The following is a 57,671-nucleotide window of genomic DNA, read 5'->3' on the forward strand; positions in this document are numbered from 1 at the left end:
CTGCACCCGCGAGGGTGTGGGAGAGTAGGACACCGCCGGACAACACCACCAGGTCGAGCCCCCCAGCCCCCGCCGGGGGGCTCCCTGCATTTAACGACGGCTCGGCAGAAGACCCGACGTGCAGGGTAGCTGCACGGCCCTAGGATCGTTGCATGGAACCCCTCTTCTCACACTCTCCGCGCTCGGAGCCCGACCGGGCAGCGCGCGGCGAGGCACCGCCGGCGCGCGTGTACCGCCTCGAGCTGCCCGTGCCCCGAGACGTTGTCTACCGGGCGTTCGTGGGGGACGTCCACCTGTGGTGGCCAGCGGACTTGACCCGCTTCGGCGAGGGGACGCATGTCTTCATCGAAGACGGCGTAGTGGGCGAGGAGGGGGTGAACGGCGAGACAGTGGTGTGGGCCGAGGTGCGGCACGAGGAGGCCGGAGCGGACATCGTGTTCTCCTGGTCCGAAGGGGCACCAGCTGGCAGCCCGACCACGGTGACGGTGGCGCTGGAGGACGCGTCGGGTCATGCCGCCGGCGGAACCGTTGTCACCGTGACGCAGGCTGGGTCGGCGTCGGGACCGGGCAGTGATGCCCAGCTCGACCGGTCCGGTGACTGGCGTGCAATCCTGGGGCGGTTCGCCGCGTTCTTCGGCCAGCTCCCGGCGGCTGTCGAAGAGCTCGCAGGCGGCGGAGCCTGAGACTGGACGGACGGTTCGGACCGGGCGGAAGATGCCTTCCATGGGCGAATTCACGGGATTCCCTCCGGAGGGACCTGCCTTCTATGCAGACCTTGAGCTGAACAACTCCAAGGAGTGGTGGACGGGGCACAAGGAGGTCTACGAGAGGGCGGTCAGGGTCCCGATGACGGCGCTTCTGGACGAGCTCTCAGGGGAGTTCGGCGAGGCCAAGGCCTTCCGCCCGTACCGGGACGTGAGGTTCAGCAAGGACAAGTCGCCCTACAAGACCCATCAGGGCGGCTTCGCGCAGACTGCTCAGGGCATCGGGTACTACCTCCACCTCGACGCTGACGGACTCAGAGTGGGCGGCGGGTACCACTCGCATACGCCGGCTCAGGTCGCCCGCTACCGGGGCGCCGTCGATGCCCCTTCCTCAGGAGCGGAGCTGGATGCCATTGTCGGAGCCCTGCGAAGCGCTGGTTTCGCCATTGACGGAGAGCGTCTCAAGACCGTTCCGCGCGAGTATCCGAGAGACCATCCCAGGGGTGAGCTGCTCACCCACAAGTCGCTCACTGCCGGGAAGGCATACGGCATGCCGGTCTGGCTCGGGACACCGGACGCCCTCGTACACGTGCGCAGCGCCTGGTCAGGGCTCCGGCCCCTCGTCGAGTGGCTGACGGACCACGTGGGCGGGTGACTCAGTCCTCGGTGAGGTGCTCGTCGTCGTCCTCGTCATCCTCGCGGTGACGGGCCTCCTCGGTCTCGATAACCTTCAGGAGCTGGGTGTCCGGGTTGAGCATGATGGCCGCCTCGTCGCGGCGGTGGCGGAGGACATCGTCGATGTACGACTGGAGCGTCTCGGCGAGCGGAACATAGCGATCGAGCTTCTCCGACATGTACCACCGGTGCTCCAGGACCTGATGCACCACCTCGGCCGGCTCCAGCTTCCCCGACAGCTCCTTCGGTATCGCCCTGACGATGGGCTCGAAGACCTGGGTGACCCAGGCATGGGCGCTGATCTCCTCGTCCTGGCCGGGGTAGTTGTCGGCGCGGAACGAGTCCATGTCGTTCAGCAGGCGCCGGGCCTGGTTCTCCTGGGCATCGAGGCCGGTGAGGCGCAGGAGCCGGCGCTGGTGATGGCCAGCGTCGACGACCTTGGGCTGGAGCTGGATGGTGGTGCCCCCGGCCGTCGTCTTGATGGCGTACTCCTCCACGTCGAAGCCGAGCTCGTTGAGCCGACGGATGCGGGCGCCCACACGCCACCGTTCGCCCAGCTCGAACGACTCCTTCTCCGTGAGCTCGGCCCACAGGTTCCGGTAGGAGTCCATGATCCTCTCGCTGGTGGCGACGGGATCCACCTCGGGGTCGATGAGGCCGCCGTCGAGGAGGTCCATGAGCTCGCCCGCGATGTTGACGCGTGCGATCTCCAGATCGTACTCGCGTTGGCCGGTGGAGAGGTCGGGGTAGAGCTCGCCGGTCTCGGCGTCCACGAGATAGGCTGCGAACGAGCCGGCATCGCGGCGGAACAGCGTGTTCGAGAGCGAGACGTCCCCCCAGTAGAACCCGACGAGATGGAGCCGAACCAACAGCAGGGCCTGCGCGTCGATGAGCCGTGTGAGGGTGTCCTTGCGCAGCGTCTGCGAGAACAGCGCACGGTAGGGCAGGGAGAACTTGAGGTGCCTGGTGACGAGGCAGGGGTCGAGCGGGGTGCCCTGGGGGGTCTGCCGATCGCGGATCACGGCCACCGGCTCGACGCACGGGACGTCGAGGCGCTGGAGCTTGCGCAGCATGTGGTACTCATGGCGGGCCACATGCTCGCCGGTCTCCTTCACGGCGATGACGGAATTGCCCAACTTCGCGAACCGCACAATGTGCCGGGAGATGCCGCGCGGAAGCGCAGCCAGGTACTCCTCGGGCCATTCTTCGAGCGCCATGTGCCACGGCAGGTCCAGGAGTTCCGGGTCCGCTGCCGCCGCGGTGATGCTGAGTGAGCCCATGACCGGCGAGGGCGGCGGGTCGGGCAGGGGAGAGCGCCTCGGCAGCTTGCCGAGTTCGGCGTAGTCCGTCGGCTCGTCCTGCCACGTGGCGCTGCTCTGTTCCGTCATGTCTTCCATTCTTCCGCGGTTCGTCCGAGGCGCGCAGCCCCATGACATGAGAGCGCCCGCCGGGCGGGGCCTGGCGGGCGCTCTCGTGATGGCGCGGCGTCGCCGCGTCAGGGGTCAGTCGCCGAGGCGGAGGCCGGTCTTGGTGTCGAAGAGGTGGACGTGGCCCTGCTGCGGGCGGACCCAGATCTTCTCGCCCTTCATCGGGGGCCGGCGGCCGTCGGTCCGAGCGACGATGTCGTGGCTCTGCCCGTCCAGCATCGTGTGGCCGTAGATGTAGGCGTCGGCACCGAGCTCCTCGACGACGTCGACCTCAACCTCGAGGCCCTCGCCCTGGGGAGCGGTCTCGAGGTCCTCGGGCCGGACGCCGAGGGTGACGGTCGAGCCGTGGGCCTCGGACAGGACGTCGCGGGCCACGGGGTAGACCGTGCCGCCGAACTTCACGCCGTTGTCGGCTTCCGGGAGCTCGAGCAGGTTCATGGCGGGCGAGCCGATGAATCCGGCTACGAACACGTTGGTCGGGCGGTCGTAGAGGTTGCGCGGCGTGTCGACCTGCTGGAGGAGGCCGTCCTTGAGGACTGCGACACGATCGCCCATCGTCATGGCCTCGACCTGGTCGTGCGTGACGTAGACCGTCGTGACGCCCAGGCGGCGGGTCAGCGAGGCGATCTGGGTGCGGGTCTGGACGCGAAGCTTGGCATCGAGGTTCGAGAGCGGCTCGTCCATGAGGAAGACCTGGGGGTTGCGGACGATCGCGCGGCCCATGGCGACGCGCTGGCGCTGGCCACCCGAGAGGGCCTTCGGCTTGCGCTCGAGGTACTGCTCCAGATCGAGCAGCTTGGCGGCTTCCTTGACGCGCTGGGCGCGCTCCTCCTTGGAGACGCCGGCGATCTTGAGGGCGAAGCCCATGTTGTCCGCGACCGTCATGTGCGGGTACAGCGCGTAGTTCTGGAAGACCATCGCGATGTCGCGGTCCTTCGGCGGGACGTCCGTGACGTCGCGCTCACCGATGAGGATGCGGCCCGAGTTCACGTCCTCGAGGCCGGCGAGCATGCGGAGGGAGGTCGACTTGCCACAGCCGGACGGGCCGACCAGGACGAGGAATTCGCCGTCTGCGATCTCGATGTTGAGCTTGTCGACGGCGGGCTTGTCGGTGCCCGGATACAGGCGCGTCGCATTGTCGAACGTAACTGTAGCCACAGTCATCAGTCCCTTCACCGGCAGGTACGTGCCGGACGATCCGTAGTGAATGGTTCGTGTTGTTCAGTTGTGTCCCTCATGGCGGCCAGAACGGGCCGCCCGTGCTGGCGTCGCCCATTTTGGCACAACCCGATGATCGGGGGCAGCGCCCTCGCTCAACAAGACGAGTATGGCACGGATCACATTCGAGGGGAAATGTGGTGCACGTAACATCCCGTTATGTGGACGCCCCGTCGGTGTCAGGGCGCCTCTGCGCACCGAGGTCCGCGCGGAGCTCGGCCAGGAGGCCGACGACCTCGGCGACGTCCTGGGGGGACTCGACGCGGAAGCCCGCGGCGGTCTCGCCCGGACCCACCTTGATCCCCACGTCACCGGACTCCAGGGCGCGGAAGCCGTCTTCGTCCGTGACGTCGTCGCCGGCGAACAGGACAGCCTCGGCCTCGGTCACCTGGCGCAGGAAGGCCAGTCCCTCACCCTTGGTCGCGTGCACGACCGAGCCCTCGAGGACCTCCTTGCCGTCCTTGAGGAAGATGTCCCCCCGGCCGGTGAGCTGCCTGCGGGCGGCTGCGACGGCGGCCGCGGCATCGTCCCGGTCGGCCTGACGCGTGTGCAGGACGCGTCCCGCCGGCTTCTCCTCGACCCACGTCCCTGGGGCCTGGGTGGAGACCTCGGTGAACGTGCGGTGGAGGTCGGCGAGCGCATCGCGCTGGTCGGGGTCGAGCGCCACGGGGTGCTCCTCGGCGCCCAGCCGGACCTCCGCCCCGTGGCTCCCGATGAGCAGCGTCCGGTCGTCCGGCGAGGCCACCTTGAGCAGGCTCGTCAGTGCCCGGCCCGACACGTAGGCCGTCCACGTCTCCGGCAGCGCCGCGAGGCGCACGACGGCGGCCGCGGTCGCCGGGAGGGGCCGGGCGTCCTCGGCGCGCTCCACGATGGGCGAGACGACGCCGTCGAAGTCGAGGGCGACGAGGAGCCGGTCGACGCCGGCCAGCTGGGTCAGTGCCGCCCGGAGCTGGTCGTCGATGGTCACGGGCAGACCTCCTTGAGTCGGGCGAGGAAGATGGACGACCATTCCTCGACGTTGTGCACCAGGACCTGGCGGCGCATCGTCTTCATGCGGCGCGCCGCGATTCCCGGCGGGAGGTTGATGGCCGTGGTAATCGAGTCCTTGAGGCCCGCGATGTCGTGCGGGTTGATCAGCAGTGCCTGTTTGAGCTGGTCGGCGGCGCCGGCGAATTCGCTCAGGATCAGCGCCCCTGTCCCGTCGAGGCGCGAGGCCACATACTCCTTGGCCACGAGGTTCATGCCGTCGCGGAGGGCCGTGACGAGCATGACGTCCGCTGCGAGGTAGAGCGCCACCATCTCCTCGGTCGGGTACGAATGGTGCAGATAGCGGACGGCGGTGTGCTGCATGGTGTCGAACGTGCCGTTGATCCGCCCGACCGTGCCCTCGATCTCCTCGCGCAGGAGGCGGTACTGCTCGACCCGCTCGCGGCTCGGGCTCGCGACCTGGATGAGAGTCACTTCCCCCACCTTGACCCGCCCGTCGGTGAGGAGCTCTTCGAAGGCCTTGAGCCGGTGTCGGATGCCCTTCGTGTAGTCCAGCCGGTCGACCCCGAGCATGATCACCTTGGGGTCGCCCAGATCCTGGCGGATCTGGCGGGCGCGTTCGATGATTTCGGGGCGGGAGGCGAGCTCGGCGATCCTTGCCGTGTCGATCGAGATGGGGAAGGCTTCCGCGCGCACCTCGCGCCGTCCGTCGTGGCGCGTTGGATCGTGGACGACGAGGTGGGTTCCCTTGCCGCTCGCTCCCGCGTACCGACGCGCGGCGCGGGCGAAGTTCGAGGCGTCGTTGGGCCGCTGGAAGCCCAGGAGGTCCGCACCGAGCAGTCCTTCGAGGACCTGGCGCCGCCAGGGCAGCTGGGCGAAGATCTCCTGCGGTGGGAACGGGATGTGGTTGAAGAAGCCGATCTTCAGGTCCGGGCGCTGTCGGCGGAGCATCGCCGGGACGAGCTGGAGCTGGTAGTCCTGCACCCAGACCGTGGCGCCGTCGGCGGCGCAGGCCGTGACGGCGTCGGCGAACCTCTGGTTGACCTTGCGGTACGCGTCCCACCAGGTCCGGTGGAACTCCGGCGGCGCGATCACGTCGTGGTAGAGGGGCCACAGGGTGGCGTTGGAGAAGCCCTCGTAGTACGTCTCGACTTCCCCGGCCGAGAGCGGCACCGGCAGGATGGAGATCCCCTCGTGCTCGAACGGCTCCACTTCCTCGTCCGGCGCACCATGCCAGCCGACCCACGCGCCGTCGGACTTCTCCATCACCGGGGCGAGCGCCGTGACCAGACCGCCGGGAGAGCGCCGCCACCCTGCATCCTCGCCTTCGCCGACCCTGTCGACAGGCAGGCGGTTGGAGACGACGAGGAAGTCGTAGATGTGCGTCCTGGCGGGGATTCCGTTGTCTTCCTCGGTCGGTTTCTTGGCGGTCTGCTGGCTCACGTTCAGTCCCCTCGGATCCCTGTCACTTTCCTCAACACTACCCGCCGCGGCGTGGGCTGCATGTCACACGCGGAATATGGAACTCACCCCAGATGCGGAACGTTGCGGGGGAATAAGCCCCGGCGAGGGGAAGGAAAGGGCGGGACCCGGCGCCAGCCGCCTGCACTACACTGACCCCGTCGCCGACCACGAGCGTGCACCGCGCGCCGCGAACCGATCACGAGGAACGATGAGCCCCGCCAATCAGCCACGACAGACGAAGGCAGAGCGCACCGCCGCCGCCCGGGAGAAGGCCCGCCAGATCCGTGAGGAGCAGCAGAAGAGGGAGAAGCGCAATCGTCTCCTGCTTCGGTGGGGCGTCGTGGTCGCTCTCGTGGCCGTGATCGCCGTGGTTGCGCTCGTGGTCACGAGCTCGATGCGCTCCAATGCGCCGATCGGGGACACCGGGCCCCGTGCGGCCAATATGAACGCGAACGGCGGTGTGACGCTCGGAAAGGGCAATGAGGTCAAGGCCGTTCCGGCGTCGACCGTCGATGTCGCATCGATCCCTCCAGCGACCGGCCAGCCGAGCGCCGGCCAGGCCGCCAACGCCCCCGGCATCGAGCCGTCCGCCAAGGCCGAGCCGGTCAAGGTGGTCGTCTACATCGACTTCATCTGCCCGATCTGCAAGAAGTTCGAGGACACGTACGGCGAGAAGCTGAACCAGGCGCGCAACGACGGCAAGATCACCCTCGAGTACCGTCCGCTGGGCTTCCTGGACCGCCAGTCCACGACGAACTACTCGTCGCGGGCCGCCAACGCCGCCGCCTGCGTCGCGAACTCCTACCCGGACAAGTACGCCGACTTCTTCACGGCGCTGTTCGCACAGCAGCCCGCTGAGGGCAGCGCGGGCCTCTCCGATGACAAGCTCAAGGAGATCGCGCGGGGCCTCGGCGCAGACATCGACAAGTGCGTCGACGACAAGACCTACCGGCCGATGGTCAAGTACGACACCCAGCTCGCGACCTCCTCGGGCGTCACCGGCACGCCAACGGCGTTCGTGGACGGCAAGCAGTGGGGCATCGGGGACTCTGCGCAGCAGGGCTTCGACGCGTTCCTCGACGCCGCGATCGCTGCCAAGGCTGCCTGACCGAAACGTACGACGCCGGCCCGGTCCCCTCGCGGGGGCCGGGCCGGCTGTCGTTGGAGCAGAAGTCCGGTGAGACCGTCGCCGTCAGCGGATGTGCATCTGGACGAGGGCGACGGCTGCCGCGAGCAGGAGGCCGAGCGCGACGACGCCGAGCATTCCGGCGAGGGCCAGCACGAGCCTGCCGGCGGCAATGAAGGGCTCCTTGGGGATCATCCAGGCCTTCCTGTGCAGGGCTGCCTGCAGCCTTGCAGACTCTGCCCGCGCATCCAGGAGGCTCTCCTGAACGAGGCCGTCCCCCACAGGGCCCATCATTCCCCCTCTTGTGTTTCCTGTTGTCTCCGCCGCCCGGGGTGACACCGCACCCGCGGCCGCCTTACCGTTCGCACGGTTTCGAGGCGGCCGCGGGCGCTCCAAAGCGAACCCCCAGCGTCCGCATTGGACGTGTACAACATTAGCGGATATGCCGCCCGCACGGCGCGGAATGTAGCGATGCCTTTTGGGGGCTGCAGCTTCCCGTAGGACCGCGCGATCTGGCTAGAATGCGTCAACGCGACGTCGGAGAGTTATTGGGGGGGGAATCAATCGTGGACGAGGCAATGAAGCGCTATCTCTCCAGGCAGATCACAGGGCTCGACCGCATGAGAGAACCGCGCGACGAGGAATTCGCGGCGGCCATCGTGGAACTCGAGGCATTCCGTGAGGAAGGCGGCGGCATCCCCGACTGGAGATCGAGCGACCGGGTCGAAGCGAGGCTCGGTTCGTGGTTGGAGGGCCAGCGGGATGTTGAACGCCGCGGCGTGCTGTGCGAGAAGCGGCGCGCGCTGCTCGAAGGCGTGCTGGGGCCGCGGTGGGTGAGCCCGAGCTGAGGCCGCCCACGGGACCAGCACGGGGACCCGCGGGAGTTCAGGAGTCTGTCGGGGCCGCCCGCTCCCGCGCCGGCAAGGGGGACTCCGCAGCGGCCAGCATTTCTTCCTCCGTTCGTCCCTGCTTGCGGAGGAAGAGCAGCAGTTCTTCCTGGGAGGGTTCCCCGCGGTCCCGGTACTTCACGGCGAGCCCGTAGAGGTACTCGAAGTCGGCATATCGGGCCGGGTCGGACCACATTTCTCGCTCCCGCATCGCCGCCGGCCTCCACAGTGCCCAGCCGTGCCGGATGGAATTCCCATGGAGGTCGAGAACGCGCTCTGCCCTGAGTACGCCAGTCCTCGTGAGGTACCCCAGCTCGGAATAGAAGTTGAAGAGGGCGCGAGTGGCGCCGTCAATGTACTGTGGCTCGCGCAGCTGCCCATCGACCAGATAGTGGTCGAGGAAGTACTGGAAACTCGCCCGCCGGTACCGCTGGAAGATGGGTCCGGTCCACTCCTCCCAGAGCTGCGACATCACGCTGACCTCCAGCCGGATCCGCTCGCGCTCGTCGCGCAGCTGGAGGGACTTCAGCTGCGCGGCCACGCTCTGCGCTGTCAGTTCGGTCTGGCGTCTCATGAGGACGTTCTGCTCCTCGACGAATTCCGCGTGGGCCCTCAGCTGCCGTCGTGCGACCCAGGCCGCCCAGATGGCACCGACGCCGGTGGCCATGCCGCCCACGGCGATGAGCACTGTCAGGAGATCGAGGTCCATCGGCGACCCTTCCTCAGTCCGATGAGATGGGCCCCAGCTGTTCGTACCGTCAAGATTCCGCGCACGCGGTGCGGACGTCAAGGAGGTCAAGGCGAAGGCGAGAGGCGCGATCGCCTAACCTCTGGCAGAGTATTCTTCAGCGCCGACATCGTGAACCAGCCTGGGCATCTGTCTTAGCCTTCCGCTCATGTGGGTACTGTCACCGCATGGATTCAGCACGGAAACGAACAGGGGCCTGATTTGGCAGGGAACGCGACCTTTCGGCACGGCAACACCGCACTGCTTGCGGTGAGCAGCGTCGAGGCTCCGAGGATCGTGAGTTCGACGGATTTCGACCACAGCCTGGCGTCGACCCTGCAGCGGCTCAGGTTCCCGCCCCGGCTGCTCGAGCGCGTCGCCGGCATCACACACCGCCGCTGGTGGGCCCCCGGGACGTCCTTCGACGACGCCGCGGCCGAAGCGGGTGCGAAGGCGCTGGCAGAGGCGGGTGTGGAAGCATCCGAGATCGGGCTCCTGATCAACACCTCAGTCACGCGACGCAGCCTCGAGCCGTCGGTCGCGGTGAAGATCCACCACCGGATGGGCCTGAATTCGTCGGCCATGAACTTCGACCTTGCGAACGCGTGCCTCGGGTTCGTGAACGGCATGATCCTGGCGGCCAACATGATCGACTCCGGCCAGATCAAGTACGCCGTCATCGTCAACGGCGAGGACTCGCAAGCCACACAGGAGGCGACGCTGGCACGACTGCAGCGGCCGGACACGACCCGCGAAGACTTCACCCGTGAGTTCGCCACGCTCACCCTCGGCTCAGGGGCAGCCGCAGCCGTCCTGGGTCCTGCCGATGAGCACCCGGGGGCCCACCGGCTCGTCGGGGGCGTGATGCGAGCCGGCACCGAGCACCACGACCTGTGCGTGGGAGGCGTCGACGGGATGTCCACCGACACGAAGGGCCTGCTCGACGGCGGCCTCCAGCTTGTGGTCGACGCCTGGCACGAGGCCCAGCCAGAGTGGGACTGGGCCTCCATGGACCGCTATGTCACCCATCAGGTGAGCAACGCCTACACCCAGGCCATCATCAAGGCCATCGACCTCGACCCGGGCAAGGTTCCGATCACCTTCCCCTACTGGGGCAACGTGGGTCCTGCCTCCCTGCCCATGACACTGGCAGCCGAGGCACAGTCGCTGAGTTCGGGAGACCGCGTGCTGTGCATGGGCGTGGGCTCGGGACTGAATACGGGCATGGTGGAAATCGTTTGGTAGCCGAGGCCTGGGCCGGGGTCGACCCCGAATGGTCCCGGACGATCACCGTTCATTCCACCTCCGCGGTGGACCCTCCGGGCACACTGCGCCGCTGGCACGTCTTGGACAACGGCCCACAAATCTCCCGGCGGGGTCTCGCGCCGGCAGGCACCCTGCTGTGCGTCCACGGCAACCCGACCTGGGCGTACCTGTGGCGGACCCTTCTGGCAGCCGGATCCGAGCCGGCCCATCCGTGGCGCGTCGTCGCGGTGGACCAGCTTGACATGGGCTACTCGGAGCGGACCGGCACATTCCGTCGTCTGCGTGACCGGATCAACGACCTCGGAGACCTGACCGACGCACTGGGCCTCGACGGACCGGTGGTCACAGTGGGCCACGACTGGGGCGGGGTGGTCAGCCTCGGCTGGGCGCTGGCGCACCGCCAGCACCTCGCCGGAGTCGTGCTGACCAACACGGCCGTCCACCAGCCGTCCGGCTCGGGGATCCCGCCCGCCCTCCGGCTTGCGCTGCACCCCGCGGTCCACCGCTGGGGCACGACGACGTCGGACGCCTTCCTGCGGGTCACACACGCCCTGGCACGCCCACAGCTGCCCCCCGAGGTCCGCAGGGCCTACATGGCCCCGTACCGCAGCTCCCACCGCCGGGCGGGGGTGGGGAACTTCGTGGCGGACATCCCCACGGAGGCCTCCCATCCCAGCTTCCTGGCGCTCCGCGCGGTAGCGGAAGGGGTGCGCGGGCTCCGGGTGCCGGCGCTGCTGCTCTGGGGGCCGCGCGACCCCGTCTTCTCCGACCGCTACCTCAAAGACCTCATCGGGCGGCTCCCGCACGCGGACGTGCACCGCTTCGAGGGCGCAGGACACCTCGTGGCGGAGGACCGCGACATCGCCGCACCGGTCTTCCAGTGGCTCGCGGACCACGCGGTCGGCACGCACGCCGGCGACCACGCGGCGTCGGGCGCACCGATCCCCGACGCAGGCAAGCCGACGGCCGCCGAGGAGCGGCCCGGCGCGTTCCGCCCACTCTGGTCGGAGCTCGACGAGCAGGCCGCGGGCCCCGGAGGGGACGAAACCGCTGTGGCCGAGATGTCGCCGGCGGGCGCCGTCAGCCGTCTGCTCACGTGGAGACAGCTAGGCTGGAGCATCGCCGAGCTCGCTGCTGGCCTGCGGGATGCCGGCGTCGGCAGCGGCAGCCGGGTGAGCCTCATGGTTCCGCCAGGGGTGGACCTCACCGTGGCGCTCTACGCGTGCCTGCGGCTTGGCGCCGTGGTCGTGGTGGCCGACGCCGGGCTCGGAGCCAGGGGCCTGAGCCGGGCCGTGAAGGGCGCAGCCCCCGATTTCCTGATCGGCATCGACAGGGCACTCGCGGCTGCCGCGGCGCTCGGCTGGCCCGGCCGGCGGATCAGCGTGCAGGAGCTGCCGGAGGTCCGCCGCCGCATCCTCGGAGTCGAAGCCTCGCTCGCAGCCCTCGCGCGGCGCGGTGCAGCGCTGGGCGCGGGCCGGCCGCTGCCCGATCCGGATCCGACGGCCCCCGCCGCCGTACTGTTCACGTCCGGCTCGACCGGACCCGCGAAGGGGGTTGCCTACACCCATCGGCAGCTCTCTGCGATGCGGAACACCGTGGCCCAGACGTTCGGGATCCGCCGCGGGGCCAGACTGGTGGCGGGCTTCGCCCCCTTCGCGCTCCTCGGACCGGCGCTCGGGGCAGTCTCGGTGACACCTGCGATGGACGTCACGGCTCCCCGCACCCTCACGGCGCGCGCGCTGGGGGACGCTGCGGCGGCCATCGAAGCCACCGTGGTCTTCGCCTCGCCGGCGGCGCTGCGCAATGTCCTGGCTACCCAGGATGGCGTGGGAGCGGCGGGGCGCGAGGCCCTGGAGCGGGTCGAACTGCTGCTGTCCGCCGGGGCGCCTGTCCCCGAACCGCTCCTGGCCGAGGTGCAGCGGCTCCTTCCGCGGGCCTCGCTGCACACCCCCTATGGGATGACGGAAGCGCTGCCCGTCACGGACATCAGCCTCGAACAGATCCAGGCCGCCGACGTCGACGCTTCCGCCGGCACCGTGCCGGGTGCGGGCAATGGCGTGTGTGTCGGCCTGCCGGTGCATGGTGCGCGCGTCGCTGTCGTTCCGCTGGCCGCCGACGGCAGTGCGCACGGATCCCATCCTGTGACCGAGGCGGGCGTGACTGGTGAGATCCTGGTCAGCGCGCCGCACGTCAAGCACGCCTACGACAGGCTCTGGCTGACGCAGCGGGAGAGCTCCAGCGTTCCCGGGTGGCACCGCACAGGCGACGTGGGGCACTTCGACGCGGCCGGCCGCCTCTGGGTGGAGGGGCGCCTGGCCCACGTCGTGACGGCGCCGGGCGCCGTGGTCACGCCTGTCGGCGTGGAGCAGGCAATCGAACGTCTCGACTGCGTTCGGCTGGCCGCCATCGCCGGTGTCGGGCCGGCTGGCACGCAGGCGGTGGTCGCCGTCGTCGAGACCTCGCCTCAGACCCGGAGCGCGGGCCCTGCGGCGCCGCGGCTCGCGGCGCGCGTCAGGGAGGCGGCCCGTGAGGCCGGCGTGGCGGTCTCCGCGGTGCTGGCCGTTCCAGCGCTCCCCACGGACATCCGGCACAACGCGAAGATCGACAGGACGCGTCTGTCCCGCTGGGCTTCCCGAGTGCTGGCCGGCGGCCGCCCGGGGAAGCCATGAGGGTCCTCGTCACGGGCGCCAGCGGGCTGCTCGGACGTGAGGTTGCGCGGCTCCTGGTCCGCCAAGGGCACGCCGTGACCACGTTCCAGCGACGGGCGTCAGGGGTCGACGGCGCCGCTGACCTCCGCGGCTCCGTCACCGACGAGGACGCTGTCCGGGCGGCCGTTCAGGGTGCGGAGGGTATCGTCCATCTGGCCGCGAAGGTCTCCTTCACCGGCCGAGCGGCTGAGTTCCACGAGGTGAACGTCGAGGGGACCCGCCGCCTCCTCCGGTGCGCTCGCGCGGCCGGCGTGCGGGAAGTCGTGTTCGTGTCGTCCCCGTCCGTGGCCAACTCCGGCGCCGCCATCGCGGGCCTGGGCGCCGAGCCCGCCGACCCGCAGCGCGCGCACGGAGACTACTCCCGCACCAAGGCCGAGGCTGAGCTCCTCGCGCTGGCGGCGGATTCGCCGGGGTTCCGGGTCGGCGCGGTGCGCCCCCACATCGTGTGGGGCCCCGGCGATACCCAACTGGTGGAACGGGTCCTGCACCGTGCGAGGCACCACCGCCTGCCCCTGCTCGACGCCGGTGCCGCGCTGGTCGACACCACCTATGTGGACAATGCTGCCTCCGCCATCGTCGCTGCGCTGCACCGCATGGACCACATCCATGGGAGGGCCGTCGTCGTGACCAACGGCGAGCCGCGCCCGATCGGCGAGCTGCTCGCAGGCATCTGCCGCGCAGCCGGCGTCCCGGCGCCGTCGCGGGCCGTGCCCGGCTCCGTAGCTCGGACGGCGGGCGCGGTGGTGGAGAAGCTCTGGACCTGGGCCGGGCGCAAGGAGGAGCCTCCGATGACGAGATTCCTGGCCGAGCAGCTCTCCACGGCCCACTGGTACGACCAGCGTGAGACCCGAGCGCTCCTCGACTGGACACCCTCTGTCTCGCTCGATGAGGGGCTCGCGAGACTTGGCGAGCACTATGGCTCTCCGTCAGGGGCCGCTGATGCGTCTCGGCGACCGTAAGCGGGCACCCCGGGTCACCCAGCGCCCCGGAGGTCAGGGCGGGGCGCCCGGAGCTCAGGGCAGGGCTGGGGTGGGGCCGTTGCCGCTGCGGAGAGGGACGGGCTCTCCATAAACGTTCACGATGCTGCCGGTCTGTTCAGCGCGGAGCTCGAGGAGCTCCACGGGCGCCGTGGCCCGGGCCGAGGCGGCGGCGTGGGCGACGTCGGCGGGGATGTGCTCGGCCGCGAGCACGAGGCGGTGCCCGACAGGGAGGCGGGTGTGCTCTGCGGCCCAGAGGTCCAAGGCGCGGGCGAGCTGGCCGGCGTCGGCGTCGGCGAGCTGGACTTCGACGAGGAGGCGGGTGCCGCCAGCGGGGTCGAAGAGGATGACGGCGAACCGGTCGGTGCCGGGCCGGAGGATGGTGCGCTCGAAGCGGGGCGTGCCGTCGGTGAGACCCAGCAAAACCGGGTTCTCCTCGATGCGTGAGGCCAGCCAGACCGCGTCGAGGCCGAGGCTGTGCAGGGTCGGCCGACGGGGCTGGGGCGTGCTCACCCCATGATCCTATGCGCGGCCCCTGCAACAGTCCGTGACGCACGGCATGCCGCCGGGGTGGTTTGGCCCGGGGATGTGCCGGATAGCGTCCGTACGAGTTCCCTCTCCCAATGGACTCAGCGGGCTGGTAACCCGCGACCCGGCACGGAGGGGCCCGGCAGCTGGGGCCCCTCCAGGGCCGGGACACGTCTCAGCGCCTGCCCGCGGCGGCGAGGGCTTCCCCGTCCAGATGCGGACTACCCGTCATCGCAGTGAGCGGCGAGAATGGTGGGAGCGCAATGGGCCTCAAGAGTCTGGGACCCCGGCTGCGCGTTGAGAATGATGCCCCCTCGACGACGTCGAGTGAGGGCAGGGCAGGCAGATCTTCCATGCTTCCTCGAAGCAGTCACTCCAGAACTACCTTCCACTCCGAGAAGTCCGTCCCGCGGGCTCATCCGGACCGTGAGCAGCACCCCGGCTCGGATCTCGCTCCGGCCCCCCACCGTCAGAGGACGCGGTTGCTCCGCGAACTCAGGCAGGCCGGGCTCGGTGACTCGGAGGCAAGGGCCGAGGCGTCGAGGCTGCTGGGCGGTGACATCTGGTGCGGATGATCGGGAAGTGCGGCCTGACGAGACGGACTTGACGCCGATGCGCTAGGCGAAGGCGATCTGGCGGGACTCGGGAGCAGGAACCCCGGCCGCTCGAAGTGAGGGCCCGCGGGCTCGAGTTCGCGGTGCCGCGCGGTCAGGCCTTGTGGCCCCCGCAGTGGGCCAGTCGAACCGCTGCCCTGCCGGCTGGACGGCCGCAGGACCATGACGAGCACGGCGAGGCTCATGCTGGCGGTGATGACGACAGGATGACGCTGACGATCATGCTGGCGACGACCCACCACCAGTACTCCCCGCGTCCGGCGCGGCCCGTGAAGGTGGCGTACTTCGCGAAGAAGCGGCGGATCGCATCCCGGAACGGCTGCGTGGCCTTCGGGAGACCTGCCGGGACACGCCCAACCCACCCTGTCCATGGCTGGGTACTGTCTGGTAGAAACAGTGGCAGCGTGCGACGGCGTAGTCCCTGCCTGCTGATTCGCAACATTGCACGTGCTGGAGGCGTCAGGCTGGCGCTCGGTCCTGAGGGAGGCCATTGGCCGGTCGGGCGCCTTCCGCGCGCCCCAGACGCTGCGCAGACCATCGTCAGGCACCGGACCGGCTGCCTGGTTCGGAAGGACCGAGAAGGAGGAATGGGTATGGCTGGGAAAACCACGGCAGAGCGGGCGCAGACCCTCAAGGCGCTGCATGAGGCCTCGGAGATCCTCCGCGTCGTCAACGTCTGGGACGCCGTCAGTGCGGCCACGGTCGCGGCCCTGCCCGAGACGAAGGCGATCGCCACGGCTGGCCACTCGATCGCGGCCTCCTACGGCTATCCCGACGGGGGGATGCCACTGGAGACGGCGCTGGCGGGGGTCAAGGCTGTGGTCGACGCGGTCGAGCTGCCCGTGACCGCTGACCTCGACGACGGCTACGACGACCCGGCCGAGACGGTCCGCCGGGCGATCGGCATAGGCGTCGTGGGCGCGAACGTCGAGGACCGCCTTCGGCCCTTCGAGCAGGCTGTGGCGCGGGTCGAGGCGATCACTGCGGCCGCCCAGAGCGAGGGCATAGAGTTCCAGCTCAACGCCCGCACCGACGCGATCGTGCGCGGTGGTGGCCGCTCGATCCAGGAGAGCATCGAGGACGCCATCCGCCGCGGCCAGGCGTTCCTCGACGCCGGCGCCGCCCTCGTGTTCGTTCCCGGTGCCCTCACCCGCGACACCATCGAGCCTCTCGTGGACGGGCTGGGGGCGGGCAAGCTCTCCGTTATCGGCGCCCCCGGCGCGCTGCCGGCGGCGGAGATGCAGAAACTCGGGGTGGCGCGCATCTCCTACGGGCCCTACACCCAGCGGGTTGCCCTGCGCGCGCTCCGCGACCTCGCCGCCGACCTCTACGGCTCCGGCGTCATTCCCGAGGACACGCCGGCCCTGAACTGAGCACACGCAGGCCCCGGCCTAGGACGAGGCCGTGGATGATCCGGCAGGGCCTGCACCGCGGAGATGAGGAGGTCAGCCTCCCTGCCGCGTCAGCCTTCGCAGTCGCGGCAGAAGGCCTGACCGCCGACCTCCACCTTCTGTGAGCGGTGGCGGACGAGGAAGCAGGACTGACAGACGAACTCGTCCTCGCCCTGCGGGACTACTTGGACAGTGAGCTCGTCGGTCAGGATTTCGCCGCCGCGCAGTTCCCCGGCCTCGCCGCTGTCGTCCACGTCGAGCTCGCGCACGACGCTGCGCGCATCGGGGGCGCTCACCGACTTCACCGCCTCAAGCGATTCGTTCTGGGATTCCTTCACGTCGGAGCGCAGTTCGTCGAAGTCGGCGGCCACGGTGCTGGTGTTCCTCTCAATGGTGGGGGCAAGAGCAGCTACCGTACACCAGTCAGCTGCGCGTCGGCGCGGCAAGGCCGTAATCAGCCGCGGATCAGGCGCAGGCGGCCTGGCTGGGACGAGGCCTCCAGACCGCCGAGAATCCCTAACACCGTCCGGCAGGGCCAGCGCTCCAGGCAGCCTTCACAGGCGGCTGCGGCATGTTCGTCGGCAGGAGCATGGACCCAGAGCAGGACCTCGCACCCCTCGAGTGAGTACCTGCTGTGCGACATCCGCCGTCGGCGCGCCTCGCCGATCAGCTCGAGCATCGTCCCGTGCAGCGGCGAGGCCGGTTCTTGATAGGGCATGCCAAAGGAGATACCCGATCAGCAGGAAGCAGAAACCGAGAGCAGTCGGTTCGGTTGCTCAAGTCCACGTGCGACTCGACGCATGGCCCGCGCCGCACGCCGCCCTGGGTCAACGCCCTGGAAGCCACCGGGCGCCCGCATCCGGGGGCGCACGAGCAGAAGACCGGACGGGTCGTCGCAGGGTAGGGGAGCGCGGCGGGCAGCGTCCCCAAGTGCTTGGCGCAGTCGGAGTCGAAGGAGGCGTACCCGGTGAACTCGAGTCTCAGGTGCACATCGGGACTCCCGCCTTGCGGGTCTGCCGGTGGGCCAGGATGAGCTCGGCCACGACCTCCACCCTCCCCGCGTCCGCTGTCTCCTCGGGTGCCGGCGCGAGGTGGCCTACACCTACATACCCCGTGCGGGGGTTGCCTCATCGTGTAAATTGCCGGATGCGCACCGATCGGTCACTGCTCGTTAGAAGGGGTGGCGGCTCCCGAGGGTATCGTCGTGGGCGACACCCGGATTTGTAGACCTGCCTTGATCATTGGCGGGCTATTGAAGCCGGGGTGAGGCGCAGTCGAGAGCGGTCTCGAAGGTCTGCACATAGTCGATGGCGGCCTGCAGGGCGTCTCTCAGCGGGGCCGCGTTCCGCTGGACCTGGGAGAGGAGCATCCCGCCCTGGAACGCCGAGAGCAGAAGATTGGCCAGGCGGGTGGGATCTGCATCGGCGCTGATCCGGCCGAGCTCCTGCATGCGCTGTAGTCCGTTGCGGAAGATGTCCCGCCACTGGTCGAACGCGTCCGCGAGCTGATCGTGGACGTCGAGGTCAGTCTTGATGATCTCGCTCGCGAGCGACCCGAGAGTGCAGCCTTCCTGATGGGCGCGCTCGAAGCCGACGTAGAAGTCCGCCCACTCCTGCAATGCGTCCAGGCTGTCGAAGCTGGCGAACCGCTCGCTGCGATGGAACGAGAGGACCCGCTCGGCGCGCCATTCGATGACGGCCAGGATGAGGCTCTCCTTGGTCGGGAAGTAGTGGTTGAGCTGGGACCCGCTGACGCCGGCCGCCCGTCGGAGCTGCTCGTTGTTCGTCGCATGGACGCCCTTGGTGTAGATGAGCTCCGCGGCCTGCTCCAGAATCCGCTCGCGGGTCGCCTGCCCCTTGCCGGTGAGCTTCCGCGGCTCCCGAATCCCCGCACTCGCTTTCATGCTTCCAAGCATAGATCAAAAGTGGGCTTGACAGCCCACTCATAGCCGCGCTTAATGGAGGAAATGGGCTGGCAAGCCCAAAAAATCGGATCGACGGGTCAGGGTTCCAGTGGCTTCTCGTTCCAGACCCCACTAAGGAGGTGATCTGCTGTGCCGCGACAGGACTTGGCTCTCGAGCAGCAATCAGGACCAGCGAAAGATCGATTCGGCCGCCAGGAGGGCCTAGTGCTGGCCTTCGCTTCGGCGGTGGTCGCCTTGCTGGCCTCATTCGCCACGGTGGGTTCGACCATTCCGCTGTTCAACATCTATCGGGCTCAGGACGGCTTCAGCAGTGCCGACATCTCCCTGACCGTGGTCGCCTACTCGGTCGGAACTCTCGGAACACTGCTGGGCACGGGGCGCCTGTCCAACTACACGGGCAGGCGCCCCGTCTCCATCGCCAGCCTCGCCTTTCTGATTGCGGGAACGCTGACGCTGCTGAACGTGCACCACATAGGCATCCTGATCGCCGGTCGGCTGCTGATGGGATTCGGTGCCGGGCTGGCCAGCAGCAGCCTTACCTCCTACATCGTCGACGCGGCACCGGCCCGGCCGGCATGGCTGGCCTCGGTGGCCTCCAGCCAGCCGGTCATGCTCGGGCTGGCCGTGGGCGCCGTCGTATCCGGTGCCCTGGTCCAGTTCGGGCCGTGGCCGCGCGACCTCGTGTACATCGTCGACATCGGCTTCCTCCTGCTCGCAGCCGTGATGGTCGCCGTCAGCCCCGAAACCGTGACCCGGACATCGGGTGGTTGGCGGTCGTTGCGCCCGAGCGTCCACCTGCCCGTCGGAGTCAGGGATCTGCTCCCTGTCGCGGCCGCGGTCTTCCTTGCTATCTGGGCAACTGGAGCCTTCTACCAGGCCTTCGTGCCCGCACTGGTCAAAGACCAGCTAGGCACCGATAGCCCGCTCGTGCTTGGACTGGTGTTCGCCGCCTACATGGGCGCGAGCGCACTGGGTGCTCCCATCGGCGGCCGGTTCACCGTGGCCGGGGCTCAGCGCGTCGGCATGGTTGGCTTCGTGGCCGGGTGGATGGGCCTTGTTACCGCGATCGCTACAGGCGCGCTTCCGGTGTTCATCACTGCAACGGTCCTCGCCGGCGCCGGCCAGGGCGTCGCTATCAGCGCAGCCACCCGGGCACTCCTGCACGGCGGAACTTCAGCCGACCGGGCGCCGATCCTCGCTGTGGTCTACCTTGTCTCCTACAGCGGGGCGAGCATTCCCAGCCTCATCTCGGCTCAGCTCTCCGGAGCCTTCTCGCTGCCGCAGATCTCACTCGGATACGGCGGCCTCGCCCTCCTCGCCACGCTGTTCACGGCCCTCTCGGCGCACAACCCACGCACACCTGCGATCAGCGAGAGCCCGGTAAGCGTAGCGGGCAGCCGTCAGAGAGGCCAGCCGGTGACGATCTGGACGACGGAACCTGACCTACCTGCCACCGAGTGCGCCGCGCTCATCCCCAACTAGCCCGGCACGTCCGCTTCAACTTCCCGCGAAACAGATCCACGACAGAGGAGAAACCAATGAAAGCCATCGTGGTCACCGATCAGGCAGCAGGACTTGCCGGAATGACGCTGACCGAGCGCCCCGAGCCGACCGCGGCAATAAACGACGTGGTCGTCCAGATTCACGCATCGGGATTCGTTCCGACCGAGATGGACTGGCCGTCGACCTGGACCGATCGCGCCGGCCACGACAAGGCACCGTCGATCCCCGGACATGAGGTGGCGGGCGTGGTCAGCGCCCTCGGCTACGGCACAACCGGACTGTCGATCGGACAGCGGGTCTTCGGGCTCGCCGACTGGCATCGCGACGGAACCCTCGCCGAGTATGTCGCAGTCGAGGCACGCAACCTCGCCCCGCTGCCCGGCGACGTCGACTTCACCGTTGCCGCATCCCTGCCGATCTCAGGCCTGACCGCGTGGCAGGGCCTGTTCCAGCACGGCCGCCTGCAAGCCGGACAGGCAGTCCTTGCCCACGGCGCCGCCGGGGCGGTCGGGACGATGGTGACCCAGCTCGCCCGCGAGGCTGGAGCCTACGTCATCGGCACGGGCCGCGCCGCCGACCGGGAGAAGGCGCTCGACTTCGGCGCGGACGAGTTCGTGGACCTCGAGAACGATGCGCTCGACGCTGTCGGCCGCGTCGACCTGGTCTTCGATGTCATCGGAGGCGAGATTCAGAAGCGGTCCGCGGCCCTCATCAAGCCTGGGGGAACGCTGGTGTCCATCGTCGGGCCGGTCGAGGCCCACCCGGCCGATGGCTTGGCGGTGGACTTCGTCGTGGAGGCCGATCGCGCCGAGTTGGTCGAGATCGTGCAGCGGGTCCGGGACGGCCGACTGCGGACGAACATCGACACCATCGCGCCCCTCGACGAGGCGGTGTCAGCCCTCAACCCGACCGTCCGCCGCAAGGGAAAGACGATCATCAGCATTCGCCCGTAACATGGTGGAATCCGCGTGGACCGGATCGACGGACCGGCTAGGTAGGCGGCGTTGAGGCGTCGCCTACCAACGCGGATGGACCGGTTCGGGACCGAGCTCGGCCACATCGTCAGGATCCGCGCTCAAAACAGTTCGGACCTTCGCCCCGTCTGCCGGCAGATCTCCGGGGCGGAGCCGCGGGACGAGCGCGAGCTGTAGCAGCGGTACCCGGAATGCCCAGCGAGGTGCTCGAAGACAGCGCCGAGCAGTCCGCTAGGAACGGCCTGTCCTGGTCCTTCGGGACCCCACGCAGCTGGACGCGGCTGAGCCCTCACGGCCGAGGGGCCACAGAAACAAGTTGCCTGCCACCAGGGGCCTGGGCTGAGCTGGCCGCGATCTAGACCGACCCGCCGATCACGCCGCTGCGCGCGCTGGACGTCGTCGCGTGGCGGGCCGGGCAGGCGGCGCTGCCGCGGCGGAAGGGCCGGTGCGCTGCCGCCCTAGACCCTCTCTGAGGCAGGCGAGGGGGCGTTGGCCGCACGGCCTGAGCTCGCCGCCTTCTAGGACGCAGCGGTCGCCTGCGCCGAGGCCGACCAGCGCATCGCATCCGTGGCCGAATCGGAGGCCCGGAAGTGGTTCCGTGCCCAGTCCACTGCCAGGGGCTGGTCCGGGATCGCGATCGTGACGCTCGGCGCGCTGCTTGCCGCCGTGCGGGTCCTGACCCTGTGGTCTCTGGCTGTGACGGTGGCCGTCGCCGTCGCCTGCTTCGTCGTTTCTGTCCTGGCCCGCACGCCCGGGTACCGGGGCCATGCCGTGGCTGTCTCCGGGCTCGCTCGCCCCCCACATGGGCCGTGTGGTGCCCTGCCATCGAGGCCGCCGCCAACTGGCTCGAACGCCACCCCGCACCCGGTCTGACCGCGGAGGAGATCAGCACGCTCAGCCCTCAGCGTAGACCGCCAGGGCGTGCCCGGCGCCTTCTCTGTGCCTGCACCGGCCACTGGTGAGGGACCTCGGCTGTCCCGACGCATGCGGTCCGTTCCAATCCCGAAGGACCCATGCACGGCTGCGTCCGCCCCCAGCACGGCAAACCGACACCGCCGGCCGCCGCACACCGGCACCGCCTGGACAGGGGGCTGGTGGGCGCTTCTGCTTGCCGGGATGGGAGCCATCGGGCCCTCCAAGGCGGCGCAAGCCCTCAGGATCACCGCAGGATTGGCGCAGGAACGGGAATCGCAGGCTTTCAGGCAGAGACGATGTTTTCGTGCCCCCTCTGACGCGTCCCCGCCGAGCGCCCGCGCGCGCGCCCTCGGCGGCGCCGTCGCCCGTCCAGGCCGCCGACACGAGCACGACGGCGACCGCCCACTCCGCCCCCCAACCCCCAGCCCGCCCACGGAACCAACCGGCACTGATCGGCTGCGCAGCACTCAACCTCGTGCTCGGGTCCGCCCTCACGCACCGCCGCAGCCCCGGCCCCGCACGGTGCGGAGAAGGCGACGCCCCCGGCGGAACACCGGCCCCGACCGCCCCGGGCAGCTCCACTGCCGCCTAGGCCAGCCCCACCACCCCCGCATTTGGAGGAACCCATGCGCCGACGCGCGCCCAGACACCGAGCCGTGCCCGCCAAGAAGCGGCGCCCCGACAGGGGGCACCGGCACAGCGCCGCACGGCGCGGCGTGACCTCGGCCACCCTCGTCCTGACCGTCCTGGCAAGCCCCGTCCTCATCGGCCAGCCAGCCCAGGCGGCCACCCTCCCGGCCGCCGTCACGACCGCGTTCCCGCAGCGGGCCGCGCAGCTCTCCGTCACCCTCGTCACACTGCAGACCCGGGACAAGACCGCCGGGGACGCCGCAGCGCTCGACGTCAACGCCTACCGGAACGCCATCTCCTCGGCCAGCACCTACTGGTCCTCGATGTCCTCCGGGCGCATAGGTATGCGGGTCGACCGGGTCCTCGCCGGATTCCGCACCTCCGCGTCCTCCGCCGACGACTTCACCGTCATCATGGACACCGTCGCCCGCGAGATCGGCTGGTCCGCCGGAGGGAACAGCGTCCTCATCCTCGCCGTCCCCCGCGACGACGTCATGGTCTACGGCTCCGGCGGAAACCTCGGCGCCGGCTGGGCCGCCGGGCAGACCAGCGGCCGCATCCTGCTGCCCCGGCCGTCCAATTTCACCGGCCCCGTCACCGCGCACGAGGTCGGCCACGTCCTCGGCCTCGGCCACGCCAACACCCTCCAGTGCAGCAACGGTGCCGCCGACTCCGCCCGCGGCGCAGGCCGCTTCGCCGACGCATCGTGCAGCACCCGCGCCTACGGCGACCGCACCGACCTCATGGGCGTCTCCCAGTGGAGCCAGCCCCACCTGAACTCCTACCTGTACGAGTACGGCGGGTTCGGGCGCGGCGACGAGATCACCGACGCCGGGACCGCCGGAGCCACCGTCACCTACACCCTCCTCCCCTGGGGAGGGACAGCCTCGCACCGGGCCCTGAAGTTCAAGGACCCGGCCACCGGGGAGTGGTACTACGTCCAGTTCAAGACCAATACCGGCTACGACGCCCCGATCGCAGTCGGCGGCAACCGCGGGATCGAGATCATCAAGGGCGGCCTCGACGAGAGCGAATCGCTGCTCATCCCGCCCTCCACACTCCCGTTCGCCGGGATCTACGCCAGCAGCCTGGCCTGGCAGGCCGGGCAGACCTTCACCACCGCCGGCGGCGCCCGTGTGACCGTGAACTCAGTCGGGGCGGATACTGCAACCGTGACCATCGCCGGGAAGAACGCCCCGCCCGCGGCCGTCGCGACAGTGATCGACGCCAAGGCCGCCCAAGCCGGGCTCGGCTCCGCCATCGGCGACTTCGGCGCGATCCGCAGCGGCGGGTTCTACCGCATGTACCAGCGCGGCGCCGTCGTCTGGACTTCCTTCACCGGCGCGCGCATCTCCGCCGGCGGCATCCGCACCGCCTGGGCCCGCAACGGGTACGAGGACGGACACCTCGGCTACCCCACCACGGACGAGATCGGCGGCCTCAAGGGCGGGGGCGTCTACCAGATGTACGAGGGCGGGGCCATCATCTGGAACCCCACCCTTGGCGCCTTCGAGTCCAGCGGGGCCATCCGCGACGCCTGGTCCCGCAACGGGCTCGAGAACGGCAAATTCGGATACCCCACCAGCGACGAGATCCGCGGCCTCAAGAGCGGCGGCTCCTACCAGACCTTCCAGGGCGGGCTCATCATGTGGTCCCCGACCACCGGGGCACACGAGTCCCTCGGCGGCATCCGCAACGCCTGGCAGCGCACCGGATTCGAGGACGGCTACCTCGGCTACCCCACCACCGACGAGATCGGCGGCCTGCGCGACGGCGGGGCCTACCAGATGTACCAGGGCGGGGCCATCCTCTGGTCACCCAGGACAGGGGCGCACGAGTCCGGCGGCGCGATCCGCGCAGCATGGGCCCGGTTCGGGCTCGAGAACGGCAGGTTCGGGTACCCCACCAGCGACGAGGTCCGGGGCCTGCGCGATGGCGGCTCCTATCAGGCCTTCGAAGGCGGGCTCATCATGTGGTCCCCGAAGACCGGGGCGCACGAGTCGGTCGGCGCCATCCGGAACGCGTGGCAGCGGGGCGGGTTCGAGGACGGCTACCTCGGCTACCCCACCACCGACGAGATCGGCGGCCTCAAGGGCGGCGGCGTGTACCAGATGTACCAGGGAGGGGCGATCGTATGGTCCCCGAAGACCGGGGCGCACGAGTCCGGTGGTGCGATCCGTCAGGCCTGGGCGAAGGCAGGGTACGAGAACGGGAACCTCGGCTACCCCACAAGCGACGAGTACGCGATCTCCGGCGGCAAAGCGCAGGACTTCGAGGGCGGGCGCATCGAATGGCGGCCCGGCTCGGGCACGACCGTCGTCGACCCGCTCCGCCCCGAGGGAAACACCGGCACCATCATTCCCACCGCCCCGGCGTCCGGGACCGAGACCGCCGTCCAGATCCAGTCCATGGTGCGCCAGACCGCCACCCAGATGGGCGTCGACCCGGCCCTGGCCCTCGCCGTGGCCGAGCAGGAGTCCGGCTTCCGGCAGAACGTCACCTCGTCCGTCGGGGCGATCGGCGTCATGCAGATCATGCCCGCCAACCGGGACTGGCTCGCCGCGCTCTCCGGCCGGCCCGCACTGGACCTGCGCAACGCCTCCGACAACATCGCGGCCGGTGTCGCGATGCTCCGCTGGCTGCGCGGCCAGGCGCCCTCCCTCGACGTGGCCATCGCCGGCTACTACCAAGGCCTGGGGTCGGTCCAGTCCAAGGGCATGTACGAGGACACCAAGGTCTACGTCTCGCAGGTCAAGGCGCGCATGGCCAAGTACTGACCGCCCGGCCCGTCGCCCGGCAGGACGAGAAGGATGTCGAGGTATGGAACTGCCCCATGAACACCTTCTGGCTGCCCCAAAAGGTGCCGCTCTCCAACCACATCCAGTCCTGGGCCACCCTCACCCCGGCCGAGCAGCCGCTCACGATGCGCGCCTTCACGGGCCTCACGGTGGTCTGCACGATCCAGGGCACGGTCGGCGCCGTGAGCCTCATCCCGGACGCGGTCAGCCTGCCGCCGAACGGAAGAGGCTTCTGTCCGGCGAACGGGAAGACTGTTGCAGGTGTTTCCATGGGAGCGGTCGGCAGGGAGGAAGAGTAAAACCCCTCTTGATCTGCGTTTCCGCAGGTCAAAGAGGGGTTCTTGGAGCCCCCTGCCGGATTCGAACCGGCGACCCTCTGTTTACAAGACAGATGCTCTGGCCAACTGAGCTAAGGAGGCAGGGCGACCGCGCAGGCTGTGCCTGCGGCGTGCACCAATCCAGACTAGCGCCTCGCGTGTCCCTGTCGGGAATTGGACGGATCCGCAGAGTCAGCGGTGCTCGCGGAGGGTGCGGTCGATGATGTCCCTGATCTCGAGCAGGGTCTCCACGGAGAGGTCGGAGGTCAAGGTGCGGGCAGCGAAGGACTTCACCTCTGCCTCGCGCATCGTGCGGAGCAGCTCGAGCTGGGCTCCAACCCGGTCCGGGATCTCCGGCTCCGGGTCCGTGAGGTAGGTGACGGGCACGCCGAACATGTCGGCCAGGGCGTGAAGGAGCTTGGTATCGGTCGTAAGCGGGCCAGTGCCAGCACGCATGTAGTGCCACCGCTGTCTCGAGACCTGGGCTCCACGTTCCTCGACTCCACGTTTGATCTCCGGGAACTGCGGCCGCTCTCCTCCGCGCTCGGCGGCAGCGATGTCCAGCAGGGTGTTGAGCCGCTGGGCCAGTGCCGCCGCGGAGGGCGGTAGCGGTTCAGGCATGTGGTACCTCCTCGGTCTTGATTATCATAACGATTTCTCGCTTTACCCGCCTTTCCCGCCCCCGGCGAATCAGGCCCCGCTGAGGAGGCGAATGACCGCGTCTGCGGTGAGTGCGGGCGGAGGTTAGTCTTGGTCTCATGCGAGAGAATTTGCCCGGCGGAATGGCGCCGTGAGGAGGCGCCTCCGGCGTGATGGCCTCGGAGCTGTCCGGAGTGAAGCCTCCGAGGCTGTTTCCCGACTCGGCCTCGGTTCTGCCTTTGGCTTCCAAGAGCTGGTGGATTCGGTGGCCCGGTTCCGCGGAACCCGGCTCGATATCAGGGCTGTGCCGAGCCTCGGCAAAGGTGAGGTCAGTGCACTGTGGCTGTCCATGCGGGACGCCGAGTTGATCCTCCACGTCCACACCGAATCCGAGCTTTATCGGGAACAGATAATTCTGCACGAGCTCGCCCACATGATTCTGGGACACGATCTTCAGGAAACGGGTTCCATGGCTCAGAATTCCCTTCTTCCCGATCTGCCGGCGGCTTTGATCCAAGGCGCGCTCGCCCGCTGCCGCGAGCGGAGCCGGATTGAACTCGCCGCGGAGGTGCTCGCCGATCTGCTCGCGAAAGGCCTGAGCGCCTCGCGTGGGTCGTCCGGAGGGGAACCGCTCAAGTTCTCAGAAGTGTTCGGATGACGGTGCACGTTGCGGCTGCAGCGGCTCTGGGCCTCCTGGCTCTGCTCCGCCTGCCCACACTCGTGAGGCGGGGAGACTGCGTCTTCTTCGTCGCAGTCTTCGCGGCAGTCGCCTCGGCCCTGGACGTCGCCCCGATCGCAACGGCGGTGGACGCCGCGGTGGGCGTGCGCGGGATGGCCGCGCTTCTGGGCGGACTGCTCATGATCGCGGCCTTCGGCGCCATCCGCCTGTCTGTCCTGAGAGCAGTCGTCCCCGAGACGGACGTCCAGGACGAAGTCCAGCGCGCGATTCTCCTCGCCTGCGTCGCCGCCGCGATGTACCTCGGCTCCTTCCTCTGCATGTGGCTCGTCGCGCCGGGCAACCCCGGAGTCGGCGAGGCGCTCCTGACCAGGGTCGCCAAGGAATCGGATGTCGGAGCGTTTGTCTGCGGGACCGTGCTGAACGGCTTCTTGGCGCTCGCCTCGCTCTCTGTCCTGCGCGCGTGCCTCCGACACGTGCCCGACATGGCGTCCACGGCCTTCCGCATGGGCTTTGCCTGCGTGGGCGCAGGAAGCGTGCTGCGCATCGGATCCCAGGCTGTGCAGGAAACGAGGGGAGTCCTCATCATGCTCGGCCGACCCGAGCTCGGCGCCGTCCCCCTGGATTCGCTGAGCCTCGTCCTCGGTGGGACCTCGATGCTGGTGATGGCACTCGGGCTGACCCTCCCGGCACTGCTCCGCCACCTCGGCCCTTTGGGCCTTCGTCACCGTCTCCAGCTCCTCAGGCTCGTCCGTGTGTGGCGTCGCACCACGGCGGCGTATCCAGAGGTGGTGGTCCACCGCAGCCTGACGCCGGCCCACGGAGTGTTCTCGGGGGAACCGAGGGCATACCTGCATCGGGCTGTCGTGGAGCTCATCGACTGCGAAGTGCTTTCGGGCGGACGGCTCTTCACCGACCGTGAGCGCGGTGCGCTGTGGCAGGCAGAGTCGATGCTGTATGCGTCGCCTGTCAGGGCTGCGGGATGACGCCGCGCAGGAGCGGACTCCGGATTCTCGGGTACGCGTGCGTCACGGCCACCCTGACGTTCACGGGGGTGTCAGCTCTTCAGGCCGTGGTCAATCCGCCCCTGAAGCAGCTCGAGCAGCTGTGGCCGCCTCAAGAGGGCGCGCCTTCTGCCCCGCCGGCGACGAGCGCGGCTGAGGATGCCGGAAACGGCCACATGGCCCCCACGTCTGAGGGGGACTCGCCGGCAGCCCAGCTGCCGTGGTGGGCGTGCGACCCCGGTTGCTCTCAGCCGGCGGCCGCGCCGTCGGGCCATGCCGACGGCGCGGCTGCTGGCCCCGGATCGTCGCGCGACGAACGGAGCCACGAGAAGTCCGACGTCGACCAGGGGCTCACCTCCCGCGGGGGTGCCGGGCCGACGGCTCGCCCGGAGCCGCGGGCCCAGGACGGGGATTCCGCCGGCAAGCCGGCGCCACCTCCCTCTGGGCGGGACGACGGGAGCACCGAGGAAGCGACGAGGCCCGACGACAAGGGCGTGAGCCGGGCACCGAGTGGAAAGCCGTTGCAGGGCCAGGGGAGCCAGGGCGAGGGGAGCCAGGGTCAGGGGAGCCAGGGGCAGCCCGACTCATCCAGATGACGTGCGGAACGAGGTGCGTGTTTCGACTGCAGCGCTGATGCATTCGTTGACCCTGTTCCATGCCCCGGCGTCGGCGAAGTGCTGCCGTGCGGCGTCGAGCTGTTCGAGCGCGTCGGAGGTGCGGCGGAGTGTCCCGAGCGTGCGCCCGTAGAGGAGCGCGACTTCCCCGGCGGGGTATGACCCGAGGTCGAGGGCTTCCGGTGCAAGGTCCTCGAGCCGCTCCGCGGCAGCGGCGGGGTCTCCCGAGAGATAGAGCCATTGGGCGCGGATGAGCGCGACGTCGAGATGGTCGCGCGGGCTGCCGCCGACGATCTCGAGGGACATCTCCGCCCGTTCAAGGGCGGCGAGGGTAGCGGGCTCGACGCGCCCCGCTGCGAGCCGCGCGGCGGCGGTGGCCTTATTGAACTGGGCCCAGAGCCCCAGGTCCTGGGCGGGGGAGAGGAGCGCCGCGGCGCGCTCGTGACGGTCGACTCCCTCTTCGCAGTCGCTGCGCATGAATGCGACATTGCCGATCGCCCACTCGACTTGGCCCGCGAGCTGGGGCGATGTGCCTTCGACGAACGAGGCGAGGTGCCGGCAGTGCTCCCACGCCTCATCGAGGTGCCCACGGTCCGCCAGCGCGGCGACCAGGACATTCAGGGCGCTGACGTGGGTCGTCGACGAGTGCGCGTGCCGTTCGGCCAGTGCGACGGCTTCCCGGGCCCGCTCTACCGCGGCATCCAGCTGGCCGAGGCCGTGGCACGAGGCAGCAAGCAGCTGCTGTGCCCGGCCAGCCAGGGAAGGGGACTCTGCGACGATCGGGTGTCCGAGGAGCTGATCGGCGAGTCGCTGGCACTCGGCGAGGTCTCCCAGTTTGAGGGCGCACTCGGCCTGCATGTACGTCATGTTCCACCAGTCGCTGTGGTGGCCGCTCGCCAGGGCCAGCTGCGCCGCCGCCTCAGCATGCGACGCTGACCGGGCGTAGTCCCTCCCGTCCCACGCGTCGCGGGCACTGAGCTCAGCGAGGACGAATTCGGCGTCGTGGGCACGAGCCTCTTGGAGTGGGTCGAGGTCGCTGGGGGCGACTTTCAGGCGGTCTGCCAATTCGGCGAGGACGCCGGGAGTCGGTTCACGAAGGCCGGACTCGAGCATCGAGATATAGACCGCGGAGCAGAGGTTCCTGCCGAGTTCGGCCTGCGACAGGCCTCTCTCCATTCGCTTCGACTGCAGGCGAGCGCCGAATCGGACACCCATGGTCAACTCCTCCGCACGCTGGTACAGGGCTTGTGGCGCGGATTGGCCCTTTTCCACGGGTGACTCCGGCGACGCCTGTTCGGGAACATGTATATCATCCCTTTTACATGTAAAAGATCCTCTGGAGGTAGGGGCGTTTACATGTCCGACTTTCACTGATCTCGGGCGAGAATTCGCCCTACCGGAGGACACCCATGCGCCGTCGCACCCCCAAGCACCGCGCCGAGCGCACGAAGCGTCCTGCGGCTGCCCCGCCCCGGGCGGCGGCAGCCGTTGCCGTTGCCGTGGCGCTCGCTGCCGTCCAGCAGGGCGCGACCGCGACCGCTGCCCAGGCCGTGGCCGATGCGCAGAGCACGAAGTCGGCGCCGTCCGTTCTGGCCACCGCCTACCCCCAGCGCACGGCCCAGATCAGCGTCACCCTGGTCACGCTGCAGACGCGGGACAAGACCGCTGCGGATGCCGCATCACTGGATGTGGCGGCCTACCGCACCGCGATCCAGTCGGCCAGTGCGTACTGGTCGTCGATGTCGGCTGGCAGGATCGGGCTGCGCCTCGACCGCGTCCTGACGGGCCAGCGGACTTCAGCCGCCTCCGGGGACGACTTCACCGTCATCATGGATACCGTTGCAAGGGAGATCGGATGGACCCCGGGCACGGCCAACGTCCTGATGCTGGCGATTCCGCGCGACGACGTCGTCGTATACGGCGCAGGAGGGAACCTCGGCGCGGGATGGGAGTCGGGGCAGACGAGCGGGCGCATCCTCCTCCCGAAGCAGTCCAACTTCACGGCTCCGGTGACGGCCCATGAGATGGGGCATGTCCTCGGGCTCGGGCACGCCAACACCCTCCAGTGCACCAACGGGGCAGCGGACTCGACACGGTCCGTCGGGCGCTTCAGCGACAGCGCCTGCAGCACCCGCGAGTACGGCGACCGCACCGACCTGATGGGCGTGTCGCAATGGAGCCAGCCGCACCTGAATTCCTACCTCTTCGAGTACGGCGGATTCGGACGCGGGGACGAAGTCCTGGACATCGGCACTCCGGCGTCCCCCACGAGCTACATCCTCACGCCGTGGGCGGGCACGGGCCCCAGGAGGGCCGTGAAGTTCCGGGACCCCGCGACCGGTGAGTGGTACTACCTGCAGTTCAAAGCCCCGACCGGGTACGACGCGCCCACCGCCCTCGGCGGCAACCGCGGTGTAGAGATCATCAAGGGCAGCCTGGACGAGACGGAGTCACTGCTCATCCCTCCGAGTACCCGCCCGTTCGCCGGCTACTACGCCACTGATCTGGCCTGGCAGCCTGGCCAGACCTTCACCACCGCCGGCGGGGCGAGGGTCTCGGTCGACGCCGTCGGCGCGACGGCGACCGTCACCGTCGCCGCGAAGAACGCGCCGCCAGCCGCCGTCGCGTCACTCATCGATGCGAAGGCCTCCCAGGCCGGCCTGGGTCCTGCCTATGGCGACTTCGGCGCCATCCGCAGCGGCGGCTTCTACCGCATGTACCAGAGGGGTGCCGTGGTCTGGACGGCGGTCACGGGAGCGCGCGTCTCGACAGGCGCGATCCGGAGCGCCTGGCAGCGGCAGGGCTTCGAGAACGGCTACCTCGGGTACCCCACTACGGACGAGATCCGGGGCCTGCGCGACGGCGGCGTGTACCAGATGTACGAAGGGGGCGCGATCGTCTGGAATCCCCTCACCGGAGCGTTCGAATCCGGCGGTGCAATCCGGGCAGCATGGCTGCGGTTCGGGCTCGAGAACGGCAAGCTCGGGTACCCCATCACCGACGAGATCCGGGGCCTGCGCAACGGAGGCTCCTACCAGGCCTACCAAGGCGGCATGATTGTGTGGTCGTCCACCACGGGGGCTCGCGAGTCCGGCGGAGGAATCCGTACCGCGTGGCAGCGGCAGGGGTCCGAGAACGGCTACCTCGGGTACCCCACTACGGACGAGGTCAGGGGCCTGCGCGACGGCGGTGTGTACCAGATGTACCAGGGCGGTGCCATCGTCTGGTCCCCCCAGACGGGCGCACACGAGTCCGCCGGTGCGATCCGGGCAGCATGGCTGCGGTTCGGGCTGGAGAACGGCAAGTTCGGCTACCCCACCACGGACGAGGTCAGGGGCCTGCGCAATGGAGGCTCCTACCAGGCCTACCAAGGTGGACTGATCATGTGGTCGCCCACGACCGGAGCGCACGAATCGAGCGGCGGCATCCGCGCGGCGTGGCAGCGGCGCGGCTTCGAGAACGGCTACCTCGGATACCCGACCACCGACGAGATCCGGGGCCTGCGCGACGGCGGCGTGTACCAGATGTACCAAGGGGGCGCGATCATCTGGTCGCCGAAGACGGGAGCGCACGAGTCGGGTGGAGCCATCCGCCAGGCATGGGCGGGACTCGGCTATGAGGGCGGCACCCTCGGCTACCCCACGAACGACGAGTACGCCATCACGGGTGGCGTGGCACAGGACTTCGAGGGCGGTCGCATCGAATGGCGCCCAGGTTCCGGCGTATCCGTCGTCGATTCGCTCCGGGCAGGCGGAAGCACGGGCACGATCATCGCCGCGCCGACTCCGACGGCGACGGAGTCTCCCGCCCAGATCCAGTCGATGGTCCGCCAGACCGCCTCGCAGATGGGGGTCGACCCCGCACTCGCACTTGCTGTGGCCGAGCAGGAGTCGGGCTTCCGCCAGAACGTCACCTCATCCGTCGGGGCGGTGGGAGTCATGCAGATCATGCCCGCCAACAGGGACTGGCTCGCCAGCCTCACCGGCCGGCCGAACCTCGACCTGACGAAGACAGCGGACAACATCGCCGCCGGCGTGGCCCTGCTCCGCTGGCTCCGCTCGAACGCGGCCAGCCTCGACCAGGCGATCGCCGGCTACTACCAGGGCCTCGGCTCGGTGCAGACCCGAGGCATGTACGAGGACACCAAGACCTATGTCGCACAGGTCAAGGCCCGCATGGCGAAGTTCGTCTGAGCCCCGGTCACCGGTTCCCGCAGGCTCAGCTCGTGGCGCCCCGGTCTCCGGGACGCAGCGCCGCCGTCGGGATGGGGACCGATCGCTGGGCTCCGAGCACGGGAGGCAGCGTCTGCGGGTCGAGCAGGGGTTCCGCGGCGATGTTGAAGGCGCCGCGCGCACGGGCCGCGAGGACCCGGGCATACGCGTCTGCGGCGTCCTCGGCATGCACGGCCTGGAAGACCATGCCCGGCGGCATCGGCAGGACGGGCACCCGCACCCGGGCCACCTGCTGGGGGATGAACCGCCCGAGGAAGAACCGCCCGACCTCGGACGCCTGCCCCGACTGGAAGATCAGGCCGGGACGGAGGCGGGCCACCGCGATCTCCGGGTGGTCCGCCTCGAAGCGGTCCAGAATGCGCTCGACGTCGGCCTTCTGCCGGCTGTAGTGCGAGGTGTGGAGTCCGCCGGTCGGCCACGATTCGTCGACTCGGCGATCCTTCGGCCCGGGGCTGTACGCGCCCACCGACGAGGCATAGACGAGGTGCTTGACGCCTGCCTGCGCCGCGGCGTCGAACACCCGGGCGCTCCCGTCCACATTGACCCGGCGGAGCTCCTCTTCGTGGTGGTTCGGCTGGATCACCCAGGCGAGATGGACGACGGCGTCGCACCCCTCGAACGCCGACCGCAGGTCCACCGTGGCGTCGGGGGCGGCGATGTCCACGGCGTGCCAGGAGGCACTCCGGTACGGCGCCGACGCCGCATCGGGCTCCCGGCGGCCCACCCCGACGAGCTCGTGGCCTCCGTCCGCGCAGAGGGTCCGCAGCAGTGCCGTTCCCACGTTTCCTGTCGCCCCGACGACGGCGATGCGCATGTCTGCTCCTTCGGAAGACGGTGCCTGAGGACCTCCTTTCCCCGCCGCAGCGACGGCAACCAGACGCACGGTGGCGGTAGCCCAGGGAATCGGCGCAGGCGAAGCGTTGTTCTCTCGAAAATCGAGAAGTAAGATCATCGAAAAACTTGCTCCGCCGGGAGGCTCTGACATGAACGGTACGTCTCGCCCGTCCCGTGGGCTGGTTCCCCAGACAGCGGGGAACGCGGCCTCAGCGCCGGCGATGGAAGGGCGACGTCGGTGGATCGGGCTCGTTGTGATAAGCCTCGCCGTGTCGCTCATCATCGTGGACTCGACGATTGTCAACGTCGCCATCCCCTCCATCGTTCAGGACCTCGGCATCGATTCGACGGGAGTGCAGTGGGTCCAGGAGTCCTATACGCTCGTCTTCGCGGCGCTCCTGCTTGTCTTCGGCACGCTCGGGGACCGGTATGGCCGGCGACGGCTGCTCCTGATCGGCGTCGTCGTGTTCGCGCTCTCCTCGGTCGTGGCGGCGCTGGCCTCGGACGGTAGCGTCCTCGTCGCCTCGCGCCTTGTCCAGGGTGTGGGCGGGGCGATGGTGTTGCCGTCCACCCTCTCGCTGATCAATGCGGGGTTCAGGGGACCGGAGCGTGGAATCGCCTTCGCGGTGTGGGGCTCGACAATCGGAGGAATGTCCGCCGTCGGCCCACTGCTCGGTGGCTGGCTGACTACATCCTTCTCGTGGCGTTGGGCGTTCGGGATCAACATCCCGATCGCCGCGGTCATCGTGGTCGGAGCCCTTGCCGCAGTCGCCGAGTCCAGAGACGGAACCCGTCGTCGTCTCGATCCGGTAGGGGCGGTGCTGTCAGTCGTCGCGTCGGCAGCCTTGGTCTTCGCCCTCATCGAGGGACGCGCCTATGGGTGGTGGGCCGTGGAGCACCGCCCGCGCGTCGGATCCTGGGAGTGGCCGGGCGACATCTCTCCGATCCCCTACGTCCTGGGACTCGCGGTCATGGCAGCTCTCGCCTGCGCCTTCTGGGCCATCCGGCGCGATCGCTACGGCAAGGGAAGCATGTTCTCCGTTGAGCTCCTGCGCATACCATCGTTCCGCAACGGAAATATCGCGGCGCTCATCGTCTCGCTTGGCGAGTTCGGAATCATCCTCGTGCTCCCCATCTGGCTCCAGAACGTCCTCGGGTTCAGCGCCCTGGAGACCGGGCTGATCCTTCTCGCGCTCGCGATCGGCTCCTTCGCGGCCAGTGGTCTTGCCGGCGCAGTCGGGCACCGCGCCTCGGCAGTGATCGTGGTCCGGGTAGGCCTCGCGGCCGAGATCGCAGGGGTTGCCGGCCTCGGCATCGTCATCGGGCCCGGCACTACCTGGGGCCTCCTCGTCCCCTTCCTGTTCGTCTATGGCTTCGGCGTGGGACTCGCGACAGCGCAGCTGACCGGCGTCGTGCTCAAGGACGTCCCGGTGACGCTGAGCGGGCAGGCATCCGGAACCCAGAGCACGTCGCGGCAGATCGGTTCCGCCCTGGGCATTGCCGTCCTCGGGACGGTCCTCTTCTCTTCCGCCGCCGGGGTCCTGGGCAGCTCGCTCGATGCGCGGGGAGTGCCCGCGGACCAGCGCGACTCCATCGTCGCCGCCGTCGTCGACAGCTCCGGGGGCGCCATCGCAAGTCTCGCCGGGTCACCCGCCACCGCGCAGGCAGCCTCTGATTCGCGCGTGGCGTTTTCCGAGGGGACGCGGCTGGCGGCGTGGTCGGCCGCCGGATTCCTTGCAGTGGGTCTCCTCGCCACACTCTCCCTCAGCGGAGGCGCTGGCGGACGGCGCCTGCAGGGCGGGCCTCCGGATGAGGGACTGGCAGAACCTGCCCGGGCCGGGGCCCAGCAGCCGCCGGTATCCTGACGCCGTGTCGACTGAACTGATCACGATTCCTGCTCCGGATGGCACCGCGGAAGCCATCGTCGCCCGTCCGTCGTCCGGGGAGGGTCTGTTTCCCGGCGTCATCCTCTACATGGACGCATTCGGCCTCCGCCCGCGCATCGAGGAGATGGCCCAGCGCATTGCGGACTGGGGGTACGTGGTCCTGGCCCCGAACGTCTTCTACCGCGAGGGCGCTGCGGCCGAGCTCGCGCCTCAGACCGACATGACCACGCCTGAAGGTCGCGAGGCGGCAGGGAAGGCCGCCTTCCCGCGGGTCCGCGGCCTCACTGCGTCCAAGGCCCTGCCCGATATCGACGCCTGGGTTGCCGCGCTTCGTGGACTCCCCGGGGCCGCACCCGGACCGATCGGGACGACCGGGTACTGCATGGGTGCGCGCCTTGCCGTGCGGACGGCAGCGGCCCACCCCGAGGCGGTTGCCGCCTGCGGCGGGTTCCATGGCGGCGGCCTCGCGACGGACGAGGCGGACAGCCCTCATCTGGGCCTGCGGCAAGCGAGGGCGCGCTTCGTGTTCGGCCACGCCGACCACGACAGGAGCATGGGTCCCGAGGCCGTGGCGCGCCTCGATGCGGCGCTCGCGGAAGCCGGCTTGACGGCATCGAACGTCATCTACTCCGGCGCCGCCCACGGCTACACGATGGCGGACACGTCCGCCTACAACGAGGAGGCCGCCGAGCGCCACTTCCGCGAGCTGCGCGAGCTCCTCGACACCACCCTCAAAGGCCCAGCGGACCTATGATGGACGTGCTTGAGAAGCGCGCGTTCCCCCGGAGGTGACCTCATCGGCCACCTCCGGGCCGGCCCCCTGCTGGGCTACCTCTTGCCGGTGATGAGCACAGGCGGTGGAGGATCGAACCCGCCGTGGTCGAACAGGCCGACCACCTTCTGCATGTAGAAGGCCCACTGCGGTCCGGCGATGTAGGCGCCGTCGACGCTCGGCCAGAACCTGCCGTTGACCACGACGTTCCGCCCGACCCGGTCCTCCGGGTTGCGCAGCGCCTCGCCGAAGAACGACGCCGTCGCGACGCCCTTGGTGAACCCCATGACCCAGGTCTGGCTGTTGTACTGGTTCGTGCCGGTCTTCGCGGCCGCCGGGACCCCGAGCTGGATCGTCTTCCCGGCGTCGTCCTTGATGTTGTAGCCGGAGCCCTTCGTCAGGACGTCCTGGAGCACGTTGGTCACGGCCTTGGCGACGTCGGGACTGATCGCTCCTGCCCGGCACTTCTGCTCCTGGCCGCCGATCCGCTGCCCGTTGGCGTCCTTCACCTCGGTGATCGAGATCGGGACGCAGTAGGTCCCGTTGGCCGAGAAGGTCGCGAACATGCTCGCCATCGTCACAGGCGACACGTTCGGACCGCCCAGCAGGTTGCCCAGCGTGGACATGTCCAGCTTCTGGTCCTTGCCCTCGCCGTCGTGCAGTCCGAGCGCGTCCGCTGCCCGCTGGATGTCGCAGAAGTCGTTGAGGCCGGCCGCCGTGGCGAAAGTCGCGGTGTTGATCGACTGGTAGATCCCCTCACGGACCGGCATGGGCCGATACCACTGCGGCTCGTTGTTCTGCAGGTCGGGAGCCGTCCCGAGGCCCACCGTCGTGTCGTCGAAGGCGCCGGTGACCTTGGTGCACGTGGTCTTCCACGGGTAGTTGAGCGGGTACCGCCGCTGGGCGGCGTTGACGACTTGGTCGGTCGGCTTGCCCTCGCTGAGCCATGCCGTGAGCGTGACCGGCTTCATCGAGGATCCCGGCTGGAAGCCGCCGGCTCCCCCGAGGTCGTTCCCGTTCGCGTCGAGGCGATCCACGTTGAAGTTGTAGGACGTGACGAAGTCCAACCCCTGGCCTTGGAGCATCCGCGTGTTCTGGGCCATCGAGAGCACCTTGCCCGTGCCCGGCTGGATCGTTGTGAGCGCGGTGCCCCACTTGTCCGGGTTGGCCCCCGCGGTCGCATCCACTTGGGCCTGCGCGGGCGCCTGGAGCCGCGGGTCGAGCGTCGTCGTGATCGTCAGGCCCCCGCGCGTCAGCAGCTGGAGCCGGTCATCCGCCGTCGCGCCGTAGGCGGGGTCATTGAGGATCTGGTGGAGGACGTAGTCGCAGAAGTACTGGGCCTGGGCCGCGTAGGCGCAGCCCTGCATCGTGGGCTTGACCGCCAGCTGGATCGGCGTCGCGACGGCTTCTGTGTACTGGGCCTGCGTGATGTACCCCCGCTTGAGCATCGCGTCGAGGACCAGGTTGCGGCGCTGGAGCGAGTTGTCCGGGTTCGTGACGGGATCATAGACCGAGGGCCCGTTGACGAGCCCGGCGAGGAGGGCCGCCTGCGGAAGCGTGAGATCCTTCGCGTCGACCGAGAAGAAGTGCTGGCTTGCGGCCTGGATCCCATACGCATCGCGGTTGAAGAACACGATGTTGAGGTACCCCTCGAGGATTTGGTCCTTGGAGTACTGCTTCTCGAGCGCGATCGCGAGCTTCATCTCGCGGAGCTTGTCGCCGATGCTCTTCTGGCCGTTGAGCAGCACCGCCGGGTCCTCGCCCTGGGCGATGGCGTTCTCCTTGAGGACGTTGGCGACGTACTGCTGAGTGAGGGTGGAGGCGCCCTGCCTGTCGCCCCGGAAATTCGCCATGACGGCCCGGAGGATGCCGGTGGTGTCCACGCCCCCGTGCTCGTAGAAGCGGTAGTCCTCGATCGCGATGATGGCATTCGTGATATTCGGCGACATGGCCGCGAGGGGGACCGGTGTCCGGTTCTCGCTGTAGACCGAGGCGATCGGCGACCCATCCGCCGCGACGACCTTCGTCACGCGCGCCGGTGGCGTCACCTTCAGCTCCGAGGGGAGGCTGTCGAAGAACTGCACGGAACCGTTCGCGGCGCCCCACGTTGCGGCGACCGTCGGGGCCAGGAATCCGACCGCCAGGACACCGCACAAGGCGCTGACGGCGAGGAAGGCGACGAGCCTCCCCAAGGTTCCAGCCAGGGCGGACAACCATCTCATCAAGGACCGTCCTCACTCAGGCGCCTCAGGTACGTGTCAACGTTATAGGGGCTCCCGGGCGGGGGCTGCGAAGGGTCCGCCGGCGGCGCGGGGCGTGGCGGGGAAGCGTCGGGCCGGGCAGCCGGCCTGTAGTGGCGGTCCTCGAAGCCCTGCCGCCGCTGACGGCGGAGGAACGCCAGCCAGCTCGAGCCCACGACGACCAGCACGAACGGGACCCCGGCGACCCGCCCGATGTCGAGGAAGGCCAGGCACACGAGCACCAGCACGAGCCAGCGGGCCCCGAACGCGGCGAGATTGACCGGCGGTGCACTGCGCCCGGCGCGCCACAGGGGCCGAGGGTCGGCGCCGACTGCCCGCAGGATGCGCTCTGCCTGCCCGATCGTGAGCCGGCGGAGGCTCGGTGTCTGGCCGGTCTGCTGCCAGACGGCCCTGCGCACGTAGGCAATCTGCAGGGGCTGCGCGGGAGGAGTGCCGTCCGGGGCCAGGAGCGCGCGCCAGGCGGAGGTGGTCTGCTGGCTCACGACGCCGAGGCCTTCCCGCCGCGGTCGGGTCGCGCGTGTGCGGGGCTCGGCCTGGCGCTCCACGGGAAGCGGGGCGGGACGGCGGGCAGCAGCCGAGGTGCGGTACGACCGTCCGTGCCGCGCCCCCCGGACCCGGTAGTGGATGTGCCCCACGGGACCTCCTCTGGCTTCCTCCATTGTAGGAGCGCCTACCCTTGTGAAAGGTAGGTTTCAGCGTCAGGAAGGTGTCCCCATGTCCACGCTCAAGGAGCGGCTCCAAGCCGATGTCGTGGCCCACATGAAGTCGGGCAACAGGACCGCGCTGACGACGGTGCGCAACGTTCTCGGCGAGATCGAGACCCGGGAGAAGTCCGGGAAGGCTCCCGTGACCCTCGATGATGCCCAGCTCACCTCGCTCCTGCAGAAGGAGGCCTCCAAGCGCCGCGAGACCGCCGAGATCTACTCGCAGGCAGGTGAGGCGGGGCGCGCCTCTGCCGAGATCGCTGAGGCCGAGGTCATCGAGGCGTACCTTCCGAAGCCGCTTACCCGCGACGAGGTCGAGGCGATCGTCGACGAGGTCCTCGCTGACCTCAGAGCCGGGGGGACGGAACCCGGGATGCGCCAGATGGGCCAGGTCATGAAACCGGTCACCGCGAAGGTCGCCGGACGCTTCGACGGCAAGGCGGTCAGCGAGATCGTCCGCTCCCGGCTCGCCTAGGCTTCCCCGCCTGCGTGCCTCGCTGCCTGCGCGCGGCGGGCGGACGACGGCGCGCGGGGCGCCGCCGTCGTGCCAGCAGCGGCGCTGGGGCTACTCGAACCGGCTGGCATCCCCGGCGCCGTAGCGGGCGATCTCGGCGACGCCGGAGGAGAAGTCGATGACCGTGGTCGGCTCGGATCCGCACTCGCCGGCATCGATGACCGCGTCCACCGCGTGGTCGAGGCGTTCCTTGATCTCCCACCCGTCGGTGAGCGGCTCCTCCTCGTCGGGGAGGAGGAGGGTCGAGGAGAGGAGCGGCTCTCCGAGCTCGGCCAGGAGCGCCCGGACCACCGGGTGGTCCGGAATCCTCACGCCCACGGTCTTCTTCTTGGGGTGGAGCATGCGCTTGGGCACCTCCCGCGTGGCGGGGAGGATGAATGTGTAGGGGCCCGGCGTGACGGCCTTGATGGCACGGAAGACGTCGTTCGGCATGTCCACCAGCTGGCCCAGCTGGGCGAACTCGCGGCACACGAGCGTGAAGTGGTGCTTGTCGTCGAGGTGCCGGATCTGCCGGATGCGGTCGAGCGCCTCGCGGTTGCCCATCACCGCACCGAGCGCGTAGCACGAGTCTGTCGGATAGGCGATGAGGCCACCGTCCCGCAGGATCTGCACCGCCTGGCTGATGGCGCGCGGCTGCGGGTCGACCGGGTGGACGTCGAAGAATCTGGCCATGTGCGCCAGCCTACGCCGTGGGATCGCAACTCTCCGGGCCGCCGTACGAGAAATGTCGGAGCCGCTCTCTAGCCTGAAAACATGAGCACTGCAGCAGTCATCGCCTCGCCTCAGCGGACCCACCCCAAGGCCGCGTCTCACCGTCCCCTCCACCTCGCCGCGGACGCGTGCCGCGACTGCGGCCACGCCCTCGCACAGTTCGAGGAGCACCGGTGCGCGGACTGCGAGGATCTCAGCCTCCACATGGAGTGCCGCGACTGCGGGAGGATCCTCGCCGACGCCGACCTCGAAGCTGGCGCCTGCGCCAGCTGCCTCGGGTGAGCGCCCGGCCTTGAACCTCTCGCACTACCGTCCCGTCCCCGGCGGGAGGGCTCCGCGCGCATGATGGGAGCCCATCACGCGGCCTGTGGCGCAGCAGCCTGGGTCGCGGTGACCACCAGATTCACCATCGACCTCTCTCCCGCCACCGTCCCGCTTGGATTCGGGCACGTTGGGGTGGACATCGGATGGCCGCTCTTCGAGTCCACGCCCGCCGGGGTCGTCGTCGGCGCGCTCGTGACCGCCGGTGCGGCACTCCTTCCCGACGCTGACCACCGCAGCGCGACCATCGCCCAGTCCCTGCCGCCGGTCTCCAATGCGTTCTGCGCGGGGATCGGCACAGTCTCGGGCGGCCACCGGAACGGCACCCACTCCCTCGTGGGAATCGCCGCCTTCGTCACGCTTGCCTGGTTCGCCGGGCAGTGGACGGTCGAGACCGACCTTTGGGGGACCGTGTACGTTGGGGCAGGCCTGGCCTCGCTCCTGCTCGTCTCGTTCGCCGCCAAGGTCCTCGGCATCCTGCCCGACGGCGTCCAGAAGCTCCCGTGGCTCCTGGCCGTTCCGCTGGCCCTCTTCGTGGCCGCCTTCGCCCCCGACCAGGAGGACTGGTTCCCGCTCGCCGTCGCGCTCGGCACCGCGGTCCACATCGCGGGGGACATGCTGACGACAGGCGGCTGCAACCTCGTTTGGCCGTTCCGCTTCCGCCGGCCCAAGATCCTGCACAAGGTCCCCGTCATCCGGTGGATGTGGCGCCGCGGCGGCCACCTCTCGATCCCTGTCCTCGGCGACGCCGGGTCGTGGCGGGAGTGGCTCATGCTCGTCCCCGTCAGCGTCTACGCGATCGCTGGGGTCGGCACTGCCCTCTATGCGCTCGGGAAGGCAGGCATCCTCTGGGCTGCGGTGAACCTCGGGGTCCTGGCCCGATGAGGCGCCGGGGCGGGGGAGGCTGGCATGGGGAGTGTCGGTGCCATGGTGCACAGTAGGAGGGTGAGCACAGCGACTTCTCCCGCCTCCCGCCCGGCTGCCCTTCACGAGCCGTCCCTGCCGACGCCGGAGCAGACTGCCGAGGACATCGCCAAGACGATCGCGGCCGAGCTCGGGGTCGAGCCGTGGCAGGTCCGGGCGGCGATCGGCCTGCTCGACGGCGGTGCCACGGTGCCGTTCATCGCCCGGTACCGGAAGGAGGCCACGGGGACGCTGGACGACGCCAAGCTGCGGGCCCTCGAGGAGCGGCTGCGCTACCTCCGCGAACTCGAGGACAGGCGGCGCGCCATCCTCACTGCCGTCGCCGAGCAGGGTGCGCTCACGGAGGACCTGCAGGCGGCGCTCCTTGCCGCCTCGACGAAGTCCGAGCTCGAGGACCTCTACCTCCCCTACAAGTCCAAGCGCCGCACCCGTGCGCAGATTGCCCGAGAGGCCGGTCTCGAGCCGCTCGCGGACGCACTCCTTGCCGATCCCGCCCAGGACCTCGAGGCGCTCGCCGGGGAGTACGTGGACGGCGAACGCGGCATCGCTTCAGCCCAGGACGCCCTTGCGGGTGCCCGGGCGATCCTCACCGAGCGCGCCGGCCAGGACGCCGAGCTCGTGGCCACGCTGCGCGAACGGCTCTTCTCCGGCGGCCGCCTGCGTTCGGCTGCGAAGGGCGGCGCCGCTGGCGCCCACGACGCCAGCCCGCGGGGGACCTCGGCGTCGTCTGAGAACCACGCCGGCGCCGGGAAGTATGCGGACTTCGCCGACTACGTCCAGCCCGTCGGGACCGTGCCCGGCCACCGAGTCCTCGCGCTCCTGCGCGGGGAGCGGGAGGGCGAGCTCTCCCTCGAGATCGCGGAGGCGGACCCCCGGGACGAGTCGGCGCTCGCCGAGGCACGGTCGCGGTACGAGGGGGCGGTCGCCCGGGCCCTCGGCGTGCGGGGCGGGACGGACACCGCCGCGGGGAAGTGGCTGGCCCAGACCGTCAAGGTCGCGTGGCAGGGCCGTCTCCTCGCCAAGCTCGAGTCCGACCTGCGCTCGCGCCTCTTCGAATCCGCCGAGGACGAGGCCGTGAAGGTGTTCGCCGCCAACCTGCGCGACGTCCTGCTTGCGGCGCCCGCCGGCAACCGTCCGGTCCTCGGGCTCGATCCGGGCCTGCGCACCGGCGTCAAGGTCGCCGTCGTGGACGCGACGGGCAAAGTCGTCGACACGGCGACGGTGTACCCGCATGCGCCGGCGAAGAAGTGGGAGGAGTCGCTCGCGGTCCTCGAACGGCTCGCCCGGAAGCACGCTGTCGAGCTGGTCGCGGTCGGCAACGGCACGGCGAGCCGTGAGACGGACCGGCTCGCGGGGGACCTCGTCGGACGTCTCGGCATGCCGCGAAGCGCGAAGGTCATCGTCTCCGAGGCGGGAGCCTCCGTGTACTCGGCCTCGGCGCTCGCCTCGGCCGAGCTCCCGGACCTCGACGTGTCCCTGCGGGGCGCGGTCTCGATCGCGCGCCGCCTCCAGGATCCGCTCGCCGAGCTGGTCAAGATCGATCCGAAGTCGATCGGCGTGGGGCAGTACCAGCACGACGTCACCCAGTCCAAGCTCGAGCGTTCGCTCGACGCGGTCGTCGAGGACTGCGTCAACGCGGTCGGGGTCGACGTCAACACCGCGTCCCCCGCCCTCCTCGCCCGGGTGGCCGGTGTGGGCCCGATCCTGAGCAGGAACATCGTCGAGTACCGGGATGCCAACGGGGCCTTCGCATCGCGCTCGGAGCTCAAGAAGGTCCCCCGGCTTGGGGCGAAGGCTTTCGAGCAGTGCGCAGGGTTCCTGCGGATCACCGGCGGGAAGCAGCCGCTCGACGCTTCGGCCGTGCACCCGGAGGCCTACGGCCTCGCGGAGAGGATCCTTGCGTCGGCCGGGGGGTCGAAGGAACGGGTCGCGACCCTCAGCGCCGCGGCATTCGTCGACGGCCGCTTCGGGCTGCCCACCGTCCAGGATGTCATGGCTGAGATCGTCCGCCCTGGCAGGGACCCGCGTCCGGAGTTCGTGACGGCTGCGCTGAAGGAGGGAGTGGAGACCATCAACGACCTCACGCCGGGAATGGTCCTCGAAGGCACCGTGTCCAACGTCGCTGCGTTCGGCGCCTTCGTCGACATCGGCGTGCATCAGGACGGCCTCGTGCACGTCTCGGCCATGAGCACCAGGTTCGTCGCCGATCCGCGGGAGGTGGTGCAATCGGGACAGGTCGTGAAGGTCAAGGTCCTCGAGGTCGACGTGCCGCGCAAGCGCATCTCGCTCACGCTGCGCCTCGATGACGAGCCCGGAGCCGGGCGGAACGCCGGGGCGGGCACACGCGGCGGGGAGGACCGGCGTCGTAAGCCTCGGGAGCAGCGCCCGGGCGGCCAGCAGCAGGGCGGACCGCGGCAGGACGGCAGCCAGCAGGGCGGACAGCGGCAGGGCGGCAGCCAGCAGGGCGGACAGCGGCAGGGCGGCAGCCAGCAGCGGACCGGCAGCCAGCCCGGCCAGGGGCAGCGGAGCGGTGCCCAGCGAGGCGGTGCGCCCCGGGGCAACCGGCCAGAACCCGCGGACACCGCGCTGGCGGAGGCGCTGCGCAGGGCGGGGCTCGCCTGAGCGCCGCGGCAGTGCATGCCTAGCGCCGCGGCAGTGCTGCCTGGGCGCCGCCCGCGAGCCGTGTGCCGGCACAGCCTGAGGGCCGGCCGCTCCGGCGCCGCTACCTCGGACGGCGCCGGGCATGGCCTGCGTGTACGGTGGCGCAGGTGATCTCCCCTGTGCTCCTGACCGGGTCGCGCGTGGTGCTGCGCGACTGGACTCCCGAAGACATCGAGGCCTACCGGCGCTGGATTGTCCCTCCTGCCCCCGGCACGACCCCCAGCGGGCTCCACGAGTGGCAGCTCTTCGACGGACCGTTCTACTCGCGGTGGACCGCCGACGGCGCGAACCGCTGGTGCGACGGGCTCCTGCGGCGGGCGCACGACGCCGACTGGCCGGCCGTGCGCGAGAACCTCGCCGTGGTGGACGCGGCCTCGGGCGAGTTCGTGGGCCAGGCCTCGTGGTACTGGGAGGAGAAGCCAGGGGAGGAGTCCGCTGACGGCACCGCGCTGCTGCCGTGGCGGCGGCTGGGCCTCGTCGTGTTCGACCCTGCGCACTGGTCGGGTGGGTACGGGACCGAGGCGCTGGCACTGTGGACCGACTACCTCTTCGCGGCCACTGACAGCGGCCGGCTCGACTTCGCGACCTGGAGCGGGAACGTCGGCATGTGCCGGGTGGGCCAGAAGCTCGGCTTCACCGAGGAAGCCCGGTTCCGCAAGGCCCGGAAGGTCCGCGGCGAGCTCTACGACGCGGTCGTCTACGGGGTGCTGCGGGAAGAATGGGAAGCCCACCGCGGTGCCAGGGGCGGCCCGCGTCTCTGAGGCCGAGCGCAGCCGCGTGGCAGAATGGCATGCGGTGCTACCTGAGACCGGACCCCACGACGAGGCTCCTCCAGGGCCCGGAGAGGGCCTGAGGGAGCGCCGCGAGCGTACCCGGATCCGTCCTCTCACGACGCTTCTCGTGGCCGTGGCAGCGGGCGCGGCGGTCGCCGGTCTCGTGGTTGCCCCAGCCGCTGTCCTTGTCGTGGCGGCAGTGCTCCTGTGCCTCGCTCTCTTCTGGAAGTCCTCCGCGCGGAGGTCCGCCGGCTCCGGCTTCGTGCCGACCACTGTCGTGTGGGGAGGCATCGTGGCCCTCGTCTTCGCGCTCGGAGCAGCCTCGGTGCAGGGAGTCGCCGGCGCCTGGTCCTCGGCCCTCAGCGGCCTGGCCGCCCCCGCGGGCCGTGCCCCGGCACCGGGTGCGACGACGACGCAGCCCGCCGTGGGGCCGTCGTCCGCGTCCGCAGCCCCGACGAGCATCCCCGCCACAACGGCCGCGCCGGAAGCGCCGCGCGCTGCCCTCAGCCAGGCCCCCTCGGCGCCACCCGTCCCGCAGCCCGAGTCCGCGGCCACCGCGCCGCCGGCACCTGCGCAGGCCATGGTCCCGGCGCCGGCCCGCCCCGCCCCCACCCCGAGCTACAAGAACTGCGGCGCGCTGCGGGCGGCGGGAATCGCGACGCTGACCGCAGGCGAGGCCGGGTACAGCCTCCAGCTCGACCGGAACGGCGACGGGATCGCCTGCAACTGACCCGCGTGTCGAATATCACAGCCGCCGCGTCTGCCTCCGCGCCATTCGGCCGCCGCCAGGCAGCGAAAATTGAGGGGTGGTCCTTCTAGGGGAGGGGCCGGAGCGAGTGGAGCGATGTTCGATTTCAACCTTCAGACGGCCGTCTTCTTCGGCACCGTGGCGCTGGGCGCGCTGCTGTTCGGGCTCGGTGTCCTGGCATTCCTCGGCACGACGCTCATGGTGGGAGCCTTCAAGGGAATCCATCAGACGGCCGAGGCGGCGCAGGAGCGGCTGCGGCGCGAGCGGTCGCCGATTGCCGGCTGAGCTGCGCCAGACAAGAAGGGCCCTGTCCGCCAGGACGGGGCCCTTCGGCGTCCGGGAGGTGGCTCTCAGTTGAGCCCGGATGAGGCAGGCATTTGCCGATGTGACCCTTGGCATAGCAGAATTGGACGTACACCACGGCGCCGAACGCTCGGGGTGTGCGCACAATTGAAGACAGCCTCTGATCTGCGGCGGGAGAGTCCTGCGAGCAAGAGCAAGCAGGCGCCGTAGGAGCAACACCTCCCCAGGAATCTCTCAGGCACCTGTACCGCTGCGGCAAGGCAACTCTGGAAAGCGGCCCAACTGGGCTCACCGACGGTGCAAGCCGGAACCATCCGGCGGAATCTCTCAGGTCCCATACAGAGCGGGGAGGAACCTGTTACATCGCCACACCCCACCAGGTGGGCCGAAATGATGGAGTTCCCCGTGACGGACCTTTCCCCCGCAGTCTTCGTCGACCGCCACATCGGCGTCCGGCGCGACGCCGACATCAAGCACATGCTCAACACCGTCGGGTTCGACAGCATCGACGCGCTCGCTTCGGCCGCCGTGCCCGACAGCATCAAGCAGGAGCAGCCCCTCACGCTCGACACGGCGCTCAGCGAGCCCGAGGCCCTCGCCTCCCTCCGCGCACTGGCGGCCAAGAACAAGCCCCGCGTCCAGATGATCGGTCAGGGCTACTACGACACCGTCACCCCTCCGGTCATCCGCCGGAACATCGTCGAGGACCCGGCCTGGTACACGGCGTACACCCCGTACCAGCCCGAGATCTCCCAGGGCCGCCTCGAGGCCCTCCTGAACTTCCAGACAGCGGTCGAGGACCTCACCGGCCTCCCGATCGCCAACGCGTCCCTCCTGGACGAGGCCACCGCCGTCGTCGAGGCTGTGCTGCTGATGCGCCGCGCCAACAAGAACAAGGCCGCCGCGAACGGCCGGACCGTGCTGGACGCAGACCTCTTCCCGCAGTCGATCGCGATCGTCAAGGGCCGCGCCGCCGCCCTCGGCTTCGAGGTCGAGGTCGCCGACCTCTCCGCCGGCCTGCCCGACGGCCCGATCAACGGCATCGTCCTGCAGCAGCCCAGCGCGTCCGGCCTCGTCGCCAGCGCCTCGGGCCTCATCGCCCAGGCCAAGGAGCGCGGCGCGATGGTGACCATCGCCGCGGATCTCCTCGCCCTGACCCTCATCACGTCCCCGGGCGAGCAGGGCGCGGACATCGCCGTGGGCAGCGCCCAGCGCTTCGGCGTCCCGCTCTTCTACGGCGGCCCGCACGCCGCCTTCATGGCGGTCCACGCTGGCCTCGAGCGTCAGCTCCCCGGCCGCCTCGTGGGCGTCTCGAAGGACGACGCCGGTGTCCCCGCCTACCGCCTCGCGCTCCAGACCCGCGAGCAGCACATCCGCCGCGAGAAGGCCACGTCCAACATCTGCACGGCACAGGCGCTCCTCGCGATCGTCGCGTCCATGTACGCCGTCTACCACGGCCCCGAGGGCCTCCGGGCGATCGCGGAGCGCACGCACCGCCACGCGCGCTCGCTCGCCGCGGCCCTCGAGGGCGCCGGCGTCGAGATCGCCCACAGCAGCTTCTTCGACACGATCACGGCCCGCGTCCCCGGCCGCGCCGCCGCCCTCGTGGAGAAGGCCGAGAAGCAGGGCGTGAACCTCCGCCTCGTCGACGCCGACACCGTGGGCATCTCGTGCGACGAGACCACCACGTCCGAGCATGTCGCGACCGTGGCCGGCGTGTTCGGCGCCGGCGCTGCGGGCGACGGCGTCGACGTCCACCTGGGCGCCAGCGGCACAGGGACGGGCGACGGCGGCTTCGCAATCGAGTCCGACGCGCTGCGCACGAGCCAGTACCTGACCCACCCGGTCTTCCACTCGTACCGCTCCGAGACGCAGATGATGCGCTACCTGCGCAAGCTCTCCGACCGCGACCTCGCGCTCGACCGCACGATGATCCCGCTCGGCTCCTGCACGATGAAGCTCAACGCGACGGTCGAGATGGAGGCCATCACGTGGCCCGAGTTCGCGGGCATCCACCCGTTCGCTCCGGACTCGCAGACCGAGGGCTGGCGGGAGCTCATCTCCGGGCTCGAGGCGGACCTCGCGGCCATCACCGGCTACGACCAGGTCTCCATCCAGCCGAATGCTGGCTCGCAGGGCGAGCTCGCGGGCCTCCTCGCGATCAGCGGCTACCACGCCTCCCGGGGCGAGGCGCAGCGCAACGTGTGCCTCATCCCCGCCTCGGCCCACGGCACGAACGCGGCCTCCGCCGTCCTGGCGGGCATGAAGGTCGTCGTCGTCGCCACGGCCTCCGACGGCACGATCGACCACACCGACCTCAACGCCAAGATCGAGGCGCACCGCGACGAGCTCGCCGCGATCATGATCACGTACCCGTCCACGCACGGCGTGTACGACGCCGACGTCCGCGAGGTCTGCGACGCGGTCCACGCCGCGGGCGGCCAGGTCTACATCGACGGCGCGAACATGAACGCGCTCGTCGGCCTCGCCCAGCCGGGCAAGTTCGGCGGCGACGTCTCGCACCTGAACCTGCACAAGACGTTCTGCATCCCGCACGGCGGCGGCGGCCCCGGCGTCGGCCCGGTCGCAGCCCGCGCGCACCTCGCCCCGTTCATGCCGGGCGATGCCGCGACGTGGGACGGCGGAGCTGACGTGCCGGTCTCCGCCTCGCGCTTCGGCTCGGCCGGCGTGCTCCCGATCTCGTGGGCGTACGTGAAGCTCATGGGCGGCGACGGCCTGACCGAGGCCACGAAGTCCGCGCTCCTGGCTGCGAACTACATCGCCAAGCGCCTCGACTCCTCCTTCCCCGTGCTCTACACGGGAGAGGGCGGCCTCGTCGCGCACGAGTGCATCCTCGACCTGCGCGACCTCACCGCCAAGACCGGCGTGACCGCGGAGGACGTCGCGAAGCGCCTCATCGACTTCGGCTTCCACGCCCCGACCCTCGCGTTCCCGGTCGCCGGGACGCTCATGGTCGAGCCGACCGAGTCCGAGGACCTCGGCGAGATCGACCGGTTCATCGACGCGATGGTCGCCATCCGCGCAGAGATCGACCAGGTCGCTGCCGGCGACTTCACCGTCCACGACTCGCCGCTGCGCCGGTCGCCGCACACGGCCGCCGCGGTCGTCTCCTCCGACTGGGACCGCCCCTACAGCCGGGAGCAGGCCGCCTTCCCGGGTTCCGTCCACACGCAGGACAAGTACTTCGCCCCCGTCGGCCGCATCGACGGCGCCGGTGGCGACCGCAACCTCGTCTGCGCGTGCCCGCCCCTCGAAGCATTCGAGAACTGACCGACCACGCTGGTTGAGCGGAGTCGAAACCGGCTCCAGACCATGTTTCGACTCCGCTTCGCTTCGCTCAACCACCGCAAGGAGACTCTCCATGACTGAGACCACCACTGGTCGTACCACCACAGAGCGCCACACCGCCCTGTATGACAGGCACGCCGAGCTCGGCGCGTCATTCACGGACTTCGGCGGCTGGCAGATGCCGCTCAAGTACGGCTCGGAGCTCGCCGAGCACCGCGCCGTCCGCGAGACGGCGGGTCTGTTCGACCTCTCCCACATGGGCGAGGTCTGGGCCACCGGCCCCGGCGCCGGCGCGTTCCTCGACTACGCGCTCGTGGGCAAGCTGTCCGCGATCGCGGTCGGCAAGGCCAAGTACTCGCTCATCTGCGCCGAGGACGGCGGGATCATCGACGATCTCATCGTCTACCGTGTCGCGGAGAACGACTTCCTCGTGGTGCCCAACGCCGGCAACGCGCTAACGGTGGCGGCCGAGCTCGAGGACCGCCTCGCCGCGTTCTCGGCGTCGTCCGACGCCGGGAAGGTCGCCCTCCGCAACGCGTCCGACGAGACGTCGCTCGTCGCGGTTCAGGGCCCGAACGCCGAGGCGATCGTGCTCGCCGTCGTGCGCGCCCAGGACGCCGAGGCCGTGACCGGCCTCAAGTACTACGCGGCCGTCGAGGTCGAGGTGGAGCTCGAGCAGGGCACGATCCCGGTGCTCCTGGCCCGCACCGGCTACACCGGCGAGGACGGCTTCGAGCTGTTCGTCGGCAACGACAGCGCCGCCGCCCTCTGGGACGCCCTCAAGGCCGCCGGCGAGGGCCACGGCCTCATCCCGTGCGGCCTCGCCGCGCGCGACTCCCTGCGCCTCGAGGCCGGCATGCCCCTCTACGGCAACGAGCTCTCCCGTGAGCGCTCGCCCTTCGCGGCGGGCCTGGGCGGCGTCGTCGCCCTCAAGAGCAAGGAGGGCGACTTCGTCGGCCGCTCCGCGCTCGAGGCCAAGAAGGCTTCCGGCGAGGGCACCACGAGCGGCCAGCGCCTCGTCGGCCTGAAGGGACTCGGCCGACGTGCCGCCCGCGGCCACTACCCGATCCTCAAGGACGGCGCCCAGGTCGGCGAGGTGACCTCGGGCCAGCCCAGCCCCACCCTCGGCTACCCGGTCGCGCTCGCGTACGTCGACGTGGAGCTCTCCGCTCCCGGCACGAAGCTCGACGCCGACCTGCGCGGCAAGGCCGAGCCCTTCGAGGTCGTCGAGCTCCCGTTCTACAAGCGCCAGAAGTAGCGCTCCACGCTTTCCCTTCAGAGAAGAAAAGGAAGACCACTATGAGCAAGGTCCAGACCGGCCTCCGTTACTCCGAAGAGCACGAGTGGCTCGATACCGACGGCGGCGCCGCCGCCAAGGTAGGCGTCTCCCAGGTCGCCGCTGACGCGCTGGGCGATGTCGTCTACCTCGACCTGCCGGAGGCCGGCAGCGAGGTCACCGCCGGCGCCACCTGCGGCGAGATCGAGTCGACGAAGAGCGTCTCCGACCTCTACTCGCCGGTCTCCGGCACGGTCGTCGAGGTCAACCAGGAGGCCATCGACAACCCGGCCCTGGTCAACGAGGACCCTTACGGCGCCGGCTGGCTCTTCACCGTCCAGGTCTCCGAGGAGGGCCCGCTCATGTCGGCCGAGGAGTACGCGGAGAAGAACGGCGGCGAGCTGTGAGCGCCCCCGTGCAGGGCGCGGCGCAGTTCGAGCAGGTCCGCTCGGAGTCGCTCGACGCCGACCTGGCCGCCCTCGACCCGGAGGTCGCTGCGAGCATCAACGCCGAGGCGGCGCGCCAGCGCGGCGGCCTCGAGATGATCGCCTCCGAGAACCACACCGCCGTGGCCGTCATGCAGGCCCAGGGCTCGGTCCTGACCAACAAGTACGCCGAGGGCTACCCCGGCAAGCGCTACTACGGCGGCTGCGAGCACGTCGACGTCATCGAGACGCTCGCGCTCGAGCGCGTCAAGGCGCTCTTCGGCGCCGAGTACGCCAACGTGCAGCCGCACTCCGGCGCCCAGGCGAACGCCTCGGTCATGCACGCCCTCATCAAGCCGGGCGACACGATCATGGGCCTGAACCTGGCCCACGGCGGCCACCTGACCCACGGCATGCGGATCAACTTCTCCGGCAAGCTCTACAACGTCATCCCGTACCAGGTGCGCGAGGACGACCACCGGATCGACATGGCCGAGGTCGAGCGCCTCGCCCAGGAGCACCGGCCGCAGCTGATCGTGGCCGGCTGGTCCGCCTACGCGCGCCAGCTCGACTTCGCCGAGTTCCGCCGGATCGCCGACTCCGTGGGCGCCTACCTCATGGTGGACATGGCCCACTTCGCCGGCCTCGTGGCCGCGGGCCTGCACCCGAGCCCCGTCCCGCACGCCCACGTGGTCACGTCGACGACGCACAAGACCCTCGCGGGCCCGCGCGGCGGCATCATCCTGACGAACGACCCGGACATCGCCAAGAAGGTCAACTCCGCGGTGTTCCCCGGCCAGCAGGGCGGCCCGCTCGAGCACGTGATCGCCGGCAAGGCCGTGGCGTTCAAGATCGCCGGCTCGCCGGAGTTCAAGGAGCGCATGGAGCGTGTCCTCGCCGGTGCGAAGATCCTCGCCGAGCGGCTCACGCAGGATGATGTCAAGGCCGCCGGCATCGGCGTCGTCTCGGGCGGCACCGACGTCCACCTCGTCCTCGTCGACCTCCGCAACGCCGCCCTCGACGGGCAGCAGGCCGAGGACCTCCTCGCGGCGATCGACATCACGGTGAACCGCAACGCCGTCCCGTTCGACCCGCGGCCGCCGATGGTGACCTCGGGCCTGCGGATCGGCACGCCGGCGCTCGCCACCCGCGGCTTCGGCGAGGCGGCGTTCCGCGAGGTTGCCGACATCATCGCCGAGGCCCTCATCGCCGGGCCGGAGGGCGACCTGTCCGGCCTCAAGGCCCGCGTCGAGGCCCTCGCCGCGGCGCACCCGCTCTACCCGGGGGTCTCCGACCTGGCGTGACCCCCTGCGTGGGCCCGGCCACCCCGGGCCCACGCACCCCAACTCCTTCAGGAAGGATCCCCGACATGGCCGTCGGCGTCTTCGAACTGTTCTCCGTGGGCATCGGCCCCTCCAGCTCCCACACGGTGGGCCCCATGCGCGCGGGCGCCGTCTTCGCACGCGAGCTGCACGAGAAGGGCATCCTCGAACGCGTCGCCTCGCTGCGCGTCGACCTCTACGGCTCGCTCGCCGCGACCGGCCACGGCCACGGGACCTTCACGGCCGTGCTCCTGGGCCTCGAGGGCTTCGAGCCGGAGGAGATCCTCCCGCACCAGGTCGAGGAGCGTCTCGCGGCGATCGACGAGACCGGCAAGCTCAACCTCGCCGGCGCCGTGCTGCTCGAGTACGGGGTGAAGGACATGGTCCTGCACCCGCTCACCGTCCTGCCCCGGCACACCAACGGCATGAGGTTCCAGGTGTTCGGCGCGGACGACGCCGAGGGGTCGCCTGAGCTGCTCCACGAGGCCACGTTCTTCTCCGTGGGCGGTGGCTTCATCGTGCGCGAGGGCGAGGAGGACTCCGCGCAGAAGGAGCTCGACGAGTCCAAGAAGGAGCTCCCCTTCCCGTTCCGCACCGCCGCCGAGCTGCTGGGACGCTGCTCCTCGAAGGGCCTCTCGATCAGCGACATCATGCTCGTCAACGAGAAGGCCTCCCGGTCCGAGGACGAGATCCGCGACGGGCTCCTCCACATCTGGGCTGTCATGGAGGGCTGCGTCGAGTCGAGCCTCAAGCGCGAGGGGCTCCTTCCCGGCGGACTGAAGGTGCGCCGTCGTGCGCCTGACTGGCACGAGCGGCTGCTGAAGGAGGACAAGGACCGCGATCCCAAGTACTGGCAGGAGTGGGTCAACCTCATCGCCCTCGCGGTGAACGAGGAGAATGCCTCCGGCGGCCGCGTCGTCACTGCGCCGACCAACGGCGCGGCCGGGATCATCCCCGCCGTCCTCTACTACGCGCTCAACTATGCCCCCGGCATGGACAAGGCGACGCAGGAGGACAAGGACGACGTGGTCGTGAAGTTCCTCCTGGCCGCCGGCGCCGTCGGTGTCCTGTACAAGGAGCAGGCCTCCATCTCCGGCGCGGAGGTGGGGTGCCAGGGCGAGGTGGGCTCGGCGTCGTCCATGGCCGCCGCCGGTCTGGCCGAGGTGATGGGCGGAACGCCCGCCCAGGTCGAGAACGCGGCCGAGATCGCCATGGAGCACAACCTCGGCCTCACGTGCGACCCGATCGGCGGGCTCGTCCAGGTGCCCTGCATCGAGCGCAACGCGATCGCCGCCGCCAAGGCCATCAACGCCGCCAAGATGGCGCTCTGGGGCGACGGCACGCACCGCGTCTCGCTCGACGAGGTCATCGTGACCATGCGTGAGACGGGCAAGGACATGAGCCACAAGTACAAGGAGACCGCCATGGGCGGCCTCGCGGTGAACGTGGTGGAGTGCTAGGGGCCCAGCGGCTGAGAGCGTGCCGGGCCCCTGCGGGCGGCGCTCCTACCTGTGCTGGCCCTCGGCAATCTCCTCGAGCATCTTGCTGCAGAAGGCCTCGAGGTCGCCGGGGTTGCGGGAGGTCGTGAGGCCGTGGTCTGTCACGACCTCCTGGTCGACCCACTGCGCGCCCGCATTGGTGAGGTCGGTCTCGAGGGACGCGTAGGAGGTCATCGTGCGGCCCTTCACGACGCCCGCCTCGATGAGGATCCACGGGCCGTGGCAGATCGCGGAGATGGGCTTGCCGGCCTCGGCGAAGGACTTCACGAACGCAACGCCCTCCTTCTCGAGGCGCATCTTGTCCGCGTTCACGGTTCCACCAGGGAGCACGAGCGCGTCGTAGTCGTCCGGGTTGGCGCCGGAGAGCGGGACGTCGACTGGGAAGGAATCCCCGTGGTCCCAGTCGCCCTTCATCGCGGTGATCGTTCCCGATTCAGGGGAGACCAGGACTGGCTGGCCACCCGCCTGCTCGACGGCCTTCCACGGCTCGGTGAGCTCGGCCTGCTCCACGCCGTTGGTCAGGAGGAACGCGATCTTCTTGCCGGTGATGTCATGTGCCATGCCTACCGGTTTCCCGATCCGCCGGGAGCGCAAACCGGCCCCGGGGGGAGGGGCAGCAGCGCGGACTGACTAGACTGGCAGAGGCCCGCAGCCAGACCGAAGGGATCCCTCCTCCGTGACCAGCCACACTGTCACCTTCACCGCCCGCTTCGCGAACGACACCGAAATCGAGAACTGGGACAAGCACGTCACGGCCAACCCCAATGGCGGCAACCTGCTCCAGTCGGCGGCGTTCGCGGCCGTCAAGAGGAACTTCGGGTGGGACGTCCGGCACCTCGTGCTGGAGCCGCGCGGCAGCCACGGGGGCAGCGCCGGCGAGCATGAAGCACAGCCGAGCTACAACCTCGTCCTGGAGAAGTCCGTCCCCCTGCTGGGCCGCTTCTGGTACCTCATCAAGGGCCCGGACGTGGCGGCAGCCGAGCAGGTCCCCGCGGCCCTCGCCGCCGTGAAGGAGTTCGTGCTCCGGGAGCGCCTCGGCGTGTTCGCCGTCAAGATCGAGCCGGACATCGTCGACTCCGACTCCTCCCGCGCGCTCCTGGCCGGGGCCGGCCTCGTCAAGGTCCCCAACCTTCAGCCCAACGACTCGACGGCGATCCTCGACATCAGCACCGAGCCCCGGCTCATCCTCAAGAGCCTCCACTCCCGCGGCCGCAACGCCGTCCGCCGCGCCGAGCGCGAGGGCGTCGAGGTGGTCGAGGCGGAGCCCACGCTCGAGAACTACCGCACCATGCACGCCCTGATGACAGGGACGCTGAACTCAAAGTCGCGCACCGGCGTGCAGGTGCGCAGCTTCGACTACTACCGCCAGTTCTGGACCGAATTCACCCAGCGCGGCCAGGGGCGGCTCTACTTCGTCTACGAGAACGGCCGGCCCTCCGTCGGGGCCTTCGTCATCAACTACGGCCGCAAGGGCACGTACAAGGACGGCGGCTCGCTGCAGAAGCGGACCCAGTACGGCGACTCCCACCTCGTGCAGTGGACCGCGATCAACCGCGTCAAGGAGCTCGGCTGCACCGAGTACGACTTCTGCGGCACCCCGCCGGCGGACCGCCTGAAGGACACCTCCCACCCGTTCCACGGACTGGGCCTGTTCAAGACCTCGTTCACCAAGACCGTGACGGACTTCGTGGGCTGCTGGGACTTCGTCATCGACCCGCTGCGCTACAGGGCATGGACGACGGCGGGCGAGCGGATCGCGCGCCAGGTCTACACGCGCCGCACGGGCCAGCAGTTCTACTGATCCACGAGAGGGTCCCGGGGGAGGGATACGCATGGCGGAGTCCGAACGCGCGGAGGGGCCCGGCGGGGACATCCCCGCCGGCGTGATTCCGCAGATCACACCCATCGCCTTCACCGATGCGCCCGCTGCGGCATCGGACAGCCCGGCGACCACTGCCGCCGGGGAACGCACGACGGCGGGTGGGCACGCGCCGTCGTCCGCCCCGCCCGCGCTGCACGCACCCACGCCGGCGCCGGTCGCCCCGGTGGCCCTGACGCCGACGCCGGTCGCACCCCCGGCCGCCGCTCCCGCGGTCGCACCGCCGCCCGCCGCGCCGGGGACCCCGGCCACCCAGCCGATCAGCGCCTCGCAGGTCCGCGCCAACGCCGCCGCGAAGCGCGTCCTCGCGCGGTTCATGCGGGGCGAGAACCCGCCCACGGCTCCGATGAGCATCGTGGACCGGCTTGCCGGCAGCCCGTACGAGAACCTCGCGATCCCGTCCGGGCCCGACGAGTCCGCCCGGCGGACCCTCGACTTCGCGCTCCTGCTGGCCGAGACGATGTTCCGCTACGGAGCGGGCGCCCTCGAAGTCGAGACCTCCATGATCGCTTCGACGGCCGCCCTCGGGCTGCGGCACATCGAGGTGGACATCACGAACCAGTCCGTGGCGATCAACTTCGCGCCGCAGGACGGGACGCCGATCACGCTCATGCGCGTGGTCCGCTCGTGGACGAGCAACTACGCGGGCCTCGTGCTCGTGCACCAGCTCGTCACCGAGATCGCGGCCGGCGGCGTGGGCCGCGACGAGGCGATGCGCCGGCTCCAGAGCATCTCGCGGCGCGCCAAGCCGTTCCCCAAATGGTCGGTGACCTTCGCCTTCGGCGTCTTCGCGGCAGCGTTCGTGGGCGTGATCGGCGGGGGGCAGCTCGCGTCCCTCATCGCCTTCGGCTCCAACCTGCTCATCTCGGTGGTGGCGCGGGTGATGGGCCGGTGGAGGATCCCGGACTTCTTCGTCACGCTCGCGAGCTCGTTCGTGGTGACGATGGTCGCGCTGCTGATGTTCGCCGCGCATCTGCCCATCGCGCCGGCCATCGTCGTGGTGGGCGGCATCCTCCTGCTGCTGCCGACCGCGCGGCTCGTCTCCGCGACGCAGGACGCCATCAACGGCTTCCCCGTGACGGCCGCCGGCCGGTACCTCTCGGCATTCCTCACGTTCGCCGCGCTCGTGGCCGGGATCGCCGTCGCCACGGCCGTGGGGGAGCTGCTCGGGATCGAGCGGATCGACGTCACCGAGACGTTCCCACCCGCCTACCCGTACATCGTCCAGGTGCTGCTCATCGGGGCCGCCGTCGCCTCGATCGCCATCACCGAGCAGACCTCCCGGAGGCTCGTGCTGCCGACGGCGGCCGTCGGCGTCGTGGGGTACCTCGCCCTGACCGGGGTGGGGCTCCTCGGGGTTGGGGACAGGATCGCGCCCGCGGTGAGCGCCGTCGTCATGGGGTTCCTCGCGCGGATCGTGGCCCTCCGGCTCGGCGCGCCGCAACTCGTGGTCGCGGTCCCGGCGGCGCTCATCCTCCTGCCCGGGCTGACGATCTTCCGCTCCATGTACATCGCGACCATCGACGCCGCGCAGATCACCACCGGCGCCGGGGGAATGCTCACGGCGATGGCCATCATCCTGGGGGCGGCGGCCGGCGTCGTGCTCGGAGACAACCTCGCGCGG

The 57,671-nt window shown here is 69.8% G+C and carries 47 protein-coding genes, 1 tRNA gene, 1 pseudogene and 2 riboswitches (1 of these 51 running past the window's edge); of the genes and pseudogenes, 32 read left to right on the top strand and 17 right to left on the bottom strand.

Features of this window, described 5'->3' with window-relative positions:
- The first annotated feature begins 152 nt into the window (after positions 1-152).
- Together ABD298_RS15100 and ABD298_RS15105 are read left to right on the top strand one after the other, a co-directional pair.
- Positions 153-683, top strand: a complete 531-nt coding sequence (locus ABD298_RS15100; RefSeq protein ID WP_344300586.1) for an SRPBCC domain-containing protein — start codon at positions 153-155, stop codon at positions 681-683.
- Between the two features lie 40 nt (positions 684-723).
- Complete coding sequence (locus ABD298_RS15105; RefSeq protein WP_344300587.1) at positions 724-1,359, top strand: DUF2461 domain-containing protein; 636 nt, start codon at positions 724-726, stop codon at positions 1,357-1,359.
- A gap of 1 nt (position 1,360) precedes the next feature.
- Here ABD298_RS15105 and ABD298_RS15110 read toward each other — a convergent pair whose 3' ends face one another.
- The 4 genes from ABD298_RS15110 to ABD298_RS15125 form a co-directional block, all read right to left on the bottom strand.
- On the bottom strand, positions 1,361-2,767 hold the full coding sequence (locus ABD298_RS15110; protein WP_344300588.1) for a DUF4032 domain-containing protein: 1,407 nt from the start codon (positions 2,765-2,767) through the stop codon (positions 1,361-1,363).
- 114 nt (positions 2,768-2,881) lie between these two features.
- On the bottom strand, positions 2,882-3,964 hold the full coding sequence (locus ABD298_RS15115; RefSeq protein ID WP_344300722.1) for an ABC transporter ATP-binding protein: 1,083 nt from the start codon (positions 3,962-3,964) through the stop codon (positions 2,882-2,884).
- Positions 3,965-4,181: 217 nt separating this feature from the next.
- A complete protein-coding gene (gene otsB / locus ABD298_RS15120; RefSeq protein ID WP_413249972.1) occupies positions 4,182-4,991 on the bottom strand; it encodes a trehalose-phosphatase in 810 nt (269 codons plus the stop codon).
- Positions 4,988-6,454: an alpha,alpha-trehalose-phosphate synthase (UDP-forming) gene (locus tag ABD298_RS15125; protein WP_425564454.1), complete on the bottom strand. Its 1,467-nt coding sequence runs from the start codon at positions 6,452-6,454 to the stop codon at positions 4,988-4,990. The genes otsB and ABD298_RS15125 overlap by 4 nt, the downstream gene beginning before the upstream one ends.
- Before the next feature lie 229 nt (positions 6,455-6,683).
- On the opposite strand from ABD298_RS15125, the gene ABD298_RS15130 reads away from it, so the two are divergent.
- Positions 6,684-7,583 carry a DsbA family protein gene (locus ABD298_RS15130; protein WP_344300590.1) on the top strand — a complete coding sequence of 300 codons (900 nt, stop codon included), beginning with the start codon at positions 6,684-6,686 and terminating at the stop codon, positions 7,581-7,583.
- A gap of 84 nt (positions 7,584-7,667) precedes the next feature.
- Here the strand turns inward: ABD298_RS15130 and ABD298_RS15135 are convergent, their stop codons facing one another.
- Positions 7,668-7,892 (bottom strand): hypothetical protein, encoded by a 225-nt coding sequence (locus ABD298_RS15135; protein WP_344300591.1) that lies wholly within the window; start codon positions 7,890-7,892, stop codon positions 7,668-7,670.
- 275 nt (positions 7,893-8,167) lie between these two features.
- On the opposite strand from ABD298_RS15135, the gene ABD298_RS15140 reads away from it, so the two are divergent.
- Positions 8,168-8,449, top strand: a complete 282-nt coding sequence (locus ABD298_RS15140; RefSeq protein ID WP_344300592.1) for a helicase associated domain-containing protein — start codon at positions 8,168-8,170, stop codon at positions 8,447-8,449.
- Positions 8,450-8,486: 37 nt separating this feature from the next.
- Here the strand turns inward: ABD298_RS15140 and ABD298_RS15145 are convergent, their stop codons facing one another.
- Positions 8,487-9,197 carry a hypothetical protein gene (locus ABD298_RS15145; protein WP_344300594.1) on the bottom strand — a complete coding sequence of 237 codons (711 nt, stop codon included), beginning with the start codon at positions 9,195-9,197 and terminating at the stop codon, positions 8,487-8,489.
- Positions 9,198-9,437: 240 nt separating this feature from the next.
- Between ABD298_RS15145 and ABD298_RS15150 the strand changes: the two genes are divergently transcribed.
- From ABD298_RS15150 to ABD298_RS15160, 3 genes are read left to right on the top strand one after another with little or no spacing between them, the layout of a single operon-like run.
- Positions 9,438-10,460 carry a 3-oxoacyl-ACP synthase III gene (locus tag ABD298_RS15150; RefSeq protein WP_344300595.1) on the top strand — a complete coding sequence of 341 codons (1,023 nt, stop codon included), beginning with the start codon at positions 9,438-9,440 and terminating at the stop codon, positions 10,458-10,460.
- A complete protein-coding gene (locus ABD298_RS15155; RefSeq protein ID WP_344300596.1) occupies positions 10,454-13,150 on the top strand; it encodes an alpha/beta fold hydrolase in 2,697 nt (898 codons plus the stop codon). The genes ABD298_RS15150 and ABD298_RS15155 overlap by 7 nt, the downstream gene beginning before the upstream one ends.
- Positions 13,147-14,148: an NAD-dependent epimerase/dehydratase family protein gene (locus tag ABD298_RS15160; protein WP_344300597.1), complete on the top strand. Its 1,002-nt coding sequence runs from the start codon at positions 13,147-13,149 to the stop codon at positions 14,146-14,148. The genes ABD298_RS15155 and ABD298_RS15160 overlap by 4 nt, the downstream gene beginning before the upstream one ends.
- A 54-nt stretch (positions 14,149-14,202) precedes the next feature.
- Here the strand turns inward: ABD298_RS15160 and ABD298_RS15165 are convergent, their stop codons facing one another.
- On the bottom strand, positions 14,203-14,679 hold the full coding sequence (locus ABD298_RS15165; protein ID WP_344300598.1) for a hypothetical protein: 477 nt from the start codon (positions 14,677-14,679) through the stop codon (positions 14,203-14,205).
- A 1,222-nt stretch (positions 14,680-15,901) separates the two neighbouring features.
- Between ABD298_RS15165 and ABD298_RS15170 the strand changes: the two genes are divergently transcribed.
- Entirely contained in the window at positions 15,902-16,681 is a 780-nt protein-coding gene (locus ABD298_RS15170) for an isocitrate lyase/PEP mutase family protein (RefSeq protein WP_344300599.1), read from the top strand.
- 89 nt (positions 16,682-16,770) lie between these two features.
- Here the strand turns inward: ABD298_RS15170 and ABD298_RS15175 are convergent, their stop codons facing one another.
- Entirely contained in the window at positions 16,771-17,070 is a 300-nt protein-coding gene (locus ABD298_RS15175) for a DUF4193 family protein (RefSeq protein ID WP_344300601.1), read from the bottom strand.
- An 878-nt stretch (positions 17,071-17,948) separates the two neighbouring features.
- Complete coding sequence (locus ABD298_RS15180) at positions 17,949-18,602, bottom strand: TetR/AcrR family transcriptional regulator (protein WP_344300602.1); 654 nt, start codon at positions 18,600-18,602, stop codon at positions 17,949-17,951.
- Positions 18,603-18,752: 150 nt separating this feature from the next.
- On the opposite strand from ABD298_RS15180, the gene ABD298_RS15185 reads away from it, so the two are divergent.
- The 5 genes and pseudogenes from ABD298_RS15185 to ABD298_RS15205 all read left to right on the top strand — a co-directional run.
- Positions 18,753-20,105, top strand: coding sequence for an MFS transporter (locus ABD298_RS15185; protein ID WP_344300603.1), 1,353 nt, complete (start codon positions 18,753-18,755; stop codon positions 20,103-20,105).
- 56 nt (positions 20,106-20,161) lie between these two features.
- Entirely contained in the window at positions 20,162-21,079 is a 918-nt protein-coding gene (locus ABD298_RS15190) for an NADP-dependent oxidoreductase (protein WP_344300604.1), read from the top strand.
- Between the two features lie 588 nt (positions 21,080-21,667).
- Complete coding sequence (locus ABD298_RS15195; RefSeq protein ID WP_344300606.1) at positions 21,668-21,973, top strand: hypothetical protein; 306 nt, start codon at positions 21,668-21,670, stop codon at positions 21,971-21,973.
- A 698-nt stretch (positions 21,974-22,671) separates the two neighbouring features.
- Positions 22,672-25,422: a transglycosylase SLT domain-containing protein gene (locus ABD298_RS15200; RefSeq protein WP_344300607.1), complete on the top strand. Its 2,751-nt coding sequence runs from the start codon at positions 22,672-22,674 to the stop codon at positions 25,420-25,422.
- Positions 25,419-25,652, top strand: a pseudogene (locus ABD298_RS15205) (ribonucleotide-diphosphate reductase subunit beta); the annotation flags it as partial. The gene ABD298_RS15200 and the pseudogene ABD298_RS15205, both read left to right, overlap by 4 nt.
- A gap of 133 nt (positions 25,653-25,785) precedes the next feature.
- Here the strand turns inward: ABD298_RS15205 and ABD298_RS15210 are convergent.
- Both ABD298_RS15210 and ABD298_RS15215 read right to left on the bottom strand, forming a co-directional pair.
- Positions 25,786-25,862 (bottom strand) — tRNA-Thr (locus ABD298_RS15210).
- Between the two features lie 90 nt (positions 25,863-25,952).
- Complete coding sequence (locus tag ABD298_RS15215) at positions 25,953-26,381, bottom strand: hypothetical protein (protein ID WP_344300608.1); 429 nt, start codon at positions 26,379-26,381, stop codon at positions 25,953-25,955.
- Between the two features lie 274 nt (positions 26,382-26,655).
- On the opposite strand from ABD298_RS15215, the gene ABD298_RS15220 reads away from it, so the two are divergent.
- Positions 26,656-27,057: a hypothetical protein gene (locus tag ABD298_RS15220; protein ID WP_344300609.1), complete on the top strand. Its 402-nt coding sequence runs from the start codon at positions 26,656-26,658 to the stop codon at positions 27,055-27,057.
- The gene (locus ABD298_RS15225) at positions 27,054-28,061 is read left to right on the top strand and encodes a hypothetical protein (RefSeq protein ID WP_344300610.1); all 1,008 of its coding nucleotides are present in this window, start codon (positions 27,054-27,056) and stop codon (positions 28,059-28,061) included. The genes ABD298_RS15220 and ABD298_RS15225 overlap by 4 nt, the downstream gene beginning before the upstream one ends.
- A 602-nt stretch (positions 28,062-28,663) precedes the next feature.
- Here ABD298_RS15225 and ABD298_RS15230 read toward each other — a convergent pair.
- Positions 28,664-29,908 carry a helix-turn-helix domain-containing protein gene (locus ABD298_RS15230; protein ID WP_344300611.1) on the bottom strand — a complete coding sequence of 415 codons (1,245 nt, stop codon included), beginning with the start codon at positions 29,906-29,908 and terminating at the stop codon, positions 28,664-28,666.
- 194 nt (positions 29,909-30,102) lie between these two features.
- Here ABD298_RS15230 and ABD298_RS15235 point away from each other — a divergent pair, with 194 nt between their 5' ends.
- Positions 30,103-32,886 (top strand): transglycosylase SLT domain-containing protein, encoded by a 2,784-nt coding sequence (locus ABD298_RS15235; RefSeq protein WP_344300612.1) that lies wholly within the window; start codon positions 30,103-30,105, stop codon positions 32,884-32,886.
- A 25-nt stretch (positions 32,887-32,911) separates the two neighbouring features.
- Here ABD298_RS15235 and ABD298_RS15240 read toward each other — a convergent pair whose 3' ends face one another.
- Positions 32,912-33,739: an NAD-dependent epimerase/dehydratase family protein gene (locus ABD298_RS15240; RefSeq protein ID WP_344300613.1), complete on the bottom strand. Its 828-nt coding sequence runs from the start codon at positions 33,737-33,739 to the stop codon at positions 32,912-32,914.
- 241 nt (positions 33,740-33,980) lie between these two features.
- On the opposite strand from ABD298_RS15240, the gene ABD298_RS15245 reads away from it, so the two are divergent.
- Both ABD298_RS15245 and ABD298_RS15250 read left to right on the top strand, forming a co-directional pair.
- Positions 33,981-35,624, top strand: coding sequence for a DHA2 family efflux MFS transporter permease subunit (locus tag ABD298_RS15245; protein ID WP_344300614.1), 1,644 nt, complete (start codon positions 33,981-33,983; stop codon positions 35,622-35,624).
- A gap of 4 nt (positions 35,625-35,628) precedes the next feature.
- Positions 35,629-36,399 (top strand): dienelactone hydrolase family protein, encoded by a 771-nt coding sequence (locus ABD298_RS15250; RefSeq protein WP_344300615.1) that lies wholly within the window; start codon positions 35,629-35,631, stop codon positions 36,397-36,399.
- Positions 36,400-36,473: 74 nt separating this feature from the next.
- On the opposite strand, the gene ABD298_RS15255 is transcribed toward ABD298_RS15250, so the two are convergent.
- Both ABD298_RS15255 and ABD298_RS15260 read right to left on the bottom strand, forming a co-directional pair.
- Positions 36,474-38,639 carry a transglycosylase domain-containing protein gene (locus tag ABD298_RS15255; RefSeq protein ID WP_344300616.1) on the bottom strand — a complete coding sequence of 722 codons (2,166 nt, stop codon included), beginning with the start codon at positions 38,637-38,639 and terminating at the stop codon, positions 36,474-36,476.
- Positions 38,639-39,313, bottom strand: a complete 675-nt coding sequence (locus tag ABD298_RS15260; RefSeq protein ID WP_344300617.1) for a hypothetical protein — start codon at positions 39,311-39,313, stop codon at positions 38,639-38,641. The genes ABD298_RS15255 and ABD298_RS15260 overlap by 1 nt, the downstream gene beginning before the upstream one ends.
- Positions 39,314-39,392: 79 nt before the next feature.
- Here ABD298_RS15260 and ABD298_RS15265 point away from each other — a divergent pair, with 79 nt between their 5' ends.
- On the top strand, positions 39,393-39,857 hold the full coding sequence (locus ABD298_RS15265; protein WP_344300619.1) for a GatB/YqeY domain-containing protein: 465 nt from the start codon (positions 39,393-39,395) through the stop codon (positions 39,855-39,857).
- 90 nt (positions 39,858-39,947) lie between these two features.
- Here the strand turns inward: ABD298_RS15265 and ABD298_RS15270 are convergent, their stop codons facing one another.
- Positions 39,948-40,568 carry an L-threonylcarbamoyladenylate synthase gene (locus tag ABD298_RS15270; protein ID WP_344300620.1) on the bottom strand — a complete coding sequence of 207 codons (621 nt, stop codon included), beginning with the start codon at positions 40,566-40,568 and terminating at the stop codon, positions 39,948-39,950.
- Positions 40,569-40,649: 81 nt separating this feature from the next.
- Here ABD298_RS15270 and ABD298_RS15275 point away from each other — a divergent pair, with 81 nt between their 5' ends.
- The 11 genes from ABD298_RS15275 (at position 40,650) to ABD298_RS15325 (ending at position 54,129) form a co-directional block, all read left to right on the top strand.
- Positions 40,650-40,889, top strand: coding sequence for a hypothetical protein (locus ABD298_RS15275; RefSeq protein ID WP_344300621.1), 240 nt, complete (start codon positions 40,650-40,652; stop codon positions 40,887-40,889).
- A gap of 63 nt (positions 40,890-40,952) precedes the next feature.
- Positions 40,953-41,813, top strand: a complete 861-nt coding sequence (locus ABD298_RS15280; protein WP_344300724.1) for a metal-dependent hydrolase — start codon at positions 40,953-40,955, stop codon at positions 41,811-41,813.
- A gap of 114 nt (positions 41,814-41,927) precedes the next feature.
- Positions 41,928-44,474, top strand: a complete 2,547-nt coding sequence (locus tag ABD298_RS15285; protein WP_344300725.1) for a Tex family protein — start codon at positions 41,928-41,930, stop codon at positions 44,472-44,474.
- A gap of 146 nt (positions 44,475-44,620) precedes the next feature.
- Positions 44,621-45,274, top strand: coding sequence for a GNAT family N-acetyltransferase (locus ABD298_RS15290; RefSeq protein ID WP_344300623.1), 654 nt, complete (start codon positions 44,621-44,623; stop codon positions 45,272-45,274).
- 139 nt (positions 45,275-45,413) lie between these two features.
- Positions 45,414-46,016 (top strand): excalibur calcium-binding domain-containing protein, encoded by a 603-nt coding sequence (locus ABD298_RS15295; protein WP_344300624.1) that lies wholly within the window; start codon positions 45,414-45,416, stop codon positions 46,014-46,016.
- Between the two features lie 114 nt (positions 46,017-46,130).
- The gene (locus ABD298_RS15300; RefSeq protein WP_344300625.1) at positions 46,131-46,319 is read left to right on the top strand and encodes a hypothetical protein; all 189 of its coding nucleotides are present in this window, start codon (positions 46,131-46,133) and stop codon (positions 46,317-46,319) included.
- A gap of 179 nt (positions 46,320-46,498) precedes the next feature.
- Positions 46,499-46,597: riboswitch (glycine riboswitch) on the top strand.
- A 1-nt stretch (position 46,598) separates the two neighbouring features.
- Positions 46,599-46,689, top strand: a riboswitch (glycine riboswitch).
- A 41-nt stretch (positions 46,690-46,730) separates the two neighbouring features.
- Positions 46,731-49,628 carry an aminomethyl-transferring glycine dehydrogenase gene (gene gcvP, locus ABD298_RS15305; protein ID WP_344300726.1) on the top strand — a complete coding sequence of 966 codons (2,898 nt, stop codon included), beginning with the start codon at positions 46,731-46,733 and terminating at the stop codon, positions 49,626-49,628.
- Between the two features lie 91 nt (positions 49,629-49,719).
- Positions 49,720-50,904 (top strand): glycine cleavage system aminomethyltransferase GcvT, encoded by a 1,185-nt coding sequence (gene gcvT, locus ABD298_RS15310; RefSeq protein ID WP_344300626.1) that lies wholly within the window; start codon positions 49,720-49,722, stop codon positions 50,902-50,904.
- 41 nt (positions 50,905-50,945) lie between these two features.
- The gene (gcvH, locus tag ABD298_RS15315; protein WP_208711690.1) at positions 50,946-51,329 is read left to right on the top strand and encodes a glycine cleavage system protein GcvH; all 384 of its coding nucleotides are present in this window, start codon (positions 50,946-50,948) and stop codon (positions 51,327-51,329) included.
- A complete protein-coding gene (glyA, locus tag ABD298_RS15320; RefSeq protein ID WP_344300627.1) occupies positions 51,326-52,651 on the top strand; it encodes a serine hydroxymethyltransferase in 1,326 nt (441 codons plus the stop codon). The genes gcvH and glyA overlap by 4 nt, the downstream gene beginning before the upstream one ends.
- 65 nt (positions 52,652-52,716) lie before the next feature.
- Positions 52,717-54,129 (top strand): L-serine ammonia-lyase, encoded by a 1,413-nt coding sequence (locus tag ABD298_RS15325; RefSeq protein WP_344300629.1) that lies wholly within the window; start codon positions 52,717-52,719, stop codon positions 54,127-54,129.
- Between the two features lie 45 nt (positions 54,130-54,174).
- Here ABD298_RS15325 and ABD298_RS15330 read toward each other — a convergent pair whose 3' ends face one another.
- Positions 54,175-54,729: a type 1 glutamine amidotransferase domain-containing protein gene (locus ABD298_RS15330; RefSeq protein ID WP_208711693.1), complete on the bottom strand. Its 555-nt coding sequence runs from the start codon at positions 54,727-54,729 to the stop codon at positions 54,175-54,177.
- Positions 54,730-54,844: 115 nt separating this feature from the next.
- On the opposite strand from ABD298_RS15330, the gene ABD298_RS15335 reads away from it, so the two are divergent.
- The gene (locus tag ABD298_RS15335; protein WP_344300630.1) at positions 54,845-55,969 is read left to right on the top strand and encodes a lipid II:glycine glycyltransferase FemX; all 1,125 of its coding nucleotides are present in this window, start codon (positions 54,845-54,847) and stop codon (positions 55,967-55,969) included.
- A 31-nt stretch (positions 55,970-56,000) separates the two neighbouring features.
- Positions 56,001-57,671, top strand: partial view of a threonine/serine exporter family protein gene (locus tag ABD298_RS15340; RefSeq protein WP_344300631.1) — the 5' portion only. 57 nt of this gene lie beyond the right edge of the window; only the first 1,671 of its 1,728 coding nucleotides appear in the window; it begins with the start codon at positions 56,001-56,003; its stop codon lies beyond the right edge, outside the window.

It is taken from the genome of Sinomonas flava (assembly GCF_039531875.1).
GTDB lineage: Bacteria > Actinomycetota > Actinomycetes > Actinomycetales > Micrococcaceae > Sinomonas > Sinomonas flava.

Excerpts from the sequence above, each read along its gene's own strand:
- ABD298_RS15170 (WP_344300599.1), top strand. The coding sequence starts at position 15,902 with ATGGCTGGGAAAACCACGGCAGAGCGGGCGCAGACCCTCAAGGCGCTG.
- ABD298_RS15325 (WP_344300629.1), top strand. The coding sequence starts at position 52,717 with ATGGCCGTCGGCGTCTTCGAACTGTTCTCCGTGGGCATCGGCCCCTCC.
- ABD298_RS15280 (WP_344300724.1), top strand. The coding sequence starts at position 40,953 with ATGGGAGCCCATCACGCGGCCTGTGGCGCAGCAGCCTGGGTCGCGGTG.
- ABD298_RS15300 (WP_344300625.1), top strand. The coding sequence starts at position 46,131 with ATGTTCGATTTCAACCTTCAGACGGCCGTCTTCTTCGGCACCGTGGCG.
- ABD298_RS15255 (WP_344300616.1), bottom strand. The coding sequence starts at position 38,639 with ATGAGATGGTTGTCCGCCCTGGCTGGAACCTTGGGGAGGCTCGTCGCC.
- ABD298_RS15160 (WP_344300597.1), top strand. The coding sequence starts at position 13,147 with ATGAGGGTCCTCGTCACGGGCGCCAGCGGGCTGCTCGGACGTGAGGTT.
- ABD298_RS15100 (WP_344300586.1), top strand. The coding sequence starts at position 153 with ATGGAACCCCTCTTCTCACACTCTCCGCGCTCGGAGCCCGACCGGGCA.
- ABD298_RS15240 (WP_344300613.1), bottom strand. The coding sequence starts at position 33,739 with ATGCGCATCGCCGTCGTCGGGGCGACAGGAAACGTGGGAACGGCACTG.
- ABD298_RS15265 (WP_344300619.1), top strand. The coding sequence starts at position 39,393 with ATGTCCACGCTCAAGGAGCGGCTCCAAGCCGATGTCGTGGCCCACATG.
- ABD298_RS15270 (WP_344300620.1), bottom strand. The coding sequence starts at position 40,568 with ATGGCCAGATTCTTCGACGTCCACCCGGTCGACCCGCAGCCGCGCGCC.
- ABD298_RS15225 (WP_344300610.1), top strand. The coding sequence starts at position 27,054 with ATGACGGTGCACGTTGCGGCTGCAGCGGCTCTGGGCCTCCTGGCTCTG.
- ABD298_RS15330 (WP_208711693.1), bottom strand. The coding sequence starts at position 54,729 with ATGGCACATGACATCACCGGCAAGAAGATCGCGTTCCTCCTGACCAAC.
- ABD298_RS15230 (WP_344300611.1), bottom strand. The coding sequence starts at position 29,908 with ATGGGTGTCCGATTCGGCGCTCGCCTGCAGTCGAAGCGAATGGAGAGA.
- ABD298_RS15145 (WP_344300594.1), bottom strand. The coding sequence starts at position 9,197 with ATGGACCTCGATCTCCTGACAGTGCTCATCGCCGTGGGCGGCATGGCC.
- ABD298_RS15190 (WP_344300604.1), top strand. The coding sequence starts at position 20,162 with ATGAAAGCCATCGTGGTCACCGATCAGGCAGCAGGACTTGCCGGAATG.
- gcvT (WP_344300626.1), top strand. The coding sequence starts at position 49,720 with ATGACTGAGACCACCACTGGTCGTACCACCACAGAGCGCCACACCGCC.
- ABD298_RS15235 (WP_344300612.1), top strand. The coding sequence starts at position 30,103 with ATGCGCCGTCGCACCCCCAAGCACCGCGCCGAGCGCACGAAGCGTCCT.
- ABD298_RS15180 (WP_344300602.1), bottom strand. The coding sequence starts at position 18,602 with ATGAAAGCGAGTGCGGGGATTCGGGAGCCGCGGAAGCTCACCGGCAAG.
- ABD298_RS15105 (WP_344300587.1), top strand. The coding sequence starts at position 724 with ATGGGCGAATTCACGGGATTCCCTCCGGAGGGACCTGCCTTCTATGCA.
- gcvH (WP_208711690.1), top strand. The coding sequence starts at position 50,946 with ATGAGCAAGGTCCAGACCGGCCTCCGTTACTCCGAAGAGCACGAGTGG.
- ABD298_RS15275 (WP_344300621.1), top strand. The coding sequence starts at position 40,650 with ATGAGCACTGCAGCAGTCATCGCCTCGCCTCAGCGGACCCACCCCAAG.
- gcvP (WP_344300726.1), top strand. The coding sequence starts at position 46,731 with ATGGAGTTCCCCGTGACGGACCTTTCCCCCGCAGTCTTCGTCGACCGC.
- ABD298_RS15245 (WP_344300614.1), top strand. The coding sequence starts at position 33,981 with ATGGAAGGGCGACGTCGGTGGATCGGGCTCGTTGTGATAAGCCTCGCC.
- ABD298_RS15135 (WP_344300591.1), bottom strand. The coding sequence starts at position 7,892 with ATGGGCCCTGTGGGGGACGGCCTCGTTCAGGAGAGCCTCCTGGATGCG.
- ABD298_RS15215 (WP_344300608.1), bottom strand. The coding sequence starts at position 26,381 with ATGCCTGAACCGCTACCGCCCTCCGCGGCGGCACTGGCCCAGCGGCTC.
- ABD298_RS15110 (WP_344300588.1), bottom strand. The coding sequence starts at position 2,767 with ATGACGGAACAGAGCAGCGCCACGTGGCAGGACGAGCCGACGGACTAC.
- ABD298_RS15130 (WP_344300590.1), top strand. The coding sequence starts at position 6,684 with ATGAGCCCCGCCAATCAGCCACGACAGACGAAGGCAGAGCGCACCGCC.